General features: G+C 65.4%; 59 protein-coding genes and 1 tRNA gene (2 of these 60 only partly in view). 26 read left to right on the forward strand and 34 right to left on the reverse strand.

The features are described 5' to 3' along the window. From ppdK to ELY12_RS01810, 3 genes are all read right to left on the reverse strand, one after another. Positions 1-661: the 5' end (the start) of a pyruvate, phosphate dikinase gene (gene ppdK / locus ELY12_RS01800; protein WP_126174990.1), read on the reverse strand. 2003 nt of this gene lie to the left of the window's left edge; 661 of the gene's 2664 nt are visible here — the first part of the coding sequence; the start codon lies at positions 659-661; its stop codon lies off the left edge, out of view. A gap of 124 nt (positions 662-785) precedes the next feature. Beyond that, positions 786-3047: a glycine--tRNA ligase subunit beta gene (glyS, locus tag ELY12_RS01805; protein ID WP_126174991.1), complete on the reverse strand. Its 2262-nt coding sequence runs from the start codon at positions 3045-3047 to the stop codon at positions 786-788. Beyond that, positions 3044-3943, reverse strand: a complete 900-nt coding sequence (locus ELY12_RS01810) for a glycine--tRNA ligase subunit alpha (protein ID WP_126175246.1) — start codon at positions 3941-3943, stop codon at positions 3044-3046. The genes glyS and ELY12_RS01810 overlap by 4 nt, the downstream gene beginning before the upstream one ends. A 144-nt stretch (positions 3944-4087) precedes the next feature. Between ELY12_RS01810 and ELY12_RS01815 the strand changes: the two genes are divergently transcribed. The 9 genes from ELY12_RS01815 (at position 4088) to ELY12_RS01850 (ending at position 9168) form a co-directional block, all read left to right on the forward strand. Beyond that, positions 4088-4474 carry a hypothetical protein gene (locus ELY12_RS01815; protein WP_126174992.1) on the forward strand — a complete coding sequence of 129 codons (387 nt, stop codon included), beginning with the start codon at positions 4088-4090 and terminating at the stop codon, positions 4472-4474. Next, positions 4471-4668 carry a helix-turn-helix transcriptional regulator gene (locus ELY12_RS01820; RefSeq protein ID WP_126174993.1) on the forward strand — a complete coding sequence of 66 codons (198 nt, stop codon included), beginning with the start codon at positions 4471-4473 and terminating at the stop codon, positions 4666-4668. Before ELY12_RS01815 ends, ELY12_RS01820 begins: the two co-directional genes overlap by 4 nt. Further along, positions 4652-4807, forward strand: coding sequence for a hypothetical protein (locus tag ELY12_RS14210; RefSeq protein ID WP_164549374.1), 156 nt, complete (start codon positions 4652-4654; stop codon positions 4805-4807). The genes ELY12_RS01820 and ELY12_RS14210 overlap by 17 nt, the downstream gene beginning before the upstream one ends. 60 nt (positions 4808-4867) lie before the next feature. Next, entirely contained in the window at positions 4868-5776 is a 909-nt protein-coding gene (locus tag ELY12_RS01825) for a TraB/GumN family protein (protein ID WP_126174994.1), read from the forward strand. Beyond that, the gene (locus tag ELY12_RS01830; protein WP_164549375.1) at positions 5773-6648 is read left to right on the forward strand and encodes a TraB/GumN family protein; all 876 of its coding nucleotides are present in this window, start codon (positions 5773-5775) and stop codon (positions 6646-6648) included. The genes ELY12_RS01825 and ELY12_RS01830 overlap by 4 nt, the downstream gene beginning before the upstream one ends. 106 nt (positions 6649-6754) lie before the next feature. Further along, positions 6755-7399: a 50S ribosomal protein L25/general stress protein Ctc gene (locus tag ELY12_RS01835; protein ID WP_126174996.1), complete on the forward strand. Its 645-nt coding sequence runs from the start codon at positions 6755-6757 to the stop codon at positions 7397-7399. Positions 7400-7492: 93 nt separating this feature from the next. Further along, positions 7493-8002, forward strand: a complete 510-nt coding sequence (locus ELY12_RS01840) for a P-loop NTPase family protein (RefSeq protein ID WP_126174997.1) — start codon at positions 7493-7495, stop codon at positions 8000-8002. Between the two features lie 9 nt (positions 8003-8011). Next, positions 8012-8581 (forward strand): aminoacyl-tRNA hydrolase, encoded by a 570-nt coding sequence (gene pth / locus ELY12_RS01845; protein WP_126174998.1) that lies wholly within the window; start codon positions 8012-8014, stop codon positions 8579-8581. A gap of 59 nt (positions 8582-8640) precedes the next feature. After that, positions 8641-9168 (forward strand): CPBP family intramembrane glutamic endopeptidase, encoded by a 528-nt coding sequence (locus ELY12_RS01850; protein WP_126174999.1) that lies wholly within the window; start codon positions 8641-8643, stop codon positions 9166-9168. 1 nt (position 9169) lies between these two features. Here ELY12_RS01850 and ELY12_RS01855 read toward each other — a convergent pair whose 3' ends face one another. From ELY12_RS01855 to ELY12_RS01865, 3 genes are all read right to left on the reverse strand, one after another. Further along, a complete protein-coding gene (locus ELY12_RS01855; RefSeq protein ID WP_126175000.1) occupies positions 9170-9403 on the reverse strand; it encodes a hypothetical protein in 234 nt (77 codons plus the stop codon). Then, the gene (locus tag ELY12_RS01860) at positions 9400-10455 is read right to left on the reverse strand and encodes a magnesium transporter (protein WP_126175001.1); all 1056 of its coding nucleotides are present in this window, start codon (positions 10453-10455) and stop codon (positions 9400-9402) included. The genes ELY12_RS01855 and ELY12_RS01860 overlap by 4 nt, the downstream gene beginning before the upstream one ends. Positions 10456-10558: 103 nt before the next feature. Then, positions 10559-12910, reverse strand: coding sequence for a zinc-dependent metalloprotease (locus ELY12_RS01865; RefSeq protein WP_241229680.1), 2352 nt, complete (start codon positions 12908-12910; stop codon positions 10559-10561). A 110-nt stretch (positions 12911-13020) separates the two neighbouring features. On the opposite strand from ELY12_RS01865, the gene ychF reads away from it, so the two are divergent. Together ychF and ELY12_RS01875 are read left to right on the forward strand one after the other, a co-directional pair. Further along, the gene (gene ychF / locus ELY12_RS01870; RefSeq protein WP_126175002.1) at positions 13021-14121 is read left to right on the forward strand and encodes a redox-regulated ATPase YchF; all 1101 of its coding nucleotides are present in this window, start codon (positions 13021-13023) and stop codon (positions 14119-14121) included. A 50-nt stretch (positions 14122-14171) separates the two neighbouring features. Continuing rightward, positions 14172-14969, forward strand: coding sequence for a DUF1206 domain-containing protein (locus ELY12_RS01875; protein ID WP_126175003.1), 798 nt, complete (start codon positions 14172-14174; stop codon positions 14967-14969). Here the strand turns inward: ELY12_RS01875 and ELY12_RS01880 are convergent. Next, on the reverse strand, positions 14966-15352 hold the full coding sequence (locus tag ELY12_RS01880; RefSeq protein ID WP_126175004.1) for a MerR family transcriptional regulator: 387 nt from the start codon (positions 15350-15352) through the stop codon (positions 14966-14968). The genes ELY12_RS01875 and ELY12_RS01880 overlap by 4 nt on opposite strands. 42 nt (positions 15353-15394) lie before the next feature. Here ELY12_RS01880 and ELY12_RS01885 point away from each other — a divergent pair, with 42 nt between their 5' ends. The 4 genes from ELY12_RS01885 to ELY12_RS01900 are packed head-to-tail and all read left to right on the forward strand — an operon-like array spanning position 15395 to position 18280. Then, positions 15395-16135, forward strand: coding sequence for a glutaredoxin family protein (locus ELY12_RS01885; protein ID WP_241229681.1), 741 nt, complete (start codon positions 15395-15397; stop codon positions 16133-16135). Positions 16136-16151: 16 nt separating this feature from the next. Beyond that, positions 16152-17570, forward strand: coding sequence for a hypothetical protein (locus ELY12_RS01890; protein ID WP_126175005.1), 1419 nt, complete (start codon positions 16152-16154; stop codon positions 17568-17570). 23 nt (positions 17571-17593) lie between these two features. Continuing rightward, complete coding sequence (locus ELY12_RS01895; protein ID WP_126175006.1) at positions 17594-17809, forward strand: hypothetical protein; 216 nt, start codon at positions 17594-17596, stop codon at positions 17807-17809. Positions 17810-17818: 9 nt separating this feature from the next. Beyond that, positions 17819-18280 (forward strand): MaoC family dehydratase, encoded by a 462-nt coding sequence (locus ELY12_RS01900; RefSeq protein WP_126175007.1) that lies wholly within the window; start codon positions 17819-17821, stop codon positions 18278-18280. A 3-nt stretch (positions 18281-18283) separates the two neighbouring features. Here ELY12_RS01900 and ELY12_RS01905 read toward each other — a convergent pair whose 3' ends face one another. Genes ELY12_RS01905 through mutL form a run of 3 tightly spaced genes read right to left on the reverse strand, consistent with a single transcriptional unit; the run spans position 18284 to position 22206 of the window. Continuing rightward, positions 18284-19888, reverse strand: a complete 1605-nt coding sequence (locus ELY12_RS01905; protein WP_126175008.1) for a M20/M25/M40 family metallo-hydrolase — start codon at positions 19886-19888, stop codon at positions 18284-18286. 33 nt (positions 19889-19921) lie between these two features. Then, the gene (locus ELY12_RS01910; RefSeq protein WP_126175009.1) at positions 19922-20422 is read right to left on the reverse strand and encodes a hypothetical protein; all 501 of its coding nucleotides are present in this window, start codon (positions 20420-20422) and stop codon (positions 19922-19924) included. Then, the gene (gene mutL, locus ELY12_RS01915; RefSeq protein WP_126175010.1) at positions 20422-22206 is read right to left on the reverse strand and encodes a DNA mismatch repair endonuclease MutL; all 1785 of its coding nucleotides are present in this window, start codon (positions 22204-22206) and stop codon (positions 20422-20424) included. Before mutL ends, ELY12_RS01910 begins: the two co-directional genes overlap by 1 nt. A 192-nt stretch (positions 22207-22398) precedes the next feature. Between mutL and ELY12_RS01920 the strand changes: the two genes are divergently transcribed. The 6 genes from ELY12_RS01920 (at position 22399) to ELY12_RS01945 (ending at position 28077) form a co-directional block, all read left to right on the forward strand. Then, positions 22399-23442, forward strand: coding sequence for a rod shape-determining protein (locus tag ELY12_RS01920; RefSeq protein ID WP_126175011.1), 1044 nt, complete (start codon positions 22399-22401; stop codon positions 23440-23442). A 13-nt stretch (positions 23443-23455) separates the two neighbouring features. After that, positions 23456-24346, forward strand: coding sequence for a rod shape-determining protein MreC (gene mreC, locus ELY12_RS01925; RefSeq protein WP_126175012.1), 891 nt, complete (start codon positions 23456-23458; stop codon positions 24344-24346). Further along, complete coding sequence (gene mreD, locus ELY12_RS01930) at positions 24343-24900, forward strand: rod shape-determining protein MreD (protein ID WP_126175013.1); 558 nt, start codon at positions 24343-24345, stop codon at positions 24898-24900. Before mreC ends, mreD begins: the two co-directional genes overlap by 4 nt. Continuing rightward, positions 24897-26801, forward strand: a complete 1905-nt coding sequence (gene mrdA / locus ELY12_RS01935) for a penicillin-binding protein 2 (protein WP_126175014.1) — start codon at positions 24897-24899, stop codon at positions 26799-26801. Before mreD ends, mrdA begins: the two co-directional genes overlap by 4 nt. A gap of 41 nt (positions 26802-26842) precedes the next feature. Next, entirely contained in the window at positions 26843-27913 is a 1071-nt protein-coding gene (gene rodA / locus ELY12_RS01940) for a rod shape-determining protein RodA (RefSeq protein ID WP_126175015.1), read from the forward strand. Between the two features lie 88 nt (positions 27914-28001). Further along, positions 28002-28077 (forward strand) — tRNA-Lys (locus tag ELY12_RS01945). Positions 28078-28162: 85 nt separating this feature from the next. Here the strand turns inward: ELY12_RS01945 and ELY12_RS01950 are convergent. Beyond that, complete coding sequence (locus ELY12_RS01950) at positions 28163-28771, reverse strand: hypothetical protein (protein WP_126175016.1); 609 nt, start codon at positions 28769-28771, stop codon at positions 28163-28165. Positions 28772-28879: 108 nt separating this feature from the next. On the opposite strand from ELY12_RS01950, the gene ELY12_RS01955 reads away from it, so the two are divergent. The 3 genes from ELY12_RS01955 (at position 28880) to ELY12_RS01965 (ending at position 31479) form a co-directional block, all read left to right on the forward strand. Beyond that, positions 28880-29725, forward strand: a complete 846-nt coding sequence (locus tag ELY12_RS01955) for an EcoRI family type II restriction endonuclease (protein ID WP_126175017.1) — start codon at positions 28880-28882, stop codon at positions 29723-29725. A 96-nt stretch (positions 29726-29821) separates the two neighbouring features. Beyond that, entirely contained in the window at positions 29822-30733 is a 912-nt protein-coding gene (locus tag ELY12_RS01960) for a DNA-methyltransferase (protein WP_206435746.1), read from the forward strand. 101 nt (positions 30734-30834) lie between these two features. After that, the gene (locus ELY12_RS01965; RefSeq protein WP_126175019.1) at positions 30835-31479 is read left to right on the forward strand and encodes a hypothetical protein; all 645 of its coding nucleotides are present in this window, start codon (positions 30835-30837) and stop codon (positions 31477-31479) included. 407 nt (positions 31480-31886) lie between these two features. On the opposite strand, the gene ELY12_RS01970 is transcribed toward ELY12_RS01965, so the two are convergent. The 7 genes from ELY12_RS01970 to ELY12_RS02000 form a co-directional block, all read right to left on the reverse strand. Then, positions 31887-32261, reverse strand: a complete 375-nt coding sequence (locus ELY12_RS01970) for a hypothetical protein (protein WP_126175020.1) — start codon at positions 32259-32261, stop codon at positions 31887-31889. Next, a complete protein-coding gene (locus ELY12_RS01975) occupies positions 32258-32719 on the reverse strand; it encodes a DUF5681 domain-containing protein (protein ID WP_241229682.1) in 462 nt (153 codons plus the stop codon). Before ELY12_RS01975 ends, ELY12_RS01970 begins: the two co-directional genes overlap by 4 nt. Positions 32720-32748: 29 nt before the next feature. Beyond that, on the reverse strand, positions 32749-33126 hold the full coding sequence (locus ELY12_RS01980) for a hypothetical protein (RefSeq protein WP_126175021.1): 378 nt from the start codon (positions 33124-33126) through the stop codon (positions 32749-32751). A gap of 14 nt (positions 33127-33140) precedes the next feature. Continuing rightward, positions 33141-33467 (reverse strand): hypothetical protein, encoded by a 327-nt coding sequence (locus ELY12_RS01985; protein ID WP_126175022.1) that lies wholly within the window; start codon positions 33465-33467, stop codon positions 33141-33143. Positions 33468-33978: 511 nt separating this feature from the next. Then, positions 33979-35523, reverse strand: coding sequence for a YfjI family protein (locus ELY12_RS01990; RefSeq protein ID WP_164549376.1), 1545 nt, complete (start codon positions 35521-35523; stop codon positions 33979-33981). A 184-nt stretch (positions 35524-35707) separates the two neighbouring features. After that, on the reverse strand, positions 35708-35965 hold the full coding sequence (locus ELY12_RS01995) for a helix-turn-helix transcriptional regulator (RefSeq protein ID WP_126175024.1): 258 nt from the start codon (positions 35963-35965) through the stop codon (positions 35708-35710). A gap of 553 nt (positions 35966-36518) precedes the next feature. Further along, complete coding sequence (locus tag ELY12_RS02000) at positions 36519-37841, reverse strand: tyrosine-type recombinase/integrase (RefSeq protein ID WP_126175025.1); 1323 nt, start codon at positions 37839-37841, stop codon at positions 36519-36521. A gap of 338 nt (positions 37842-38179) precedes the next feature. Between ELY12_RS02000 and ELY12_RS02010 the strand changes: the two genes are divergently transcribed. Next, entirely contained in the window at positions 38180-38521 is a 342-nt protein-coding gene (locus ELY12_RS02010; protein ID WP_126175026.1) for a PilZ domain-containing protein, read from the forward strand. A gap of 7 nt (positions 38522-38528) precedes the next feature. Here ELY12_RS02010 and ELY12_RS14215 read toward each other — a convergent pair whose 3' ends face one another. From ELY12_RS14215 to ELY12_RS02035, 6 genes are all read right to left on the reverse strand, one after another. Then, positions 38529-38693, reverse strand: coding sequence for a hypothetical protein (locus ELY12_RS14215; RefSeq protein WP_164549378.1), 165 nt, complete (start codon positions 38691-38693; stop codon positions 38529-38531). A gap of 60 nt (positions 38694-38753) precedes the next feature. Beyond that, on the reverse strand, positions 38754-39368 hold the full coding sequence (locus tag ELY12_RS02015; RefSeq protein WP_126175027.1) for a hypothetical protein: 615 nt from the start codon (positions 39366-39368) through the stop codon (positions 38754-38756). A 23-nt stretch (positions 39369-39391) separates the two neighbouring features. Beyond that, the gene (gene lpdA / locus ELY12_RS02020; protein WP_126175028.1) at positions 39392-40804 is read right to left on the reverse strand and encodes a dihydrolipoyl dehydrogenase; all 1413 of its coding nucleotides are present in this window, start codon (positions 40802-40804) and stop codon (positions 39392-39394) included. A 148-nt stretch (positions 40805-40952) separates the two neighbouring features. Beyond that, entirely contained in the window at positions 40953-41294 is a 342-nt protein-coding gene (locus ELY12_RS02025) for an acyl-CoA thioesterase (protein WP_126175250.1), read from the reverse strand. A 26-nt stretch (positions 41295-41320) separates the two neighbouring features. Then, a complete protein-coding gene (locus ELY12_RS02030) occupies positions 41321-41905 on the reverse strand; it encodes a hypothetical protein (RefSeq protein WP_126175029.1) in 585 nt (194 codons plus the stop codon). Positions 41906-41908: 3 nt separating this feature from the next. Beyond that, positions 41909-43255 carry a pyruvate dehydrogenase complex dihydrolipoamide acetyltransferase gene (locus tag ELY12_RS02035; protein WP_126175030.1) on the reverse strand — a complete coding sequence of 449 codons (1347 nt, stop codon included), beginning with the start codon at positions 43253-43255 and terminating at the stop codon, positions 41909-41911. 121 nt (positions 43256-43376) lie between these two features. On the opposite strand from ELY12_RS02035, the gene ELY12_RS02040 reads away from it, so the two are divergent. Next, positions 43377-43829, forward strand: coding sequence for a universal stress protein (locus tag ELY12_RS02040; protein WP_126175031.1), 453 nt, complete (start codon positions 43377-43379; stop codon positions 43827-43829). Here the strand turns inward: ELY12_RS02040 and rnr are convergent. From rnr to radA, 10 genes are all read right to left on the reverse strand, one after another. Beyond that, the gene (gene rnr / locus ELY12_RS02045; protein ID WP_241229683.1) at positions 43826-46084 is read right to left on the reverse strand and encodes a ribonuclease R; all 2259 of its coding nucleotides are present in this window, start codon (positions 46082-46084) and stop codon (positions 43826-43828) included. The genes ELY12_RS02040 and rnr overlap by 4 nt on opposite strands. 23 nt (positions 46085-46107) lie before the next feature. After that, positions 46108-47448: a M28 family peptidase gene (locus tag ELY12_RS02050; RefSeq protein WP_126175032.1), complete on the reverse strand. Its 1341-nt coding sequence runs from the start codon at positions 47446-47448 to the stop codon at positions 46108-46110. 38 nt (positions 47449-47486) lie between these two features. Further along, positions 47487-48071, reverse strand: a complete 585-nt coding sequence (locus ELY12_RS02055; protein WP_126175033.1) for a DUF805 domain-containing protein — start codon at positions 48069-48071, stop codon at positions 47487-47489. Positions 48072-48098: 27 nt separating this feature from the next. Continuing rightward, a complete protein-coding gene (gene proS, locus ELY12_RS02060; RefSeq protein ID WP_126175034.1) occupies positions 48099-49640 on the reverse strand; it encodes a proline--tRNA ligase in 1542 nt (513 codons plus the stop codon). Positions 49641-49694: 54 nt separating this feature from the next. Then, positions 49695-50261, reverse strand: coding sequence for a polyhydroxyalkanoate synthesis repressor PhaR (phaR, locus tag ELY12_RS02065; protein ID WP_126175035.1), 567 nt, complete (start codon positions 50259-50261; stop codon positions 49695-49697). 89 nt (positions 50262-50350) lie between these two features. Further along, positions 50351-51391, reverse strand: coding sequence for an alanine racemase (gene alr / locus ELY12_RS02070; protein ID WP_126175036.1), 1041 nt, complete (start codon positions 51389-51391; stop codon positions 50351-50353). Then, complete coding sequence (locus tag ELY12_RS02075) at positions 51388-53046, reverse strand: MFS transporter (protein WP_126175037.1); 1659 nt, start codon at positions 53044-53046, stop codon at positions 51388-51390. The genes alr and ELY12_RS02075 overlap by 4 nt, the downstream gene beginning before the upstream one ends. 35 nt (positions 53047-53081) lie before the next feature. Further along, positions 53082-53534: an iron-sulfur cluster assembly scaffold protein gene (locus ELY12_RS02080; protein ID WP_206435747.1), complete on the reverse strand. Its 453-nt coding sequence runs from the start codon at positions 53532-53534 to the stop codon at positions 53082-53084. Next, a complete protein-coding gene (locus ELY12_RS02085; RefSeq protein ID WP_126175038.1) occupies positions 53531-54064 on the reverse strand; it encodes a CvpA family protein in 534 nt (177 codons plus the stop codon). The genes ELY12_RS02080 and ELY12_RS02085 overlap by 4 nt, the downstream gene beginning before the upstream one ends. Before the next feature lie 17 nt (positions 54065-54081). After that, positions 54082-54822 carry the 3' portion of a DNA repair protein RadA gene (radA, locus tag ELY12_RS02090; RefSeq protein WP_126175039.1) on the reverse strand. Its footprint extends 627 nt past the window's final position, so 741 of the gene's 1368 nt are visible here — the last part of the coding sequence; its start codon lies beyond the right edge, outside the window; its stop codon occupies positions 54082-54084.

The following is a 54822-nucleotide window of genomic DNA, read 5'->3' on the forward strand; positions in this document are numbered from 1 at the left end:
TGTCCCAGCTGTCGAATACCGCGCGGATCGCGCCCCATAGCTGCTCGGTCACGTCCTGTGGGAATGGGTTGCCGAGTTCTTCCTCGACGATGGCGCGATACTGGCCGACGAGCGCCTGCCAGTCTTCAGCCTCCATCTCGGTATCGGCGTAGAGGCCCTTGTCTTCCTTGGCGATTTCGAGCGCTTCCTCGAACAGGCCGTGGTCGAGGCCGAGCACCACATCGGAGTACATCTGGATGAAGCGGCGGTAGCTGTCCCACGCGAACCGCTCGTCCCCGCTGGTCTCGGCGAGGCCTTGCACGGTCTGGTCGTTGAGGCCTAGGTTGAGAACGGTGTCCATCATCCCCGGCATCGAGACGCGCGCCCCCGAGCGGACCGAGACGAGCAGCGGATCGGCGGCATCGCCGAAGCGCTTTCCGACCGACTTTTCGATGTGGTTCAATGCATTGGCGACCGAAGTTCGCAGATCATCCGAAAAGTCACCACCTTCGGCGAGATAGCGGACGCACTCCTCGGTAGTTATGGTGAAGCCGGGAGGAACCGGCAGGCCGATGCCGGCCATCTCCGCGAGGTTGGCGCCCTTGCCTCCGACGATCGTCTTGTCCCTGGAGCGCGGGTCATCCGAACTTGCCGAACCGCCGAATGGATAGACCGTCTGCACTCGCGTTGCCCTCTTCGTGTCACACCTATCGGGGGTGTTTTTCAAAACTCTCTGGCTGGCCCAACTGCTTGATGTATTGCCTGTTTCCGGCAATTCGCAGTGTCGCGCTTGTCACCTTAGCCCGTCACCCCTCGATGCGGCTGAAATCGGCCACCCGGTGCACCGCGTCGCGGAAGCGCGCGAGCAGGTCGAGCCGCGCGGCGCGCTTGCCGGCGTCAGGGTCGTTCACGGTCACGCTGTCAAAGAACCGGTCGATCGGCGCGCGCAACGTAGCAAGCGCCGCCATCGCCGCGCCGAAGTCCTCCGCCTCGACCGCCTGCGACGCGGTCGGCTCGGCGGCATCGAGCGCCTCGATCAGTGCCTTTTCGTCAGGCTCGGCGATGTAGGAAAGCGCTTTCTCGTGGCGCTCGGCCATCTTGGCGGCGATTACCGGGGCAAGGTCGGGATCATCGACCAGCGCCAGCGGGTCTTCTTCGCCGGTGCGGGCGATCTCGCCCTCGTGCCCGCGCCAGTCCTCCTTCTTCAGGATGTTGGCCGCCCGCTTGTAACCTGCGAGCAGGTTGGCGCCGTCCTCGCTCGCCATGAACGCCTGCAGCGCCTTCACCCGCGCGAGCAATCGGACGAGATCGTCCTCCCCGCCGAGTGCGAACACCGCGTCGATCAGGTCGTGCCGGACGCCCGCCTCGCGCTGCTGGACCTTGAGCCGGTCGGCAAAGAAATCGATGACTTCGATTGCCGACTTGTCGAGGCGGTGCGTCGCGGCAGTGTCGCTGTCCTGCCGCGCGCGGTTCGCCAAGGCGCCGCGGACGGCTTGCGTCAAAGGCAGGCGCAGGCCGTTGCGCGAGATCAGATCCAGCGCGCCGATAGCCGCGCGACGCAGCGCGAAGGGATCCTTCGAGCCGGTCGGCTTCTGGTCGATGCCGAAGAACGCGCAGATCGTATCGAGCTTGTCCGCCAAGCTCACCGCCACCGTCACCGGCGCGGTCGGAGCCTCGTCGCCATGCCCGACTGGCTTGTAGTGATCGCGGATGGCGTCGGCGACGGAGTCGGGCAGGCGCTCGGCGCGGGCGTAGTAGCCGCCCATCAGGCCCTGGAGCTCGGGGAATTCACCGACCATCTCGGTGACGAGGTCGGCCTTGGCGAGGCGCGCGGCCTGTTCGGCTAGATCAGCAAGTTCCGCTCGTGCTGAGCCTGTCGAAGCACCTTCGCTGAGGGCGCCGAATGGCGCGTGGCCTTCGACAAGCTCAGGCTGAGCGGAATTGTGTTTTACAATCCCTTCCTCGACCAGCCACCGGGCGAGTTTAGCAACCCGCTCGACCTTGTCGGCGACCGTGCCGAGCTTCACGTGGAAGGTGATCCGCTCCAGCTTCTTCGCTTGCTCGGCGAGCGGGGTCTTGCGGTCCTGCTCCCAGAAGAAGCGCGCATCGGAGAGGCGTGCGGCGAGGACCTTGCGGTTGCCGTCGACGATCGCCGCGCCGCCGTCGGCCGCCTCGATGTTGGCGGTGCAGACGAACGCGTTGGCGAGCTTGCCGGCCGCGTCCTCGCACACGAAGTATTTCTGGTTCACCCGAGCGGTGAGCTGGATCACTTCGGGCGGGACGTCGAGGTAGGCTTCTTCGAAGCGACCGAGCAGCGGCACCGGCCATTCGGTGAGGCCGGCGTTCTCGACCACCAGCCCCTCGTCCTCGATCAACGTTAGCCCTTCGGCGAGCGAGGCGGCGCGGGCCATCTCGCGCACGATACCTTCGCGCTCGGCGTGATCGACGATCACGTGGCAAGCGCGAAGTTTCTCCTGGTAGTCGTCGGCACCGCCGATGGTGATCGGACCGGAGTGGTGGAAGCGATGGCCGAGCGTCATGAACCCGCTGGCGATCTCGCCGACCTGGCACTCGACCAGGTTCTCGCCGAGAATGGCGACGATGCCCGACAGCGGCCGCACCCAGCGCGGGGATTCGGTCGAAAGCGAAGCGGCGCCCCAGCGCATCGACTTGGGCCACGGGAACGCGCGCACGATCGCCGGGATCGCCTCGGCCAGCACAGCGCGCACCGCGCGGCCGGGCTTCTCGACCACCGCGTACCACACGCCGTCGCGCTCGGTCAGTTGGTCCTTGCTGAGGCCGGTCTTGCGCAGGAACCCGTCGAGCGCCTGGTCGGGGGCGCTGGTGCGCGGTCCCTTGGTCTCCTCGCTCACCGCTTGCGTGCTGTCCGGCAGCCCGCGTGCAATCAGCGCGAGGCGGCGCGGGGTCGACCAGACGGAAACCTCACCCAGCGGCACGCCCGCGGAGTCCATCTGGGCGCGGAACAGCTTTTCGAGGTCGGCGCGCGCGCCCTTCTGCATCCGCGCGGGAATTTCCTCGCAGCGGAGTTCGAGGAGGAAGTCGCTCACAGCGTCCACCCCGGGAATTTGGCCTGCCACTCGGGCGTCATCTTGGCGGCGTAGGCCTCGCAGCTCGAGCGGGCGAGATCGCGCACGCGGCCCATGTAGCTGGCGCGTTCCTGCACGCTGATCACGCCGCGGGCCTGCAGGAGGTTGAACACATGGCTCGCCTCGATCGCCTGCTCGTAGGCCGCGATCGGCACGTCGGCGGAGAGGGCGTTGCGGCACTCGGCCTCGGCCTTGGCGAACAGATCGAATAGCGCTGGCGTGTCGGCAACCTCGAAGTTCCACTTCGACATCTGCCGCTCGTTCTCGAGGAACACCTGCCCGTAGGTGAACCCGCGGCCGTCGAAGTCGAGGTCGTACACGTTGTCGACGCCCTGGATATACATCGCGAGGCGCTCGAGCCCGTAGGTGAGCTCGCCCGCCACCGGCTTGCAGTCGAAGCCGCCCATTTGCTGGAAATAGGTGAACTGGGTCACCTCCATCCCGTCGCACCACACTTCCCAGCCCAGACCCCACGCGCCGAGCGTCGGGCTTTCCCAATCGTCCTCGACGAAGCGGATATCGTGCTTCAGCGGGTCGATGCCGATCACTTCGAGGCTCTTGAGATAGAGGTCCTGCAGGTCCGGCGGGCTCGGCTTCAGGATTACCTGGTACTGGTAGTAATGCTGCAGCCGGTTAGGATTCTCCCCATAGCGGCCGTCGGTCGGGCGGCGACAGGGCTGGACGAAGGCAGCGTTCCACGGCTCCGGCCCCAATGCGCGCAGGGTGGTGGCAGTGTGGAAGGTGCCCGCGCCCATCCGCATGTCATAGGGCTGCAGGATCAGGCAGCCGTTCGCGCTCCAGAAATCGTGGAGCGTCAGGATCATATCCTGGAAGCTTTTTGAACGGTCCCGCTGCATGAGGCGGGCCATGGCGGATGGCCGGAAATGCGTCAATGCATCCGCGCTTTGGGAAGGTCAGCCTGCCTTTTTGTCAGGTCATGTTGACATAGTCAGCGAATCGCGACATATGGTCAGCATAACCTGACACGGAGACACCTTCACATGACACCGGAAAAGCGCGCTCACATGATTATGATGGCGGCCTACTGCGGCACCATCGGCACGGCGCTGCTCGCCTTGTCGTTGGCACTCCACCTGCCCGACTTCGTACGCGGCGTCGGCCCCGGCCTACTGGTCGGCAGCATCTTCATCCTGCTCTGGCGCAGCTTGCGCGACGAATACTTTGAGGGGCTTTGGGCAGCCGGTGCATCATGGTCTTTCATTGCGATGATCGCATGGAGCACGCTGGTGCCGATGTACCTCGGCACCTTCGAAGGCGACCGCGCATCGACCTGGGTCCCCGACCTTTCCAGCAACTGGACGCTGATCGTCGCGCTCGGCGCGTTCTTCGCCGGCTTTCACGCCAAGCGGCTGCGGTGGGCGGCATGAACAACAAGCTCAAGGTCCTGCGCGCAATGCGCAACTGGAGCCAGGCCGAGCTCGCCGAGCGGCTGCTGGTCTCGCGCCAGGCGGTGAACGCGATCGAGACGGGCAAGCACGATCCCTCGTTGCCGCTCGCGTTCAAGCTGGCGCGCCTGTTCGAGATGCCGATCGAGGAGATCTTCGATGACCAAGCGCCGTGATCGTTTGGCGTGGACGGTGGCGCTCAGCCTGCTCGCTGGTGTCGCGCTTGTCGGCGGATTGATCGTAGAAGCTTGGCGCGACGACGCGCAGCCCGCGCCGTCGCCGAGGACGCAGTTTTTCTTGGTCGCCCTTGCTTGACCCGTCGGCGCGCCCCACACTCTTGGGCAACCCTTACTCTTTTCGAGATCGCCCGTTTTCATGTCCATTTTCCGCAAGCTTGCGCGGGGCCTCGGCGCCGCAGCCGCCCTCGCCTTCGCCGGTGCGTGCGCCACCACTCCGCCGCAGCCGGTCGCACCCGCAGTCCCCGGCCCGGCGCTGTGGAAAGTCGCGGACAAGGACACCACGATCTACCTGTTCGGCACCGTCCACGCGCTACCGAAGGATGTGCCGTGGATGCGTGGTGCGATCGGGCCGGCGCTGGCCGCCTCGGACACTCTGGTGACCGAGGTCGATCTCGCCGAGAAGGACCCGGCGGCGATGCAGCAGTCGCTGCTCAAGACCGCGTTCCTGCCGCAGGACGAGAACCTGCGCGGACTCCTCTCTGACGACCAGCGCGCCAAGTACGAGGCGGCGCTCAGCAAGCTCGGCATGCCGGTCGAAAGCTTCGACCGGTTCGAGCCGTGGTACGCCGCGCTGATGTTCGCGCTGATCCCGCTCGCCAAGGAGGGCATCGTCGGGGAGAACGGGGTCGAGAAGGCGCTCGATACCGCCGCGGGCGGCGCCAAGAAGCATGCCGCGCTGGAGACGGTCGATTACCAGCTGTCGATCTTCGACACCCTGCCGCGCGACGCGCAGATCGACTACATGATGCAGACGTTGGCGGGGAACGAGAACATCAAGGCCGTGCTCGATGCGATGGTGGCCGAGTGGCTCGAGGGCGATGCCGACAGCCTCGCCAGGCTGATGAACGACGACATGGCCGGCGACGAGGCGCTGATGGAGAAGCTGCTATGGCAGCGCAACCGCACTTGGGCGAACTGGGTCGAGAAGCGGCTCGACACGCCGGGCACGGTATTCGTCGCGGTCGGTGCCGGGCACCTCGCGGGCGCGAAGAGCGTGCAGGCCGATCTCGCCGCCAAGGGTATCAAAGTGAGCCGGGTGCAGTGATCCGCGTCGCGATCGGGCTGCTGGCGGCGCTCGCGCTGGCGGCATGCGGCAAGGCCGAGCGCACCGATCTCCCCGCCCCTTCCCCTGCGCTGTGGCAGGTGACGGCGCCCGACGGAAAGCCCGCTGGCTGGTTGTTCGGCACCATCCACGCGCTGCCCGAAGGCGCAAAGTGGCGCGACTCCGCCATCGAGAAGGCGATCGTCGATGCCGACCTGCTGGTGGTCGAGGCGAAGGATCTGGATGACAGCGGCAAGCTCTCGGCGATCTTCACCCGCCTGTCGCACAGCGCCGACATGCCGCCGCTGTCCGAGCGGGTTCCGGCCGCGATGCAGGGCCGCCTGCAGGCACTGCTCAAGAAGGGCGGCTACCGCGAGGCGGACTTCAAGGCGATCGAGACCTGGGCGGCGGCGATCATGCTCGCGCAGCTCGCCGACGATTCGATCGGCGAGAATGGCGTGGACCGGGCGTTGCTGCACGACTTCAGAGCTCGCCCGATCGAGGAGCTGGAGGGCGTCGAGGGCCAGTTCGCCATTTTCGACCGCCTGCCCGAGTCCGACCAGCGCGACCTCCTCGGCGCGGTGGTCGAGGAAGACACGATGGACGCCGATGACAGCGCCCGCCTCGCCAAGCTGTGGCTCAAGGGCGACATGGACGCGATCGCGCGTGAGGGCGACGACGGCATGCTCGCCGATCCCGAATTGAAGCAGGCGCTGTTGGTCGACCGCAACAAAGCGTGGGCGGACAAGCTGCTCGCGCTCCATGCGCAGGGCAAGCGCCCGCTGGTCGCGGTCGGCGCAGCACACCTCGCCCCGCCGGGCGGGTTGCCCGAACTCCTCGCAGCCAAGGGCTACAAGGTCGCCCGCGTCCGCTGAGCTTGCCTTTCGCGCCCGCCTCGGCTAACGGCCCGCGCTCCGGCGCCATGGTCATCCCTGGAGGCGTGGCGAGCCGGGTACTCTACCGCATTCGAAAGGCACTACGATGAGCGACGCTCTGACCCTGCCGGCCGAGGCGCGCGAGCGGGCTGGCAAGGGAGCCTCCCGTGTACTGCGTCGTGAAGGCCGTGTCCCCGCCGTGATCTACGGCGGCAAGGAAGAACCCACTCCGATCCACGTCGAGGCGAAGGAACTGGTTCGCCAGCTCGGCACCGGCCACTTCATGAACTCGATCGTGATGGTCGAAGTCGGTGGCAAGTCCGTGCGCACCCTGCCCAAGGACGTTGCGTTCGACCCCGTTACCGATCGCCCGATCCACGTAGACTTCCTGCGCCTCGCCAAGGACGCGAAGATCCACGTCGCCGTGCCGGTCCTGTTCATCAACGAAGAAGCCAGCCCCGGCCTCAAGAAGGGCGGCGTTCTCAACGTCGTGCGTCACGAGCTCGAGCTGGTCTGCGATTCGGACAAGATCCCCGACGACATCCAGATCGACGTCAGCGGCAAGGACGTCGGCGATTCGATCCACATCAGCGAAGTGACGCTGCCCGCCGGCAGCGAGAGCGCGATCACCGATCGCGACTTCACCATCGCCACTCTGGTTGCCCCGTCGGCGCTGAAGAAGGCCGAAGGCCACGAAGCGAACGAAGGCGAAGCTGCTGCCGAAGGCACCGAGGAAGCTGCCGGCGAGTAATCGCTCCGACTCTTCTCGAACCGAACACGCGAGCGCCGGTCCAGCAATGGGCCGGCGTTTCGCGTTTTATGCGGGCGGGAACGGGAGGCGGCGATGCAGAGGGTGATGGTGATCGGGTCTCCCGGTGCGGGCAAGTCCACGCTATCGCGCACGCTCGCGGACCTCACCGGCCTGCCGTTGTGCCATCTCGACGCCGAGTACTGGTTGCCGGGCTGGACCGAGCGCGAACCGGCGGAGTGGCTGGACAAGCTCGGCGGCATCGTTGCGGGCGAGCGGTGGATCATCGACGGCAATTATGGCGGCAGCCTCGCGGTGCGGATCGCGCGCGCCGATACCGTGATCCACCTCGATTACTCGACCCCGCGGTGCCTGTGGCGTGCGGCAAAGCGCATCGTCACCACGTTCGGAAAAGTGCGTGCGGACAGCGCCGCAGAGTGCCCCGAGCAGTTCGATCCCGCGTTCATCGCCTACATCGCGACCTTCCGCAGCCGGAAGCGCGCGAAGATCGTGCGCCTGCTCGATCGCTTCGATGGCAAGGTCATCCGTTTCACTCGACCGCGCGACGCCGAGCGCTGGCTTGGCGCGTTGGGCGCGCACGGCTAGGAGCGCGCGATGCAAATCTGGACAGGTCTCGGCAATCCCGGTCCGCAATACGCGATGCACCGACACAACGTCGGCTTCATGGCGGTCGACGTGATCGCGGAGATGCACGGGTTCGGTCCGGTGCAGAAGAAGTTCTCCGGCTGGGTGCAAGAGGGGCGCATCGGCACTGAAAAGGTGCTGCTACTCAAGCCCGCGACCTTCATGAACGAAAGCGGCCGCGCGGTGGCGGAGGCACTGCGGTTCTACAAGCTCGGGGTCGAGGCGCTGACGGTGCTGCACGACGAGCTCGACCTCGCCCCGTTCAAGGTCAAGGCGCGAGTCGGCGGCGGCCTCGCCGGGCATAACGGGCTGCGCAGTATCGACCAGCATCTGGGCCCCGACTTTCGCCGGGTGCGCATCGGTATCGGCCATCCGGGCCACAAGGACCGCGTCACCGGCCACGTACTCGGTAACTACGCCAAGGCGGAGATGGACGATCTCACCGACATGCTGGCAGCGATCGGCGCCGAGGCGGAGTGGCTCGCGAAGGGCGACGATGCGCGATTCATGAGCGAGGTCGTGCTGCGGCAACAGCAATAGCGCTTGCCTCTATGTAACCTGTAGGTTACATCACTCCCTTGTTCGAGGGGAGCACGTTCATGGACCATATCCAGTCGGCCGCGGTCAAGCTCGGCGTATCGGCTGCGCTCGCGACGTTCGCATACATCCGCCTGCGCAAGACCGAGAACCCCGGCGAGCGGTGGGGCTTGCAAGCGCCCTCGCACATGGCCGCCGGCCTGGCGATTGCCGCGATCTACCTCGCGTGGATGCTCGGCACCGATCTCGTCACGCACTGGCGCGGACCGTGGGATTTCACCCCGTGGATCGCCGCGCCCCTCGCCGCCTCGATCATGCGCGTGCTCGCGGTGTGCCTGTTCGGACCCGCCGCGGAGGAACTGGTGTTCCGCGGCTTCCTCTACGGCCTGCTCAAGGACCGCATCGGCATTCGACTGACCATCGCGATCACCGCGCTCGGTTGGGCGGTGCTCCACTTCGACTACAGCTGGTGGGTGATCGGCATTATCGTGGTCGACGGCGTGCTGCTCGGCCTCGCGCGATGGCGGACCGGATCGGTCTACCTGCCGATCGCGATGCACGCGCTCTACAACCTCTACGCGATCTGGTGAGCTAGAGGTTTACCGATCCGCCGGGCTTCAGCGTCCAGCCCAGCGCCTGCATGCAGCCGATGAAGAAATCGCGCCGGCTCTCTTCCTTGGCGACCATCGGCAGCAGTTCGTTGCAGCTGCGCTCGGCCTGCTTGAACGGCGTGCCCTGCCCGCCCGACCAGTCGGACGAATTGGTCGTCTCGCATCCGGCGAGGGCCAACAGAACGGCAATCGGCGCGACCCGGCGGAGCTTCATTTGGGCAGCATTACCGTCGCCAGGGTGAGGAAGATACCCATGCTCGCGACATCGCTCGCGGTGGTAAGGAAGATGCTGGAAGCGGTCGCCGGATCGGCGCCGAGCTTCTTGAGGGTCATCGGAATCAGCGCCCCGGCGATGCCGGCAACGGTGCAGGCGATGATCATGGCCAGGAACACCACCGCCGCGAAGGTGATAGGGCTCGCCTCCCCCTGCATGGTTGCATAGATGAACATGCCGATGCCCGCGGTGAGGCCGACGAGGCCGCCGTTGAGGAAGCCCAGCATGCCTTCCTTGCGGATCATGCCCGGCTCTGCTCCCGGCTTCACATCGCCCAGCGTCATCCCGCGCAGCGTCACCGCGAGCGCCTGACACCCGGTGTTGCCGGTCTGCCCCGCCATGACCGGCAGGAACACCGCAAGGATCACGAGCCGGCTGAGCGTATCTTCGAAGATGCCGACCACCGCCGCCGCGATGAACGCGGTCAGGAGGTTCACCTGAAGCCATGGATGCCGCAGCTTGAGCGAGCGCCCGAGCGAGGTGCCGAGCCGTTCTTCCTTGTCGACACCGACCATGGCGCCCGACTGGCCGGAGATTTCGATCGCGCGGTTGGCGAACAGGTCCGAACCGCGAACCAACCCGACGAGCCGCTCTTGCGCATCGACGATGGGATAGACCGGAAAATGCTTGTGCAGGGCCTGCTTGAGCGCCTCGCTGAGCGGCAGGTCCGACCGCAGTGCGAACGGCGTGCGCAGCATAAGCGATTCAAGGGTCGCGTCCGGCTGAGCGAGGAGCATCTCGCGCATGACGACGAGGCCTAACAGGCGCTCGCTGCCGTCTACAACATAGAGATAGGTGATGAAGGCCGTCTTGACCTGTTCGCGCAGCGCTTCGGTCGCTTCCTTCACCGTCACTTGCGGGCCGAACACGCCAACCGGCGGCGTCATCAAGTCGGCGAGGGTCTGCGGCTTGGCGACCGCCTCCGGGGTCTCAGCCTCCTTGGGCGGATCGATGAACTCCGACGGATCGGCGACGGCGGCGGCAGTGGACATTCGGGACCCCCCCAGAAAATGTTCGACTCGTGCGCACCCGTTCTGACTTTTCCAAAGGTTAGCCGACCCCGCGCGCCGGACAACCCGATTCACCAATTGCGCGTCAGCCGATCGGCATACCGGGCGGCACGGTGGGAAGGACTTGGCGGTCGGCCAGCGCCGCAGCGAGCGCCTCCCGGTCGGTCAGCAGTGCGGCAAGACCGCGGCGCCAATTGCCCTCGTCGCTCAGCGCCGCCGACATGCCGAGGTACTTCGCCCAATGCGCCAGGCGGCCGTCGATCTGTAGCGCAATGCTGCGCGACAATTCGGGCCGCCGCGCCGCTTTTGCGAGCGAGAGCGCGGTCATGGTGGCGATCCGCCGGCCGACGGCGCTCTCGATCGCGACCTTGTTGGCATTGTCGAGCAACCGTGTGGCGAGCGCATCGACCGAGGGGATCGCGGCGTCGGCCTCATGCTGCATCTCGAGCCGGTTGAGCCGCTGCGGATCGAGCAGGTTGTCGAGCACCTGCACTGCGCCGATCTCGGTCGCGCGCAGCGTGTCGAACACCGGCCCACCCGCGGTCGGCATGATCTCGATCTGCGTGGCGTAGTCGCCGTCGTCGCCCTCGCCGTACGACAGCAGCGGCTGGAGGCGCGCGGGTACGGTCAGCCCATCGACGGAAAGCGCGTTCATCAAAGCATCGAGGGCCGCGTTCTGCTGCGCGGCCGGGACGGTGGTCACCGGCACGTTGTCGCCGACTAGAGCACTAGGCGTAGCAACCCCGCCGAGCGACTTCGCGGCAGCCTCGACCTGATAGCGGTGCAGCAGCCAGATCGGCACGAACGCACGGCGCAGGCTCGCCATGTCCTGCCCGTCGGGCACGGCATTGGCATCGAACCGTGCGAGCGCCGCCTGCCGCGCCGCCATGACGCGGCCCAGCTCTGCGACGGGATCGGCCGCATCGTCCCACAGCGCGCCTTCCGGGTTGCCGGTCGAGATCGGGCGCGAATCGTTGTCCGACACGAACCGCAGCCCCTTGGCCTGCGCCTCCTGCGCAATATGGCGAGCCGCCTCGTCGGTCGGCGCGTAGAGATAGCGGACGGTGAACTTGTCCCACTCGCCGATGCCGGCGCCGTAGGCATCGCTGAGGTCGATCTTGCCGCCGGCCAGCCCGATGCGCGGCGCGGGGTAATCCATCACCGAATAGCGCCCCTGCGTGCTCGCCGCGAAATTGTGCTGAAAGCCGAGCGTGTGCCCGACCTCGTGGGCGCCGAGTTGGCGGATGCGCGCGAGCGCCGCCGCGACCGGATCGTTCGGATCGCCGCTATCGGTCAGGCCTGCCCCGACCAACGCCTGGAAGATCAGCACGTCCTGCCGCGCCCGGAGCGAATCGAGCATGACGCTGCCCTTGAGGATTTCGCCGGTGCGCGGGTCGTAGATGCTCGATCCGTACGCCCAGCCGCGGGTCGCGCGGTTGACCCAGTTGACCACGTTGTAGCGCATATCGAGCGGGTCCACGCCCGCCGGTAGTTCCTCCACGCGGAAAGCATCGATGTACCCGGCGTCGTCGAACGCCTGCGCCCACCAGCCAATGCCCTCGATCAGCGCCTGGCGGATTGCTGGCGGCGCGGCGGGATCGACGTAGTAGACGATCGGCTCCTTGACCCGCGAGCGGGCGGCGGTGGGATCGACCTTCTCCAGGCGGTGCCGCAGTGCCACCTTGCCGAGCATCGAGCGCCCCAGCGGCGCGCCGAAATCGTATTGCGGCAAGCTGATGATGTAGTCGTAGGGATCGTGCCGGACCGGCATCGGATCGGCCGGCAGCCGCACCAGCGAATGGCGCACCCACAGCGAAATGTCCGAGCCCGTCGGCGAGACATTGCGCAGCGACGCCGACGGCTTGTCCGAGGCGAAGCTGAGCAGCGCGGAGAACTCGACGTTGTCGGGGAAGCGGCGGATGCGCGAGGGATCGGCAACCGAGCGATTGGCGATCAGCGCGTAGCCGTCGCCCAACCCTTGCGCGAAGCCGAAGTGATCCATCGCCAGGAACGGCGCGAAGTCGAAGGTGAAGCTGCCGTCCTTGTTGGTCGCGGCGACGTCGCCCACCCAAAGCGTCGCGTTGGAAAAGCTGTTCGCGACCGACTGTTGCAGCGCGTCCGGTCCATTCGGCGCGACGAAAGTGGTGTTTTCCAGCTCCGCGATCACCTTGGCGCCCGCGCGGCGGAAGCGGATGATCCCGTTGCGCAAGGGCGCCCCGCGATCGACCCCGGTTGCCGAGGAGCCGATGCCGGTCTCGATCTGCGCGACGTAGAGATAGCGCGCGGCGATCCCGTCTTCGCCGGGCGCCGGCAGGGTGAGGACGATCTTGCCGTCTTCCTGGCTGGCGCTCACCGGCACCAGCGAGTCCTCGGCCAGCACCGGCGCGGAGATCGCCGCGGTCGCCAGCAGCGCCGCCAGAATCGTCTGCCTGATCATCATTCCCTCCCTTTCCATCTGCTTAGCGCGGAGGGAGGCGCTGTCATCTTCCTTTCGCGCGAGTTGGGGGCTAAGGGCCGCGGCCTGTCCCCCACCATCCGGAGTTACCGATGGGTTTCCGCTGCGGAATCGTCGGCCTGCCCAACGTCGGCAAGTCGACGCTGTTCAACGCCCTCACCGAAACGCAGGCCGCGCAGGCCGCGAACTATCCGTTCTGCACGATCGAGCCGAATGTCGGCCAGGTCTCGGTGCCGGACGAGCGTCTCGACAAGCTGGCGTCGATCGCCGGCAGCGCCAAGGTCATCCCGACCCAGCTCGGCTTCGTCGACATCGCGGGCCTGGTGAAGGGCGCGAGCAGGGGCGAAGGCCTCGGCAACCAGTTCCTCGGCAACATCCGCGAAGTGGATGCGATCGTGCACGTCCTCCGCTGCTTCGAGGACGACGACATCCAGCACGTCGCCAACAAGGTCGATCCGATCGCCGATGCCGAAGTGGTCGAGACCGAGCTGATGCTCGCCGACCTCGAAAGCCTCGAAAAGCGGGTCCCTGCCGCGCAGAAAAAGGCGACCGGGGGCGACAAGGAAGCCAAGGTCATGGCGAGCGTGCTCGGCCAGGCGCTCGATCTGCTGCGCGAAGGCAAGCCCGCGCGCCTGACCGAGCCCAACGGCGACGACGAAGCGCGGGTGTTCGAGCAGGCGCAGCTCTTGACCGCCAAGCCGGTGCTCTATGTCTGCAACGTCGCGGAGGACGAAGCGGCCGAAGGCAACGCGCTGTCGGCGCAGGTCTTCGCCAAGGCCCAGGCGGAGGGTGCGCAGGCGGTAGTGATCTCCGCGGCGATCGAGAGCGAGCTGGTCGCCATGCCGGCCGAGGAACGCGGTGAATATCTCGAGGCACTCGGCCTCACCGAGAGCGGTCTCAGCCGCGTTATCCGGGCGGGCTACACCCTGCTCGGCCTCAAGACCTTCTTCACTGCCGGCCCCAAGGAAGCGCGAGCGTGGACCTTCCCCTCGGGTGCCAAGGCGCCCCAAGCGGCGGGCGAAATCCACTCCGACTTCGAACGCGGCTTCATTCGCGCCGAGACGATCGCCTTTGACGACTACGTGGCGCTGGGCGGCGAAAGCGGCGCGCGCGAAGCCGGCAAGCTGCGCCAGGAGGGCAAGGAGTACCAGGTGCAGGACGGCGACGTGATGCTGTTCAAGTTCAACGTCTGAGGCACCAATCGCCGCTCCACCCGTTCCCTCGCGAAACGGGGAGAACGTAGATGGCGGTCGATAAATCGCAGGGCTTCATCACCTTGGTGCGGCTGGGGTACGCCGCGCGCGGAGTGGTCTACATTCTCCTCGGTTACCTCGCCCTCAGCACACAGGGTGAGGCGCGCGAAGGCGCCTCATCCGTGTTCGATTATCTGCAGGAAGTTCCCCTCGGCAGCGTCATCCTGTGGCTCGTTGCGCTCGGTCTGTTGGCCTACGCGGGCTTCAAGCTGGTCTCGGCGATCGGCGACATCCAGCATCGCGGGAGCAAGCCGAAGGGCGTGCTCAAGCGCATCGGTGACGGCGCCAGCGGTGTCGCGCACCTGTTCCTAGCCTATGCCGCGTATCAATTCGCGACCGGCGCTAAGCACGCGGCTGAAGGGGGACAGAGCCAGCAGATGGCGGGATCGGTGATGGACTGGAGCGTCGGCGGTTTCGTGCTCGGAGTCGTCGGGCTGGGCTTCCTCGTCGGCGCGTTCATGCAGGCCAAGAGCGCGGTGACCGCCGACTTCATGAAACACATCGATGGCCGGGCTCCCACCGGTGTCGAGGCTGTCGGCCGCGCCGGCAGCGCTGCGCGAGCGGTGGTGTTCGCGCTGATCGGCTGGTCGCTCGTGCAGTCGGCCTGGCTGTCGCAATCGGGCAAGGTCAAAGGCCTCGGCGAGGCCATTCTGGCCCTGCGGGACAATGGCGTGATCTACACGCTCGTTGCTGTCGGTCTGCTGTTGTTCGGCGTCTTCAGCCTGATCATGGCGCGGTACCGGGTGATCCCCGACATTCATCACGGCGATCTCAAGCCCAGGCTCTAGTCGAACGCAGCGAGGATCGGGCACGGCCCCGCCCCGCCCTTTGCGCAGTCCTTTGCCAGCTTGGCGAGCGCGGCGCGTGCTTCGGTCAGCTCAGCGATCTTCTCGTCCAGAGCCGCTATCCGTGCCCTCGCCATGTCGCGCGCGCGCGGGCGGTCGTCGGCGCGGTCGAGATCGATGAGCTCGGCGATCTCAGACAGAGTAAAGCCGGCAGTTTGCGCCTTGCGGATGTAGCGCAAGCGGCGGACGTCGTCGGCACCGTAGTGACGCCCGGCCGTAGCACTGCCTTGCGGTGCATCGAGCAGGCCTTTGCGTTGATAGAAGCGGACAGTCTCCACCCCGACACCGCCCTTTTTTGCGAGCTCTGAAATTCTGAGCGGATTCACCTCTTGACTCCGTACTATGGTACGGAACCTATATAATGGGCCATGAGCACGAACAAGACCGCGAGCCTGACCCGCATGGTCATGCCGAACCACACCTGCCCCTACGGCACCAAGTCCAAATGGCTGCTGGAGAAGCACGGCTACCGCGTGGAGGACCACTGGCTCACCACCCGCGAGGAAGCGGACGCCTACAAGCGTGAGCATGGAGTGGAAACCACGCCGCAGACTTTCATCGATGGAAAGCGCATCGGCGGCTACACCGATCTCCGCGCGTTCCTCGGCAAGCCGCTGCCTGCCGCTGGAGCGACCAGTTACACACCGGTGCTGGTGGTCTTTGCCGTTTCGGCACTACTTGCGCTGGCAGCCAGCTTCCACGCATTCGGCGCAGCGCTGACCGTGCAGGCCGGCGAATGGTTCATCGCCTTCGCCATGGTGATCCTCGCCATGCTCAAGCTGCAGGATGTCGAGAAGTTCTCCTCGATGTTCCTCGGCTACGACCTGCTGGCGCAGCGGTGGGTGCCCTACGCCTATGCTTACCCGTTCCTCGAAGCGGGTGCCGGCGTGCTGATGGCCGCGCACGCGCTCGACTGGCTGTCGATCCCCGTCGCGCTGTTCATCGGCACGATTGGCGCGGTCAGCGTGTTCTACGCGGTTTATGTGCAGAAGCGCGAGATCAAGTGCGCCTGCGTCGGCGGGTCGAGCAACGTGCCGCTCGGCTTCGTCTCACTCACCGAAAACCTCGCGATGATCGCCATGGCGGTCTGGATGCTAATCAACCTTTGAACCGGAAAATTTCCCGATGACCCGCTACCTTCTTGTTGGAACCGCACTGCTTGCCATCGCCGCGCCCGCCGCGGCGCAGCAGCACGATCATGGCGCAATGCAGATGCCGGCACCGACGCCTGGCCCGGCGCCCGCCGAGGAGAGCTGCACGATCACCCTCGAAGGCAAGGGCAGCATGGCGTGCAGCGCCTCGGCCAATCCGCCGCCTATGGATCATTCCAAGATGGACCACGGCATCATGGCGCACGGCGCCGTAGAGCCGATGGACCACTCGGCGATGAATTACGCCACGATGGCTCACGCCATGGGCGGCGAAGGCTCCGGCACAGCGCGTTTGCCGGCCAACGAAGTGATGAATCACGGCGCGCTGATCCCGCTGGGCGGCGATGCGAGCCTGATGCTCCACGGTTTCGTCTGGCCGGTCTACACCGATCAAAGCGGGCCGCGCGGCGACGACAAGTTCTACGTCCAGTCGATGGCGATGGCGACCGTCGGCGGCAGCTTCGACGGCGGTCGATGGATCGCGCGCACAATGCTCAGCGCCGAGCCTGCCATGCGACACGACGGCTACCCCAACCTGTTTGCGACCGGTGAGGTCGCTTACGGAGAGCCGCTGGTCGACCGGCAGCACCCGCATGATCTATTCATGGAATTGGCAGGCCGGATCGATCTCGATGTGGCGGACGGCACCAGCGTGTTTCTCTACGGTGGTCCGGTCGGCGAACCGGCGCTCGGGCCCAGCGCCTTCATGCACCGCGCCAGCGCGCGCTATAATCCCGAGGCGCCGATAACCCACCACTGGTTCGATTCCACCCACATCGTGTACGGCGTGGTCACTGGCGGCATCAGCGCGAAGAAGTGGCAGCTCGAGGCCAGCGCCTTCCGCGGCCGCGAGCCCGATGAATTCCGATGGAATATCGAGACTCCCAAGCTCGATTCGTGGAGCGTGCGCGCCAGCTTCGCGCCCTCGCCCGCGTGGCTGCTGCAGGCGAGCTATGGCCAGATCGATGAGCCCGAGAAGCTACATCCCGGCGAGGACGAGCACCGCACCACGGTTTCGGCGCACTACAACAACGGCCGTGGCCTTTCGGCAATGGCAGCGTTCAGCGCCAAGAACCGCGTGCCCGGCGATACGCTCACCGCCTGGCTCGGCGAGGTAAACTGGGACCTGACCGAGCACCACACGCTGTTTGGGCGGATCGAGAACGTGAAGAACGACGAGCTATTTCCCGATCACGCCGATCCGCTGCACGACCAGCCCTTCCGCGTGACCAAGTTCCAGGCGGGATACGCCTACCGCGTGCCGCTCGGCCCCGTGAACCTCGCGCTGGGCGGAACCGTGTCGGCGTTCGCCAAACCCAAGGCGCTCGATTTCGCTTACGGATCGAACCCGATGGGCTACACGCTGTTCGCGCGATTCAGTTTCGGCGATTGAGCCTGACAGGGAGAATGCACACCATGAGGAAGTATCTGATCGCCGGGCTCGCCCTGCTCACCGTTTCAGGCACCGCTTTCGCCGCCGACGCCGCCGATCCGAAGGAGAAGTGCTGCTGCTGCGAAAAGATGAAGGAGGACGGCAAGACCTGCTGTCCGGGCGAGGCCGAGGGCGATCACAAGGGCCACGACATGCATGGTATGCATGAGATGCCCACTCCGCCCGCGCCGCAGAAGTAAGCCTTTAGAATGCAGTACTTCGAGGACATCCCGGTCGGTGTGACCGCCAAGTTTGGTAACTATCCCGTCACCCGCGAAGAGGTGATGGAGTTCGCCGCCAAGTACGATCCGCAGCCATTCCATCTCGATGACGAGGCGGCGGCCGCGACTCACTTCGGGCGCCTATCCGCCAGTGGCTGGCACACCTGCGCGATGACCATGTCGATGCTGGTCGAAAACCTGAAGCAGAACCGGCAGGCCGGGCTCGGCTCGCCGGGTATCGACAACCTGCGCTGGTTGAAGCCGGTCTATCCCGGCGACACACTGCGGGTCGAAAGCACCGTATTGGAGAAGCGTCGCAGCCAGTCGCGGCCCGAGATGGGCATCTTCAAGTCGCAGCTAACGGTGTTCAACCAGAACGACGAGCCGGTGATGCAGATGGTCTCCAACGGGCTCGTCCAGGTCCGCGATCCGGACGCGCCCGTAGAGTAACCCTCACTTTTCGTCTGGGTATTTCCAGACGAACGGCTCGGTCGTCGTCGGGCGGGTCGGCAGGGCCTGCGTCGGCAGAGTGTCCTTGTCGTTCGCTGCCGCCAGCAGCACGCCCGCCATCACCGTCGCCGCCTGACGCAGGTCGTCGGGACGCAGGTGATCGAACGTGTCGATGTTGGTGTGGTGGAGGCGCGAGAAATAATCGAGCGGGTCCTGCACGAACTGATACCCCGGCAGGCCGACGCGCTGCATGTACACGTGGTCGGTTCCGCCGGTCGGTGAAGCGACTAGTGAAGCCGCGCCCATCGCGTCGAACGGCGTCAGCCACTTCTTGAGCAGCGAGTCTGCGCCCGCATCGCCTTCGGTGTGAATGCCGCGAATCTTGCCGCTGCCGTTGTCGAGATTGAAATAGGCCTTGAGCTGGCCGTATCCGGGCTTGGGCGTGATCGGCCACAGGTCGCTCCAGCGCGACAGCTCGGTCGGCTTGATCGCGTCCTCTCCCGCACGGCTGACGAGGTGCTGGCGGACGTACGCCAATGAGCCGAGCAGGCCCTGCTCCTCGCCCGACCACAGCGCGAAACGGATCGTGCGCTTGGGCCGCACCCCGAGTTGCTTGAGGATGCGCGCAGCCTCCAGCACGACGACCGTGCCGGCCCCGTTGTCCACCGCGCCATCGGCGGTCCACCAGCTATCGAAGTGCGCTCCGGCCATGACATAACCGGCCTTGGGATCGGCGCCGGGGATTTCGCCGATGATGTTGTAGGCAGTCGAACTATCGGTGACGAAGCGCGAGTCGAGCTGGACCGACAGCGTTGGCGCCGGTCCGGTCGCCGCGAGGCGCGCAAGGCGACGGTAGTCCTCGGCGGCGATCTCGATCCCCGGCAGCGAGGGCAGATCCTGGAAGGTGTAGCCCGAGCCGTGGACCAATTTCCCGTCGCGGTACGACATCTTGGCCCAGGCGACCGCGCCTTCTTCCTTCAGGAAACGGTCGAGATCGTTGGCGAACCGGCGCCGTTCGATTCCGCGGTCGATCGCATCGGGATCGTAGTTGGGCAGGCTGAACTTATCGAGCTTGGCAATCTCCGTCGTGTCGAGCCGCTCGAATGGAGGATCGGTCGGCTCGTCTCCGGTGCCAGGCTTGCTGACCAGGACGATCTTGCCGGCGAGCTTGCCGCGGTAAGCAGCGAAGTGCTCGACCTTGTCCATCGGCGCGACCACGACGGGCGCCTCGAGCGTGCCTTGGGTGCCGGGAGTCCATGCGATTGGGACCGCGGTGAGCGTGATCGGGCGCGGGGCGATCATGCGCACGCGGAAGTCATTCGCTTCCCACCCGGGGCCGAATTCGAACCCTTCCTTGTGGACGTTGGCGAGACCGATCTCGCCCATCTTGTCGACCGCCCAGCCCTCGGCCTTGCGCATATTGGGCGAGTTGGTGAGCCGCGGCCCGATCCGGTCGAGCAGGTCGTGCGCTGTCAGTTGGACCTGCGAGCGGTTCATGCCCTCATCGATGACGCGCGCGCTATCCCCTGCGTCCTGCGCGGCCGATGCCGCCGGAATGAGCGCAAGCGCCGCTGCGGCGAGAAGGCTCGCCTTGATCGGTCCAGTCATGAACGATGCTCCCCTGTTGGTTCTTTGTTGCCCTCAAGACCCGCACTGGGCCGTGCCGTCGCTCTGGAAGACGATCTGGTCGTGCTCGTTACGCAATTCGAACCGCGCGGGATAGTTGATCGTTTCGCTGCCCGATTGCGTGCCCTCTTCGCTCGCGAGGTCGAGCACGAAGGAATAGGTCCCGCCGGTGTACTTACCCTTGGCGCCCAGCGGTAGGTCGCCGCTGCCCGCGTCGGGCGCGAACGGGATTACCTTGCCCTCTATCTTCATGAAGCCGCGCTTCGGTTGCAGCAGGGCGACGGGCGCGATGCTGGTTCCGGGAGCGAAGCTGCAGCCGGCGCCGAACATGTCGTACTTCTCGATATCGGGCATGCCGATCCGCTCCGGCGTTACCGGCGTCGGCGGCGGGACTTGCGCGGCCTCCACGGCGGCGACATCTTGCTCATCCATCCGCGCCTGCTCGGCCGGCGACGGTTCGTCCTTCCCGCACGCCGCCAGCAGCAGCGCACACCCGGCGATCATTGCGACCCGCATCAGTGTCTCCCGAACAGTTTCTCGACGTCTTCCATGCGCAGCTTAACCCACGTGGGGCGTCCATGGTTGCATTGCCCCGAGCGCGGCGTGCGCTCCATCTCGCGCAGGAGGGCGTTCATCTCCGCGACCGATAGCGCCCGGCCAGCGCGGACCGAGCCATGGCAAGCCATCGTCGCCAAGATCAGGTCGAGCTTCTCGCCGAGCAGCAGGGTATCGCCGTTCTGCGCGATGTCGTCGGCGATGTCGGGTAGCAGCCTATTCGGGTCCGCGGTCGCGAGCGCATGCGGCAGGCTGCGCACGAGCATCGCCGATGGTCCGAAACGTTCGATTGCCAGTCCCATGGTCGCGAGCTTTTCGGCGGCGGCTTCGAGCCGGTCGCAGTCGGGTTCGTCGAGTTCGACCACCTCTGGAATGAGCAGCGCTTGCGGCCGAGCGGTAGCCTCCCCCGCCCCCGCCGCCCGCAGGCGTTCGAGCACCAGACGTTCGTGCGCCGCGTGCTGGTCGACGATGACCAGCCCGTCAGCGGATTCGGCGACGATGTAGGTGTTCGCAACCTGCCCGCGCGCGACACCGAGCGGGTACTCCTCGGCCTCTTCGGGCAGCGGCGCGGCGGCCTCGGCCCGACCGAGCGGCGCGGTCATGACCTCGCCCTCGGGCGCATGCCACGCGCGTACCGACTCCCGCACCGACGGAGCCGGAGCGCTCCAATCGCGTCCGTTGAAGATTGATCCGAGCGCGGCGGGCTCCGGCATCCACCGTCCCATCGCAGCCGCATCGGGCGCCTGGGCGCTGCGCCGATCGCCGGCGCTCAACGACTGACGCAGGCCAGAGACGATGAACCCGCGCACCGCCGCGGGATCGCGAAATCGGACCTCGGTTTTGGCGGGATGCACGTTCACATCGACCTCTTCCGGCGGAAGGTCGAGGAACAGCGCCAGCACCGCGTGCCGGTCGCGCGCGAGCATGTCGGCGTAAGCGCCGCGCACCGCGCCCACGAGCAATCGGTCTTTCACCGGCCGGCCATTCACGAACAGGTATTGATGGTCCGCCACGCCGCGGTTGTAGGTCGGCAGGCCGGCGATACCCGACAGCCGCAATCCACCACGCTCAAGCGCGATCTCGACTCCGTTGTCCTTGAGTTCGCGCGCGACGATCTGCGCGACCCGGTCGGTCAGCTCCTGCTCCGGCTGCAAGGCGAGGATACGCCGCCCACCGTGATCGAGCGTGAAGCCCACTTCGGGGCGCGCCATCGCGAGCCGCTTAACGACGTCGAGACACGCCGCATATTCGCTCCGTGCCGAGCGCAGGAACTTGCGCCGTGCCGGCACCTTGCCGAACAATTGCTCGACCCGCACCCGCGTCCCCGGAGGCAGCGCGGCGGGACCTTCTTCGACGACGACGCCGTGATCGACGACCCGGCGCCACCCCTGCTCGGCACCAAGCGGCCGGCTCTCGAGCGTGAAGCGCGCAACGCTCGCAATGCTTGGCAAAGCCTCGCCGCGAAAGCCCAGCGTTGCAACCAGCTCGATGCTCTCGTCGGGCAACTTCGAGGTCGCATGCCGCTCCAGCGCCAGCGCCATTTCCGCTGGCGACATCCCGCACCCGTCGTCGGTCACCTCGATCCGGTCGAGCCCGCCTTCCTCCAGCACGATGGCGATACGCGTTGCGCCGGCGTCGACCGCGTTCTCGACCAGTTCCTTGAGCGCCGCCGCCGGCCGCTCAACCACCTCGCCTGCGGCGATGCGGTTGACCAAGGTCTCAGGCAGGCGGCGGATTTCGGCCATCAGCCGGGCCTAGCGACCAACGGGCGCAAATTCGAGCCGGTTTGAGGAGTTTGCCGGGGACTATGGTGCAACTTTTTTTAGCCTTTTCGGGCACCATTCAGTAAGGGGCGCACATCCCCCGTCACCCCCGGGTCGTACCGTTGCATCCCGCGGCGGCAAGGGCCTGAAATTCATACGGAACACGGCATACCCATGGGTTTCTTCTCGAATCTCCTGAAATTCGGCTCGCAGAACATGGCGATCGACCTCGGCACCGCGAACACGCTGGTCTATGTCGAAGGTCAGGGCATCATCCTCAATGAACCCTCGGTCGTCGCCATCGAAACGATCAACGGCATCAAGCGGGTCAAGGCGGTCGGTGAAGACGCCAAGATGATGATGGGCAAGACACCCGACAGCATCGAGGCGATCCGCCCGCTGCGTGACGGCGTCATCGCCGACATCGAGATTGCCGAGGAGATGATCAAGCACTTCATCCGCAAGGTGCACGGCAAGAAGAGCCTGCTGCGCTATCCGGAAATCGTGATCTGCGTGCCCAGCGGCTCGACTTCGGTCGAGCGCCGCGCGATCCGCGACGCCGCCTCGAACGCCGGCGCCAGCCAGGTGTACCTGATCCTCGAGCCGATGGCCGCTGCGATCGGCGCCGACATGCCCGTGACCGAGCCGGTCGGCTCGATGGTGGTCGACATCGGCGGCGGCACGACCGAGGTCGCGGTGCTTTCGCTGCGCGGTCTCGCCTACACCACTTCGGTTCGCACCGGCGGCGACAAGATGGACGAGGCGATCGTCAGCTACGTCCGCCGACACCACAACCTGCTGATCGGCGAAGCGACCGCCGAGCGGATCAAGAAGGATTACGGCATCGCCCGCCCGCCCGAAGACGGCATCGGCGAGACGATCACCATCAAGGGCCGCGACCTCGTCAACGGCGTGCCCAAGGAAATCACCATCAACCAGGGCCACATCGCGGAAGCGTTGGCAGAACCGATCGGTGCGATCGTCGAAGGCGTGCGCATCGCGCTCGAAAACACCGCGCCTGAACTGGCGGCGGACATCGTCGACCAGGGCATCGTGCTCACCGGCGGCGGCGCGCTGATCAGCGGGCTTGACGATCACCTGCGCGAAGAGACCGGCCTGCCCGTCTCGATCGCGGAAGATCCGCTGAGCTGTGTCGCGCTCGGCACCGGCCGCGCGATGGAAGATCCGATCTATCGCGGCGTTTTGATGACCGCCTGAGGGTACGACTAAGATGGCGCCGACCTCGGCACGGCGCTCCGGGCATTCGCGCAGGGCGCAATATGGACTGTTCACCGGCTACGTCCTCGCCGCGATCGGCGCGGCAGTGGGTGCGATATTGCTCGGCGTATCCCTGTGGCGGCCGAGCTCATTCAACGGACTGCGGGGCGCTGCGGCGGATACCGTAGCGCCGGTAGGCGAAGCGAGCGCCGCCGGCCGCGCTGGCGGCCAGGGCCTATTCGACAGCATTGCCGGATACCTTGCGGCCGGCAGCCAGAACGCCAAGCTGAAGCAGGAAGTCGAGCTCGCCCGCATCCGGCTCAAGGAAGCCGAGGCGGTCAAGACCGAGAATGCGCGCCTGAAGGCGCTGCTCGGCTTCAGCGAGAGCGAGACCAAGCCCGTCACGGTCGCTCGCCTGATCGGCTCGAGCGCCGCGAGCACGCGCCGCTTCGCGTACCTCAGCGCGGGCAAGAACCAGGGCGTCGGTATCGGCATGCCGGTGCGCAGCCCGCGCGGTATCGTCGGCCGGGTGCTGGAAGTGGGCGCCAACAGTTCGCGCGTTCTGCTGCTAGCCGATAGCGAGAGCGTGATTCCCGTGCGCCGTTCGAAGGACGAGGTGGTCGCTTTCGCCGAGGGCCGCGGGGATGGCCGCCTGCGCATCCGGCTGATCAATCTCGGCATAAATCCGCTCAAGAAGGGCGACGTGTTCGTTACCAGCGGCGCGGGCGGGTATTACCATCCGGGTATCGCGGTCGGCATCCTGCAGGAAGTCACCGGCGACGGCGGCATTGCGGCGGTCATCAGCGATCCGGCGGCCACCGACTATGTCGCGGTCGAACCGATCTGGCAGCCCGAGGCGATCAAGGCCGCCCAGACCCCGGTCGAAAAGGCGATCGAGGAATGACCGGCCAGCTGTCCTCGCGCGCGCGGCGGGATCGCTACGGCAGCAAGATCAACCGGACCCACTCGCCGGTGCTGGCCTACGCGGTGCCGTGGGTCTCGGTGATGCTCGGCTCGCTCATTCCGCAATTGCCGATCGCCAGCGCCGTGCCGCTGATGCCGCCGCTCGGCTACCTCATGCTGCTGTCTTGGCGGCTGGTGCGCCCGGGGCTGCTACCGGTGTGGGCGGGCTTCCCGCTCGGCCTGTTCGATGACCTGTTCAGCGGCCAGCCATTGGGCTGTGCCATGCTGCTGTGGTCAGCGACGATGATCGGGATCGAGCTTGTCGAGACGCGCTTCCCTTGGCGGGGCTTCTTTCAGGACTGGATCGTCGCGAGCGTGATTGTGACCTGGTATCTCGTGCTGGCGGCGATGTTCTCGGGCGCCTCCGTTTCGGCGGGCGTATTTCTGGTGCTCATCCCGCAACTGGTGCTTTCGGTCGCCCTCATCCCCCTCCTCTCGCGGTTTGTTGCCGGCCTTGACCGGTTCCGCCTGACCCGGGTGAGGTCGCTGGGATGAAATTTCGCCGGCGCCGCCGTATCCGTCAAATCGTCAGTCCTGCCACGCTCTCGCACACGTTCGAGCGACGCTCGTTCGTCATCGGCGCCGTGCAAGGTGGAATGGGGGTGTTGCTGGCGGGCCGACTTGCCTACCTGTCGATCTTCGAGAACGAGAAGTACCGGACCCAGTCGGAAAGCAATCGGGTAAACCTGTCGCTGATCCCCCCGCGGCGCGGATGGATCCTCGACCGTCATGGCGCCCCGCTGGCGAGCAACAAGGCTGCCTTCCGGGTCGACGTGATCCCCGAGCGGCTGCACGACGTCGACGCCACTATCGCCGTGCTGGCGCCGATCGTCGGCCTCGACCAAGCCGAGGTGCAAGACCTCAAGGAACGGATCGATGACGCGAGGGGCTTTCAACCGGTCGAGGTTGCCAGCCGGCTGACCTATGATCAGTTCGCGGCGCTCAGTGTACGCCTGCCCGAGCTGCCTGGTGTCGTGCCCCAACGCGGGTTTAGCCGCTATTACCCGACCGGCCCCTCGATCGCCCACCTCATCGGGTACGTCGGCCCTGCCTCGGCCGAGGAATACGAGAAGGATCACAACCCGCTGCTGATCACTCCGGGCTATAAGGTCGGCAAGGACGGGTTGGAGAAATACTTCGAGCCACGTCTCCGCGGTAAGCCCGGCGCACGGCGGGTCGAGGTGACTGCAGGCGGCCGGATTGTGCGCGATCTCGGCACGCGGTCCGATGTTCAGGGCCTGCCGATCAAGCTGACGATCGACGGCCCGCTGCAGGATTACGCAGCTCGCCGCATCGGGCTGGAGTCGGCTTCAGTCGTGGTGATCGATTGTTTGACGGGCGCAATTCTAGCGCTGGTCTCGATGCCTGCGTTCGACCCCAACAGCTTCGTCGGCGGGATCGGGCGACTGGAGTGGAAGCTGCTCAACGAGGATGACCATATCCCCTTGCTCAACAAGGCGATGCGCGGCCTTTATCCTCCAGGCTCCACCATGAAGCCGATGGCGACCCTGGCGCTACAACTTGCCGGGGTGTCTCCAACGGAGCGGGTGCCCTGCCCTGGCGGTTACCGGCTCGGCAGCCGCTTCTTCCGCTGCGATGCGGTGCACGGCTCAGTCGATATGCCGCAGGCGATCGAGCACAGCTGCAACACCTACTTCTGGAGCATGTCGCACCGGATCGGGTACGACAAGATTGCGCCGGTTGCGAAGATGCTCGGCCTGGGCATCGAGTTCGATCTGCCCGGTACCAACCAGCGCTACGGCACTGTCCCGGACTCGGCGTGGAAGATGCGCCGTTACAAGCAGGAATGGACGGCTGCAGACAGCCTCAACGCTTCGATCGGTCAGGGGTATGTTTCGGTCAATCCGCTCCAGCTTGCCGTGATGACCGCCCGAGTTGCGACCGGGAGAAACTTGCAGCCCTCTCTGATGTTCGGCCACAAGCCCAAGCTCGGCCCCGCGCTCCCCTTCACGCCGGAGCAATTGGCGGTGACGCACAAGGGCATGTTCGATGTGGTCAACGGCTCCGGCACCGGCGGCGGCAGCCGGATCGACATTGGCGGAATCAAGATGGCCGGCAAGACCGGCACCGCGCAGGTCCGCAAGCTGATCAGCCGCGGTCACGTTAGCGAGTGGAAGGCGCGCGACCACTCGCTGTTCATCTGCTACGCGCCGACCGACGCACCGCGCTACGCAATGTCGGTGGTGGTCGAGCACGGCGGCTTCGGGGCGAGCGCCGCGGCGCCGATCGCCAAGGACGTGATGACCTACCTGTTCGATCCCGCCACGGCGCTCAAGACCCTGCAGGCGAAGGAAGCCGAGTGGGGCGGCAACGCGATCGAGCGGATGTCGCGCCGCTATGGCAACTACGACATCGCCACCCCGGGGGTCGTGTGAGTTCGATCGTTCCCATCCCGATTGCGCGGCAGCCGTGGCAGATGCTCCTTCCGCTGATCCTGCTGGTCTGTTTCGGCGCCACGGTGCTGTATTCCGCGGCGGGCGGGCACCTTCAGCCCTACTCGCTGAGCCACGTGATGCGCTTTTTCATCTTCCTCGCAATGGCGAGCGTGATGGCGTTGTTCAACAAGGAGGTGGTCCGCTTCGTCGCCTACCCCGCCTACGCGCTGATCCTGCTGCTGCTGCTCGGCGTCGAGTTGCTGGGGTTCGTCGGCGGGGGGAGCCAGCGGTGGATCAACCTCGGCTTCATCGTGCTGCAGCCTTCCGAGCTGATGAAGCCGGCGATCGTGCTGGTGCTCGCGCGGTTCTACAGCGACCTGCCGTCGGGCATGGTGCCGACCTGGCGGTCGATCGTGCCGGCCGGCGTCCTGATCGGCCTGCCGGTCGCGCTGGTCATGCTGCAGCCGGACCTCGGCACCGGGCTGGCCATTGCGTTCGGTGGGCTAGTGGTCATGTTCCTTGCCGGCCTTCCGCTGCGCTGGTTCCTGAGCGGAGCAGCAGCGGCGGCAGTCGCCGCGCCGCTGGCGTTCTTCTTCCTGCTGCACGACTATCAGCGCAACCGGGTGTTCGTGTTCCTCGATCCCGAGAGCGATCCGCTCGGCACCGGCTATCACATCACCCAATCGAAGATCGCGATTGGATCGGGTGGCTTGTTCGGCAAGGGCTTCGGCGAAGGGTCGCAGAGCCACCTCAACTACCTGCCTGAACCGCACACCGACTTCGTGTTCGCCACGATGGCGGAAGAGTGGGGCCTGCTCGGCGGGCTGTTCGTGCTGGGGGTGTTCTTCCTCGTCCTGCGCTGGGGCTGGCGGGTGGCGCTGGCGTCGGAGGATCGCTTCTCGCGACTGCTCGGCGGCGGGATGGTTGCGACGGTGTTCTTCTACGCCGCGATCAACTTGTCGATGGTCATGGGCCTGGCCCCGGTGGTCGGCATCCCGCTGCCGTTCATGAGCCACGGCGGCAGCTCGATGATGACCAACATGATCTGCCTCGGCAGCCTGATGATGATCAACCGCTGGAATGTGCGGAGCGGGCGCCGCACCCTCGGTTGAACCCCCGTGCATCGCGCCCCTTGGCATTCGAGCAAGGGGCGCTATATGCGGCGCTCCCGACGATTCGGGACTGCCCGAAACGGCACGTGGACGCTTAGCTCAGTTGGTAGAGCAGCTGACTCTTAATCAGCGGGTCGTAGGTTCGAACCCTACAGCGTCCACCACTTTCAGTTCGTAAAAACAGGCACTTATAGCGCGTTTAGCGCGACCGACGTTGTGGTTGCGCGGCGCCCGTAAGCCAGTCGTAAGCTACACCGGCGTTTGCACGACTCTGAGAGGGCAGCGCCAATCCGTGAGTGCGTCCCTTAGAGCGCGATAGGCCTTCACACCTTTGACCCAGTCGGCATTCGAGTAGTGGTCAAACTCTCGGAAGGGCACATCGTATAGGTGCTCCTGGTTGCGCTTGTCCCACAGCCATTGGAGCCGCTTTCGCGCGGACTTGTCGATCACTTCAAGCTCAAGAAGGCGGTCCATGCGTTTCGAAAAGCTTTTGCCTCGCCCGAGACCAGGTGTGCCGGGGAAGATAGATATGCTCTCGCAAATTGCGCCCAGGAGGCAAACCGCTTCCTTGATGAGCATCTCCCTCGCTTGCCCACCTATGTCAGTGCGAAACACCATCCAGTACAGGGTTTGGTGCGTCATCAATGCATAGCTGACGTTGCGCTTCAAAGTGTCGTCTTCGATGAAGGGCAAGCGCGAGCGGATATCCGCGTTGGTTTTCAAATATCCACGCGGAAATCTTACCCGTGCGTGCCACTCCTTCTCAGGGTGCTCTGCGAGATAATCACTGATCTCCTGAACAAGCCCACCGCATTGATGCACGGCTTCCCTTAATTGGTCGTCATTCTCGATGGCCACAAACACACCTCTCGCCGAGCACCAAGATACGCTTGAGGATATCCCCACCAGAGCCTTCCCCGCAACGGTACCCTTTGATACGCCGACCCGAGGAGAACGGGGGGCACCATGGCTGGCGAAGTCGAGTTTACGGGAAAAGGACAGGCGCTCCGGCTGAGCATCCAGCAACGGCTCGGCGGCGGACCGTTGACCATCTTTGGTGCGGCAGCCCAAGCGCATGACCTTTCCATTCGCGAGGTCACCGCAGGCGTGGTCGCCAAGCTAACCGAGCAGTTCCCTGACTTGGAGTTCCGCCAGCGTACCTCGCTCAGCAAGAAGGAAATCAATGAGAAGCTCCGGAGCTTTGATCCGCGGCTTGGGCAAGCGCTCTTCGTGGAAAGCGCCAGCATAAAACCTGATGGAGCGATCACTGAGGTGCGCGACCGGAACGGTAAGTGGCGCGTCATTTTGGTCGGCGAATCAAAGCACCAGGGCAACGACGTGGAGATGATCCTAGCTGGAAAGCTGCAAGGCAAAAACAAGGATCAGGACTTTATGGCGGCGGGCAACGCGATCGAGCGAATGCACAAAAACGTCCTCGAGCTGCGCAATTTCATGCTCGACGAAAAACACTTTCCTTATGTGGTCTTCTTGCAGGGCTCCAACTTCGCCATCGAGACATTTGAAGTCTGCCGCCCAGACGGACGTATGGTCAAAGTGGTGCATAATTCAGGGCTACTGAATCGTATCGATCGCGTCACAGCGAGCAGCCTGTCTCGCGAGATTAATCAGAATTATTGCGAGAATATCACCGTCAAAGCTGGCAGTTTTGAGCATATGTTTCAGATCGCTTCGCTATTTTGCAAGCACACCCCTTGGCAGGCTGTTGAAATGGCCAAGGTCATGCTCGATGTGGCCCGTACCGCACTCAAGGTGATTGCAGACGACCTAAGTCCGCGGCCGGACATAGCGTAAGAGCTGGGGTACCAGGCACGCGTGCAGGATCGAACCGACAAGTGAGAGTGAATCAGGATGGGTAACCGATCGCACCGCAACGCCGGTCATCGTGCCATGAACGCATTGAATAAGGCGGGGCAGAAACACTCGTCGGATGGGCTTGTCTCGGCTGTTGCCTCCGGCCCAACCAAGCACGTTTATGAGGTGGGAGATTGCCTTGATGTGCTGGCGAAGATACCCGACGCCTCAGTACAGCTGATCATTTGCGACCCGCCGTACAACATTCTGTTGGCTGATTGGGACGAGCACGCAAACTATATCGCATGGGCTCAGAATTGGCTGGCGGAGGCTGAACGCGTGTTGGCACCGACCGGTAGTATCGCGATCTTCGGAGGCCTTCAGTACCAGGGTGAGGCTGGCTCCGGTGACTTGCTCTCAATCATCTCCCACATGCGCGAGCACAGCAAGATGCTGCTCGCTAACCTCATCATCTGGAACTACCCAAACGGTATGAGCGCTCAGCGCTTCTTTGCTAACCGCCACGAGGAGATCGCATGGTTTGCAAAGACCAAAAAGTATTACTTCGACCTCGACGCTGTACGCGAACCTTACGACGAGGAGACGAAGGCCGCCTATTTGAAGGACAAGCGCCTCAATCCGGAGTCAGTCGAAAAGGGCCGTAACCCCACCAACGTCTGGCGTATCGGTCGGCTGAACGGCAACTCTCTGGAACGTGTAGGACATCCCACCCAGAAGCCTGCAAAGGTCATAGAGCGATTAGTCCGCGCATTGTCGTACCCTGGCTCCACCGTCCTTGACTTCTTTGCTGGCAGCGGCGTCACTGCGCGCGTCGCAATTCAGGAAGGCCGCAACAGCATATCATCTGATGCCGACCCTGTGTTGCGCGACTACATGGCGCGGCAGCTAGGTTTCCTCCGGTCCGAGGGGCTACTAGACAGCGTACGCCAGTATGAAGTCGTTGAAGGGGTCGAGAACCTGAGCGATGCTTACGCTGCTCTGACCTAGAATGCCGTGGCGCGCTCGAAATAGAGCAATATCAGCCGCCCGGGCAATCGGTCCGTCTGATTGGACCTTTGCGGCGGCGATAGCCCAGGGAGTTTCGGACGATGAAGGGCTTTACCCGATACTATCGCGACCCAGATTTCAAATTACAGGTCGATGAGCAGTTCGCGCTAGCGCGTGAGGTCACCCGTCCCGGCGTTTGGATCACATACGCCATCCATGACCCGACCGAGGTCGACAGTGTTGGCGGCCGTGCGCAAGGGTCGATCCGGTATGTCGGTCAAACCAAGAATTTCGGGAATCGCGTTAAGAAGCGGATGAGCACAGCTGGGAGGGCTGTGGGACGACCAACTGACAACATCGATGGACTTCTTTGGGACGTAATGTCGCGTGGGCCAGCACCACGTTGGAGTGTCCTAGAGGAGGTGGGGTCAGCTATCGAATCGCTTGTTTCCGAAACCAACTGGGTGATCGACCTTCGCGCTCAGGGTTATCCGCTGGTCAATCAGTGGTCAGAGAACAAGCATGGCACCCAAAAGGTCAGCCGGTACAATGTTGATCCAAAGCGACTGTGGCAAATCACTACCGAGGACGCGATTGGGTCAAATGTCGGGTTAAGCGTCCGTGATCCTGTGTCCGGCCAGGAGGTGCACGTCGATCTGAGCATCTACCCGCGCGGAACTCGGCTTTATAAAATCAGGGACCACGCGCGGCAATCCGGCCGACGGGCGCGGATTGTAATCAACTAAGTGCCTCGGCCCTCTCCGCTCTCCCACCTGCGAAGGCACGTAATGACCACGGGGAAGTCGCGCTGGTCCAGCAAGCCGTCGCCGATAGCGAGCCCGGCCCATGCCTCGAACTGGGCGAACGAGCCGAAGTCCGCCGCGACGGCAGATTGTCCCTGTCGGGCGTGCTCCAGCCGCTGAACACGCGCGCGCATGGACCGCACCCCCACGTGGTTACTGCCCGCGGAGCTTGGCGGACACTGCGGCCCCCGCCCTCAGCAGCCTGGCCACCTGCACCGCCAGGTAGTGCCGCTCGTCCTCAGCGGTAGCGAGGTGGCGGCGCGTAAGACCTTGGCCTAGCTCCCGCTGCCGATCCACCTCCTGCTGGCGCCGGACCTCTAGCGGCAAGTCTGCAATCCGCGCGGTCTCTCTCATAGCTTCATGAGTCCCATCCGGGTCAGAAGCTCGAAGGCCTCGCCGCGTGCGTCTGCATCGGTGCTGTCTCGCGCGATCTGCGTGAGTGTGCTGACCACCAGCCTGCGTTCATCCTCGGTCATCGGTTGCGGCCCCTCCGGGGCGCAGAGTCCGAACAGGTTGTGCACCTCGGCGCCTGTCATTGGCAGCACCTTGATCTGGCAGGGGTGATCGCGGTGGAAAGCGCGGGCCTTCGCCAGCGCGTCATTGTAGTCGACTATCGCGCTAACCATCGCACGCTTCCCGTCGATCAGCGTAACAACGAACAGGTCGGATTTTCCCGGTGCTACCGTCGTGAGACGATGCCGCGGCTCCCAAGTAGCGTACGTCATATTTGCCTCGCCTCCAGCGTAATGATCCTCGCCTCCAGTTCCTCGACAGCGCGCGCAGAACTGAGTGCATCGATGGCATCGATGATTTGCTTGCCGACCTCGGGTGCCACCGCGCCCGCCGCCATGGCTTCAAGCACCTGCTCGATCTGCCGGGCGATGGGGGCGGCGGCGTCGAAATCGAAGGTCACCGGCAGACCCTCGGAGCGCAGGGCCGGAGCGATGCGGGACAGAACCAGAGAGCAGGCATGTAGGTCGCCCTCAAGCGCCTGTTCGATCACCACACGGGCGATTGCGGGGCCGTCGTCCATCAGCGCGCGGGTGATCTTGCTGCGCTTGTCGAGGATGCCGCGTGGACGGCCCTTCGGGTTGCCACTTACACCCTTCTGCCAGCGCCCGTCCGGCAATACCGCGAGGGGGCTGGCGCTCGTGGCCGCTTGGGATGGAGTTTGCTCGGACATGGCCTGATCTCAACAGTCGCGGAACACGGTTAGGCGGTCGGCTGGATATTAAGCGAAGCGAGCGCGCGCTCGTTCGCCGCGTTGATCGCCTTCACCAAGCTGGGCTTTGCTCCCACTGCCTTGTCAAAGGCCGCATGTACGATGGGGCCGTTGCGCTCGATTTCGTCGAGGAACCGATTCATCAAGTCCAGCCGCTGGACGAGATGAGGGTTCCGCCGCTCGTGATACGTGCGGACGAAATGCTCGTGGTCGAGCTTGGTGAAGCCGCTAAGGTAGTACGGCGCGCCGAGCACCGCTTCCAGCGTGAGCCCATCGTCCTCGTCAAAAGCGTTGCGCATGAACGCCCCCCGCTCGCTGCGATCGAGCGTCTTTACGTGAGCGCGCACCGCGTCGTTCAGCGTGCCCACACCAGCCCGTTCTGTCAGCGGGCGGGTAGCTGCTCCTCGGTGTGAGCGATGTTGGCGCGCAGGTCCCGCTCTGCATTCGCCAAGCGCGTCAGCGAGCGGTTCTTCTGCGCTTCGGCCGCCTTCGACACGATCAGGACCCGGTTTTCAGGGGTCCAAGCAGGGTTCGCCTCGGCATTCGCGCGGGGGTCATGCACCGCGGAAACAGTCGTGTAGATGTCGTTGAACGCATTGATGACACCGTCAACGAACTGCCTCGTGTCGTCGTTATACCCGTCCATGAGCCTGAACCGCTCGGCGTCGAGCGAGGGAGAGACGCGGGTGTCGATGGGGGCCGTGGCCATCTAGGGTGCTCCGAGTTTGATCGAATACTTACGACTGCGTGCTTTTACCCTGTTCTGGGTTGCGGCGCTCCTGCTTTTTACTTGCTTTACAGTCGTTTAGGTCAGGTGTTTCGCACGCGTCTCACTGATTGGGGATTAGATGCGCGGGCCTGCGCAGCCTTGAGCGTCAGCATCGTCGCGGGTCGTCGCGGTGTCATCGCAGCAAGTTGCGACAGCGCAGCCCCAGCTTTTCTGCGGCCCCGCGTGCTATCGTCGCAACCGTCGCGAGAACGGCGCGCCGGTTGTCGCGCCAGCACCGCTGTTGCGTCCAAAAGGGGAGGAGTAGCTAAATTATCAGTCGTCCAGCGACGCTGCGTTGGCGACGTTTGCAGCGCACTGCCCGCCTGCGACCGCGACGATCGCGACGCTCGTGCGTAAACCCGCAGAAAACCGTGGTTAGCGCCCGCGACGATAGTCGCAGCGACGGGTTTTCCGGTTGCGACGACCCGCGACAATAGCACCTCGACAGACCTCATCGGCTGTATTCAGCGAGCACTTCGGCACGCACGTAGATGTCGCGACCCTTCCTGCCGGCCCGGCGGAGTACGAGCACCCTGTGGTGATCGCTCAGCAGCTCCAGCGCGTCGTCCAAGCGCCTGCTGTGCGCCTGGCGCAGCCGGTTCGGCCCCTTCTTCCGCACCTCGTTGACGGCGACCAGAACGGCCGCACTTTGCTTGGGTTGTGCACGGACCCGAGCGACAAGCCATTCCTCAAGCAATTGGGCGTCGGCAAGCTCGGGCGCGGCACCGGCGGAGTGCGCAAACCGCACGGCCTCGTCGAGGTACCAGCGCATGAGCCGGCAGGCCCCAACCATACTCACCAGCCCGATGCTCATGCTCGGATCACCGCTGAAGACGTGGAAGCAGCAGGCCAGCCTCGCGGCGTTGTCCGCGGCCTTGCTCGCCACGTCGCGGATATTGGCGTACTCCTGTTCGGGACCCTGCTTCTCCTCCACCTCGTCGTGGAACCTAATCCAGGCCTGCTGAGCAGCGGCGTCAAATCCCACGAAGTGCGGCACCAGCCGGTCGTGCTCATCAAAAACCGGCTCAGCCGCTAGCAGCGTGGTCATCTGGTGGTCGAAGGTACGTTGCGCCGGTCGGTCCGCGGGCGGCTCATCGTAGTAGCGTCCGCCTTGGGTGGACTCGGGGTGGCAGAAAAGGAAGCGGGCGAAGTACCCAATTCCCTTCGCCAGCCCGCCCGTCTTTTGAACGAAGGCGTCGAGCACGGCAGGCTGGACCTGTAGGCCCATCGTCACCCGCATCCCCTCGACCTGCAACTCGCCCGTTGAAACACGGTCGCGCTGGATCACGCCGCCGTCCCACATGACGTTTGCTTGGGCGAGGTTGCGCATTACCGCCTCGGCATTCATCCCATGGGAGCCGAAGATCGTACCGGCCTCCGCGCTGATGACTGATGCTACCGGGTAGTCAGCGAGCGCCATAGCCAAAGCTTCGGGGGTGTCATCGCCTCGCAACATCCGCCTACGGGCGGACTGCCTTGGCTTCTCAAGTTGGTGGGTCACCCGAGGGTCGAGATTGCCAGCGGCATGCACGTCAATGAAGCCACCAGCGATGTTGCGTTGCAGGTCCTCACCGCGCCGCTCCCAATCTTCGAGATCGGCGTTGTACTGCGCTACCCGCTCGCGGTGGCTGCGCTTCTGCTCCGCCTCCCATTCGCGGATTGGCGCAGTGAAGAAGCGGTCAACGGTAGACTTGCGCTCGCCGCTCTCTGCGACGGTCAGCAGGTAGAGCGTCGCAGGGCCTGTAAGGGCCGCGTCCCGCTGCACGCTGAAGCAACTCTGCACCGCTGTGGACACCGCGGACAAGGCGCTGGCGGCGATGAGCGCGGTGGGGGCCTTCACGTAGCCGGCCACCTCCTCAACCACGTCGCGGATGACGGACGGCAGAGCGTCTACCGGGTAGGGCTGCGCTCGCTCGTCCTCGACCAGCGGCCTGGGCCGCGGTAGCTGCGGCTCATCTGGGAAGTCGTGAGCGAAGAACTCAGCGAATTTGACCACAGCTCGGCCCTCCCGCTTTGTAGTGTCGCCGAGCAATGGCTTGCTTGACGCAAGCGCGATTTGTTATGTGTACCATGGTTGATTGCTCCAGCGGCCGGATGTTTGCGCGTCCCGCCGCTTCTCGTTGGGGGTAGCTTCCGACGGTCTTCCGAGCAGCATCGCGCGCGCGGAATCGGACTCTCGATCAGCGACTTCCGCCGCCCTCGCGTCTGATGGACTGTCTGGCGTTCGCCTCGGCGGCAGGGCTGTAAGCGCTAGTGCTCGCGAACTTGCGGGCGTCACGCCACGCGAGGACGTCCGCTTCCTCGTATGCCACGCCTGCTTGGGGTGCATCACCGAGCTTGACGAAGGTCGGCCCGCGACCGCGATGGCGCCAGAATTCTAGAGTGTTGGGGGCGATGCCTAGCAGCGCCGCGGCCTGTGCGTTGTTGAGGAGGCTCATGCTGGTGGTCCGAAATGAGGTGTACGTCGGTTCTCCCGACGCCAACCGCACCACCATGGGCTGCAATTACTGCCTCAACCTACCGCACTGGAGCGTAGCGCCCCCGACCGTGTTCCCAGAACCCCGGCCGGTGCGTGCGGGCTCAGCGGAGGCTGGCCAGGGGCATACGTTACGTAAGAGCGGGTTCGTCAAGCAAGCGGTTTCTTTGCGCGCTTCTGCTTCATCAAAAGCCGGTCAATTGCTGCTCGGCCCTCCCGCTTTGCTTCGCGCTCGGAACCCTCGGTCAATCCGCTAGCCAGCAGGTCCGGTCCGGACCAAACCTTCCATTCCCAGAGGCGGCATCGGTACGACGCCTGTTGCGGATACACTCGCAACTCCCAATGGTTTTCGTCCTCAGTCACTTGCCCTTTATCGCACGCCAAATACTCGCGGTGGAAGGGTTGATTTCGATTTGGCCCCTGGCGGCGCTCTACAGCGCAAATGGGAGGCCCCGCTGCCTGAGTAGGGAGCGGGGCCGATTAGCGCTGGACGGCGCTTGTCCGGGGAGCTGGCGCTATGCCCGCAAGGTGACCACGTTCACGCCGCTGGCCTGGGCGGCTGCCACCCTGCCCTGCTGCTCAATAAAGCTGCCAACTTGCTCCACTTCGGAGTGCAGCCATTGAAGGTTGGCGAGGTCGAGGTAGTTGCGGGCGGTCACGTCCTCCTGCGCAGGCTTGTGGCCGGTGAGCAGGTCGCACCTGAACTTCTCCACGCGGCACTCGCGCATAGCGTAGTTCGTGAAGGAGCGCCGCAGGTCGTGGAGACTGAGGTGCCTGCCAACGACCCTGCTGACCGACTCCATGGCGCTTCTGGCGTCCATGATCCTGCCCGCCTTAGACCAGCTTGGGAAAACGAACGGGCTGCGCTCCTCGCCGGTGTCCTCCGCGAGCTTGTTTGCCACTGCCAGGCGCGCGCGGAGCAGCGCCGCGGCCTGTGTGGACAACGGAAGCGTGATCGGCTCGCCCTGCTTGCGCACGTCGAGGTGCCAGGAGCACTCCGCGGGGTCGTCGGACAGGTGCACCCGGTCCCAAGTCAATGCTGCGCCCTCGTCGCGCCGCGCGCCTGTCAACAGGAGGAAGATGGTTAGGTCGATGCCTGCCAGCGCCTCCCGGTTCTTGGGGTTGGCCCGTGCTTCCTGGAGCAGGTTCCACACCGCACCGACCTTGCCGCGGTCGATGTATCGTTCGGTGCGGCTGCCGAGCTTCGACCAGTGGTGCTTGAGCGCGCCGACTGGGTTGTGCTCGATGAGGGGGCGACCATCCGACCGACGGTACTCGTCCATCGCGAAATTTATCAGGATGCGAAGCGTGACACACGCCGCGTTGGCGCTCGCGGGTGCGGGCTTACCGGTTAGGCCCCTCTCGACTAGCTCCGCGTGCCGGTCGCGCACCATCTCTCGGGTGATGCTGGCGATGGGCTTGTCCCGCCAGGCAGTGAAAACCTTCGCCACGTGGCGCTTGATTTCGTCCGCTGTGCTGGCGCGCAGCTTGCCGGGTCGGCCCACGTAGGCGTCGCATACCTCTTGCAACGTCACGCCAAGCGCCTTGCGCTCCCGTTCCAACTCGCGTGGGTCCACACCCTGCTCGAATTGGTGGCGGTACTCGTCAGCTTTGCGGCGCGCCTGCTCCACAGTCCACGCCCCGTAACTGCCAATCGTCACCCGCACGTCGTTTGTGGTGCCACGGACGCGGCCCTGGGCGATAAACTTCGACAGTCCCGTGGGAGTCACGCGAAGGCCAAAGCCCTTCGTATCCGTATCCCAGTAGAGTGCGTCCGAACTGCCGCCCTGTCTAGCCGCCCGGTCGATGTTGGTTTTGGTCAGTTTAAGCTTCGGCATCGTAAGGTCCTCGTAAGTGCGCCATAAGTTGACTACAGCACCGTACGATAACCTACGCCTTACGTCTCCGACCTAAGAAACGAGGAAATTCAATCAATCGCTTACTTACGAATACCTGCGCTAACGTGCGCTAATTTTGGGTAATCCAAACTCTTAATCAGCGGGTCGTAGGTTCGAACCCTACAGCGTCCACCACCCCTCCCATTTTCGAAGCCGGAGCGCTCAGCCTGTTGTTGGCGCATATCCGATCGCAACCTTCTCTTAACGCATGATAAGATAGGCGGCGCTTCAGAAAACAAGACGGCGTCGCGCCTGTCCGAAGCAGACCAGAACGAGTGATGACCGACGTACGAAAACCCAGCGAGCGCCGAGGTGCGCGCCGAGTGCCTACTCGTATCTCCGCGGTCGCAAAGACCGCCCACGGTCAGCGCCACGCACTGCACATCAGCGACTTGTCAGTCGGCGGCTGTGCTATCAGCGTCGCCGGCACGCATCCGCTGAAGCCCGGAACCACTTACGGCCTCAAGATCAATGGGCTGGAGACGCTGGGTTCGATCACCGCCTGGACGGCCGAGCAATCTGCCGGCCTGGAATTCGAACGCCCGCTGCATCCTGCCGTCTCGGATCACATTGCCGCGCTCAATCCTCCCGTACCTTCCGAAGAGCTCGATCCCGTCTAGTTCATCCTCAGGAGCAGAGCTCCTGCTCGGGGATCTGCACCGCACGATCTGCGCCTGCGAAGGCTGCCGGCCGCGCCGGCATCGTGCCAAGGCGCCATTCGGTGCGGGTGACGATGTACTCGTACTCGCAGTCCTCGCCCATCTGGGGGCGATCCTCGATTTCGTATTCCATGTGCGACACCTCTCCGCATCCCAAATGCGGCAGAGGTGTTTCCGTTCCGCGACACTCCATCTACCCGCGGCTGGCCTCGTCTGCACGGACCATCACCCCGACGATGACGCACTCCTCCTCCCACCGGAACATGCCCACATCTACATCTTCGTCGGTCACCGTCACCGGCGCCCCGACATGAGTTTCGCCGCACATGTCCGTGTAGCTGACAGTATAGGTGCCCGGCGTGAGGTTGGAGAAGCGAAACCGCGCGTCCTTGCTGAGGGAGGGTCGCCGAACCCGCCCGTCGGCTGCCACCAACCGGGTCCGCTGCGACGAATACCAGGAGTACGTCTCGCCACTGATCTCGAACCGAGGTGAGACCGCGCCGAGCGGCGTCTGACACGCGGCGGTCGCCAGCGTCATGGATGCGCTCACCGCCGCGACCAGCCTGCGGCCGTTCCGATTGGCGCCGCTGCCTCTGACCAGAGCTACCGTGCCATCTGGCGCGATCCGCGCGCGCACGCAGGGCGGTTCCGGCTGGGCGAGCAAGGCCTCCGCTTCCTGCAAGGTCATGACCGACAGATCGTGAATCGTCTTCTCGCACGCCGCGCAATGCCGGTTGCATCCGGCCGGCGCCATATCCTCCCACGCTTCTGTGCATGGTTCGGGGAATGCGACCTCGATGTCGGTCACCTTCGGTCTCCCTGCGCCGACGATCAGATATGCAGCGCCCGCCCGTAGGCGGCGAGCACGCTTTCGTGCATCATTTCACTTAGCGTCGGGTGCGGGAATATGCTCTGCATCAACTCGGCCTCGGTGGTCTCGAGCGTCTTGCCGACGACGTAGCCCTGGATGAGCTCGGTCACCTCGGCGCCGATCATGTGCGCGCCCAATAGTTCGCCGGTCTTGGCGTCGAACACCGTCTTGATGAAGCCTTCCGCCTCGCCCAGCGCGATCGCCTTGCCGTTGCCGATGAAGGGGAACGTGCCGGCCTTCACCTCGCGCCCGCCTTCCTTGGCCTTTGCCTCGGTCAGGCCGACGCTGGCGATCTGCGGGTGGCAGTAGGTGCAGCCCGGGATATTGCCGCGGTCGAGCGGGTGCGGGTGAACGTCCTTGTTGCCGAGTTCCTGCGCGATCGCCTCGGCGGCGGTGACGCCCTCGTGGCTCGCCTTGTGCGCCAGCCACGGACCGGGCGTGCAGTCGCCGATCGCCCATAGTCCCTTGGACTTGGTGCGGCCGTACGGATCGATCTGGATGAAGCCGCTATCCGTTTCGACCAGCTTTTCCAGCCCGACGTTCTCGGTGTTCGGCACGATGCCGACCGCGACGATGACGTGGCTGAACTCGCTTTCGGCGACCTTACCGTCCTTCGCCTTGATCTTCGCCTTCACCCCGCCCGCCGATACGGCCAGCGCCTCGACGCCCGCGCCGGTCATGATGGTCAAGCCCTGCTTGGTCAGGCTCTTCTCGAGGAACGCGGAGACGTCGGCGTCCTCCACCGGCACGATCCGGTCGAGCATCTCCACCACGGTCACTTCGGCGCCCATGTCGTTGTAGAAGCTGGCAAACTCGATCCCGATCGCGCCGCTGCCGATGACCAGCAACTTTGTCGGCATCTCGGCCGGGGTCATGGCGTGGCGATAGGTCCACACGCGCTTGCCGTCGGACTTGGCGAACGGCAGCTCGCGCGCCCGTGCGCCGGTGGCGACGATCACATGCTTGGCGGTGAGTTTTTCCTCCCCCCTGTCCGATTTCACAGTGAGCGACGTCGGGCCGGTCATCGTCCCCTCCCCCATGTGCACCGTGATTTTGTTCTTCTTCATCAGGTGGGTGACGCCGGCGTTGAGCTGCTTCGCCACCCCGCGGCTGCGCTTGACCACCGCGGCGAGGTCCGCCTCGATCCTTTGCGCTTTAAGGCCGTAGTCGCCCGCGTGCTGCATGTAGTGGAAGATCTCCGCCGAACGCAGCAGCGCCTTGGTCGGGATGCAGCCCCAGTTGAGGCAGATGCCGCCGAGTAGCTCGCGCTCGACGATCGCGGTCTTGAGGCCAAGCTGCGCGCAGCGGATCGCCGCGACATAGCCGCCGGGGCCGCTGCCGAGCACGATGACGTCGTATTGGGTATCAGCCATGGGTGTTCACGCTCTTTCGGTCGGCAAAGTTCACTCAAAGTTCACGCGAAAATCGGCGACATATTCGATCGTTCGCTCGCGCTCGGTTCTGGGCCGCAAGCTAGGTGCTCATCAAGCATGGCATGCGAGCGTCCCTGTAGGAAAGCGCTCATCCGTCGGCGCCTGCGATGGCGCGCGGCCGGTCGTTCGCGTCGAGCAGCACGAATTTGAAGGTGCCCCGCGACACCGCGATGGTCGCCTCGCCGTTACGCTCGCGAGCGATGCCCTCGGCGGTGATGGTGAGCGAGGTGGTGCCGGTCGCGGCGACCTCGCAATAGACGCTGAGCTCGTCCCCCACCGCCATCGCGCCGGGAAAGGCGAAGTCGCTGGCCGAGACGACCGCCGCCTTACCCTTCCCCACCCGGCTCGCCAGCGCACCCGCGCCGAGCGCCATCTGGCTCATCAGCCACCCGCCGAACACTCCGCCGTACGGGTTGGTGTCCGCCGGCATCGCGGTGACGCGGATGAGGGGGTCCTTCACGAACCAAGCGCCGCGACAAGCGCGCTGGAGAACGATGCCAAGGCGGCAGCCGACGCAGCCCCGGCGAGATATCGTTGCCAGCCAGAGTTGGGCTTGTAGGGAATTACTCGAACCTCGAAATCATCATGCGACACAAACTCTATTTGGTCGGTGTATGTTGAGATCATCGAGCCTTGGATGCTCGCCTTAGGCTGTATGTATTCGAACTCGAAAAGCGATCCCTCGGCATCGGCGTCGAGTTCATCCCACCGACAACCACCACCTTCGCTCAGATATACTGAGTAGAAATCCTTATCGCCAACGGGCTTGGGGGCCTGAATCTCGAGACTTACGCCCCTCAGTGTCCGCCCTGTGAGATTGCTGATGGTGAAGCCAGTTTGGTATATTTTAGAAAGAGTTTCATCCTCCCACTTGAGGAGGACCTTTTCGTGCGGTGCTCGAAAAACACTGGGTTCGCTCACTCGGATGTGCAGTGTCTTTTTGCGACGAGAGTACCACTCCTCAGCGATTGGTCTCAACACCAGTCCGAGTAGAAGCCCGGAGAAACCGATTCCTGCAGCTATGAGAGGCACAGTATCCATGCCTCAAGCCACCAGCCCCAGCGGCGCCTCCACCAGCGCCTTGAACGCCTGCATCAGCTCGGCGCCAGTCGCGCCGTCGATGGCGCGGTGGTCGAAGCTGCCGGTGGCGGTCATCACGGAGGCGATGGCGAGCGCGTCGTCGACCACGTAGGGCCGCTTCTCGCCCGCGCCGACGGCCATGATCATCGCCTGGGGCGGATTGATCACCGCTTCGAACTGCTTGATCCCGTACATGCCGAGGTTGGACAGGCTGGCGGTGCCGCCCTGGTACTCGGCCGGCTGCAGCTTGCCCTCGCGCGCCTTGCTGGCGAGCGTCTTCATCTCGCCTGCGATCGCGCTGACCGACTTCGCGCCGGCATCGACGATGATCGGGGTGATGAGCCCGCTGGGCGCAGCGACCGCGACCGAGATGTCGGCGCGGCTGAAGCGGCGCAGCGTGTCGCCGCCGAAGCTTACGTTGCAATCGGGCACCTGAATCAGCGCCTTGGCGAGCGCCTTGATCAAGAGGTCGTTGACGCTGAGCTTGACGCCCTGCGCCTCGAGCGCGGCGTTGAGCTCTCCGCGCAGCTTGAGCAGCGGATCGAGCCGGACGTCGATCGCGAGGTAGTAGTGCGGGACGGTCTGCTTGGATTCGGTCAGGCGGCGGGCGATGACCTTGCGGACGTTGGAGAGCTTCTCATCCTCGTGCGGGATCCCGAAGTCGGGGAGCGTGGTGGGAGCGGAGGGAGCGACAGCGGCCGCCGCTTGCGGTTGCGCTTGGACGGACGAGGCCCCAGCCTGCGCTGGGGCGACAGGGGCGCCTTCGACGTCAGCCTTTACGATGCGGCCGTTGGGCCCGCTGCCCTTGAGCGACGTGAGGTCGACGCCTTTCTGCTCGGCGATCCGCTTGGCCAGCGGCGAGGCGATGACGCGGTTCCCGCCAGTCGCCTTACCCCCACTCGTCGCCCCAGCGGAGGCTGGGGCCTCGTTGGTCTCACTCGACGTGGCCGCCTCACTCGACGAGGTCCCAGCCTGCGCTGGGACGACGGTTTCCCTCTTGGGCTCCGCAGGCTTGGCCGATGCCTCCGTCTTGGGAGCGGGCGCCGCAGCAGCAGCGCTGGCATCCTCGCCCTCACCCGCCAGCAGCGCGATCACCGTGCCGACCTTCACCCCTTCGGTGCCCTCGGGCACCTCGATCTTCGCGATCGTGCCTTCGTCGACCGCCTCGAACTCCATCGTCGCCTTGTCGGTCTCGATCTCCGCCATCACGTCGCCGGAGGAGACGGTGTCTCCCTCCTTCACCAGCCAGCGGGCGAGCGTGCCTTCCTCCATCGTCGGCGACAGGGCGGGCATCTTGATCGGCGTCGGCATGGTGTTCCTTCACTGGGGAGTGACCTGCGCTCGCTTTGGCAAAGCCGTAGCGTCACGGCAAGCCGCTTGCCCTCGCTTCGCTTTCCGCCGATATTTGCAGGCCACGCAAGGGGTGGGATCGATGCGCGTCTATCTGGTGATCATGGACGAGACGGAAGAAGCGGTGCGCGCGCTGCGCTTCGCCAGCCGGCGCGCGATGAAGACCGGCGGCGCCGTGCACATCCTGGCGCTGGTCCCGCGGGAAAACTTCAACGCGTTCGGCGCGGTGCAGGCGACGATCGAGCAGGAGGCGCTCGACCGGGCCGAGATGGTCGCCAGCAGTGCGGCCGGATCGATCTTCGCCGAAAGCGGCAAGATGCCGGTGATCTCGGTCCGCACGGGGGACGCGCAGGGCGTGATCCGGGAATACCTCGCGGAGCACCCCGAGGTCGCCGCTCTGGTGCTCGGCACCGCGAAGGAGGGCGGGCCCGGGCCGTTGGTCAGCCACTTCTCGGCCCACGCCGGTGCGCTGCCCTGCCCCCTGTTCCTGGTCCCCGGGGGAATTAGCGACGAGGATCTCGACCGGCTGAGCTAGCGCTTGCGCCCCTGGTGGCGGATGTTGCCCGGGCGGCCGCGCTTGCCTTGCTCGAACTTGCGCTTCTCGCGCGGCGGCGGGGGGTTGCCGCGCGGTTCGATGCGGCCCTCAGCATCGGGTAGCTCGAACTTGAGCGCACCAGTGAGCGGGTTGGCCTCGCCGAGACGTAGTTGCAGCCGGTCGCCGGGTGCGTAGGTGGTGCCGCTGTCCTCGCCGATCAGCCGCTGTGCGCCTTCTTCCCATCGGAAATGCTCGCGGCCGAGCGTGGAGACCGGTACTAGCCCATCGCCGCCTAGCCCGACGATCGTTGCGAAGAAGCCGAAACTGGTGACGCCGGTGATGCGCGTTTCGAACACCTCGCCCACTCGGCCCGCGAGCCACGCGGCGACGTAGCGATCGATGGTATCGCGCTCGGCCTCCATCGCGCGGCGCTCGGTCTTGCTGATAGCTTCGGAGATCTTGCCGAGGTCGTCGCGGTCGCGGTCGCTGAGGCCGCTGTGCCCGGGAAGGTGCTTCGGCTCGGGCTGCTCCAGCTTGTAGGCATCGACCAGCGCGCGGTGAACCAGCAGGTCGGCATAACGCCGGATCGGCGAGGTGAAGTGGGCATAGGAGCCGAGCGCGAGGCCGAAGTGTCCCATGTTGTCGGGCCCGTAATAGGCCTGCGTCTGGCTGCGCAGCACCGCTTCCATCACCTGCGCGCGCTCGCTCTCGTCGGCGATGTCCTTGAGCATGCGGTTGAACAGTCCGGGGGTGATGACCTGGCCCAGCGCGAGGCTGTGGCCGAAGGTCTTCATGTAATCGCGCAGCGCAATCAGCTTCTCGCGGCCCGGCTGCTCGTGGACGCGGTAGACCACCGGCGCGGTCTTGGCCTCCAGCGCCTTGGCCGCGGCGACGTTGGCGGCGATCATGAAATCCTCGACCACCCGGTGCGCGTCGAGCCGTTCGCGCACGGCGATCTCGGAGATCTTGCCTTGGTCGTCGAGCTTGACCTGCCGTTCGGGCAGCTCGAGCTCGAGCGGATCACGCGCTTGGCGGGCGGCGAACAGCAGCTTCCACGCGTCCCACAGGTTGGTGAGGTATTCGGGCGCCTCGCCGCCATCGATGGCGGCCTGCGCGTCTTCGTAGGCGATGTTGTGCGCGATGCGTACTAGCGCGCGGGTGAAGCGCCACTTGGTGACCTTACCCTCCGGCGAGATGCGCATGTGGCACGCCATCGCGGCACGGTCGGCGCCTTCCTTGAGGGAGCAGACGTCGGCGCTGAGCACCTCGGGCAGCATCGGCACGACGCGGTCGGGGAAATAGACCGAGTTGCCGCGCTTGCGCGCCTCGCGGTCGACCTGGCTGCCGGGGCGGACGTAGAAGCTGACGTCGGCGATGGCGACGATCGCGTTGAAGCCGCCGTTGCCGTCGGGCTCGGCCCAGATCGCATCGTCGTGGTCGCGCGCGTCGGCGGGGTCGATGGCGACGATGGGGACGTGGCGCAGGTCTTCGCGGTGCTCGGCCGAGAGCGGTTCCTTGGCCGCCCGCTCAGCCTCGTCGAGCGCTTCCTGCGGGAACACGTGCGGAATGCCGTGCTTGGCGATCGCGATCAGGCTGAATGCCTTGGGCGCGAGCGGATCGCCGATCACCTCGGTGACCTTCACGCCCGAGCGCGGCGACTTGCCCGCGGGCTCCGCGACCACCAGCTGGCCAGCCTCGGCGCCGCCGAGGTCGCTGATTGGCGAGGACGTGCGCACGCGCTTGTCAACCGGGGCGAGCCAGCCTTTGCCGCTCGCATCGATCTCGACCACGCCCATGAGCCCTTCGGTGCGGGCGGGCAGCTTCTTCATGACGAACGCGCGCCACCCGCGGCCGACCTCTTCGGTGCGGGCAAGGATGCGGTCGCCGACCTTCAAGGCCGGGAAGCGGTTGCCATTCTTGCCCTTGCCCTCGATCACCCGGATGCGCGGCGGCGGCGCGCCGTCGTCGGGGCTCCAGGCGTCGGGGATCGCGAACGGCTCGCCGTCCTCGATCTCGGCGACGCGCAGGGTGGTGACCTTGGGCACGCCGCCCATGCGGTGATAGGCGGTCTTCTTGCCGTCGATCAGGCCTTCCTCGGCCATGTCCTTGAGCAGCGCCTTGAGCGCGATCTTTTCCTGGCCCTTGAGCCCGAACGCCTTGGCGATCTCGCGCTTGCCGGCGATCGTCGGGCTGGTCTGGAGGAATTCGAGGATTTGCGCCCGGGTGGGCATCCCCGGTTTATGGTTCTTATTCATTGCCCGCGAATATGGGGACGAGCCTACTGCTTGTCACCCCGCTGCTGGGCGAGCGGCTCGAAGCCGCCGCCGGGCACCGCGCTCGCCACCGGGCTGCACAGGCCATCGGCGGAGCAGGCGCTGACGCCAAACACCCAGTCGTCCCCGCGCACCCCGTCGAGCTTGGCGCTGGTGGCGACGATCTTGCCGATCACCGGCTCCGCGGGCCAGTTCGCCTCGTCGGTTCGGCGCTGCCAGATCGAATAGTTCGCCGCGCCCGGCACCTCGGCCCACTTGACCGTGGTGAAGGTCTGCACCGCCGCCTCCGCGGTCGGCACCGGCGGCATCGGCGTGCGCGCGAGGCGGTCGAGCATGCGCACGTTGAGCGCGGTCACCTTGGCGAGATATGGGAAGTCGACGAACTCGATGGTGTCGCCATAGACGGTGCCGTTCTCGGTGCGCAGGTCCTGGTGCTGGTGGTCGTAGTTCTCGACCGAGACCGAGAAGCGGATCGCGGGGTAGCCCTTCTCGAGATAGGGCAGGTGGTCCCCGCCCCGCCCCATGCGGTCGGCGCGCCAGATCTGGCGCACGGCGAATGCGTCATTGTCGAGCGTGGCGGCATAGCGCGAGAGGTTGCGGCTGGGGCTGTCGTTCTCACCCCCGTCACGGCGCTGCGCGGCGCGCGCCTTGTCGTCGAGATCGGCACGTGGGCCTTCGGAGAACACGCGCACGTGTTCCGGGTCGCAGAATCCGTCCGAGCCGCACGAATTGCCGACGATGTCGTTGTTGAGGACCGCCTTGACCTGCCAGCCATGCTCAGCCGCGTAATCTGCCAGGAGCTGCCCGCCGAGCAGCCCCTGCTCCTCGCCCGACAGCAGCGCATAGACGATCGTCACCGGGTACTTGTGCTTCGAGAGCACCCGCGCGGCTTCCAGCACCAGCGCGGTGCCGCTGCCGTCGTCGTTGGCGCCCGGCGCATCCGAGGTGAAGTTCATCACGTCGGTGACGCGGCTGTCGATGTGACCCTGCACGATCACGACCTCGTTGGGCCGCTCGGTGCCGGTCTGAATCGCCACCACGTCCACCAACTTGGTCGGATTGGGCACACGCGCGCCCTGCACCATCCGCTCCGGCAGGACGATCGTGAGGCACCCGCCGCACGCCTTGCTGGTCTTGCGAAACTCCGCCGCGCCCCAGCCCCGGGCCGCGCCGATGCCGCGCTTGGGATCGTCCTGCACCGACAGCGTGTGCCGGGTGCCGAAGCTCACCAGCTGGGCGATGTCGGCGCGCAGCCGTGCCTCGGAAACGGTGGGCGAAGGGTCGTCGGCGGCCACCAACGGAGCCGTACACAGCAGCCCGGCAGCGAGGATAAGTCGTTTATGCATGAGGCCTTTTCGGCCAGCCCCAGCAGCTTGGCAAGGACTCAGAAGCGCGCTGGCCGCTCGCCATAGCGGTTGGGCCCGGGCGTCGATTTGAGCAGTCCGAACGCGATCACCATGATCAGCGGGACGTACCCGAGCAGTCCGTCCCACGCGAGCCGGGTCTGCATGCCGAGCATCATCTGCGGGTCATGCGCAGCCGCCAGCCGGCGCATCAACGCAACCGCCTGATCGGCGCGCGACCACGTTAACACGAGCGATGCAAGGTAGATGGCGCCGGCGACGATCGCCCACAGTCCGGTGTTACCACTGTCGTGGAGGCGCCTGACCAGCGGCGCCGCCATCAACATCAGGTTGATCACCCCCATCGCAAGCGAAAACACGATCACGCGCTTCATGATGACGGCCATCTGGCTCATCATCGCGGCCTGCGCGGCCGCCTCGTCTCCACCTTTCGCGGCTTCAAAGCCCGCCGTGACGGCATCCATTGTCACTGGCAGGGTCATGACCAGTGAGGCGGCCATGTTGAGTATGAACAGGAACAGGAACCAGTACCAGAAGGTCTGGCGGGCATCGCGGCCATAGAACACCAGCAGGTGCTTGAAATGGTATCGAAGCGCCTCGCGCATGCTACGCCGCCCCCTTGCTGCCGGCAGTTAGTACGCGCGTGCTATCAGCACCCGTTCGACTGCCGGATCTCCCGTGAATACACATACCCCGTTGGCAGGGCTTGCGTCCATAGGCACGTTACGCAGCGTTAGCTTGAGCGCCTTGAGCCGCTCGGCGACCTGTTCCAGTGCGGCGCCGGTCGGCTTGGACCATTGCACCTCGACCCAACCGGGGTTCTTGACGCTGTCTTTGAACGCCTGCTCGATCTCCGCGAACGAGGTCACGCCGCGCGTGATGCGCGCATCGCGCTCCTCCCGCGCCGACGCCAGCAGCGATTGCTGCATCGCGTCCAACGCGCCAGGAATCGTCGCCACCGCTTCGTCGATCGAAGGCGCAGAGAAGGCGGGCTTGCCGTTATCCGCCCACAAGGCGTCGCGGCGCAGCAGGCTGACCTTGCCCTCCGCCATATCGCGCTGACCCACCTCGATGATCAGCGGCGCGCCCCTGCGGACCCAGTCCCACCGCTTCGCGGTCGCCTTACCCGGCTTCTTGTCGAGCAGCACACGCACCCGCTCGCCGAGGGCCGACTGCGCTCCGAGCCGCGCGCGCAAATCCTCGCAATACGCCAGCAACGCGGCGTCCCCATCGTCCTCGCGCAGCATGGGCACGATCACCACCTGCCACGGGGCGATCGCCGGCGGCACCTTGAGGCCGTCGTCGTCGCCGTGGACCATGATCACCCCGCCGATCATGCGGGTCGAGGTGCCCCAACTGGTGGTGTGCGCGAACTGCTGGCCGCCCTCGCGGTCCTGGAACTTGATGCCTGCCGCGTGCGCGAAGTTGGTGCCGAGGTAATGGCTGGTGCCGGCCTGCAGCGCCTTGCCATCCTGCATCATCGCCTCGATCGACCAGGTCTCGACTGCGCCGGGGAAGCGCTCGTTCTCGGGCTTCTCGCCCGCGATCACCGGCAGCGCGAGGTCTTCCTCGACGCAGGCGCGGTACATCTCGAGCGCGCGCATCGTCTCGGCGCGGGCGTCCTCGGCGGTCTCGTGTGCGGTGTGGCCTTCCTGCCAGAGGAACTCGCTGGTGCGCAGGAACATGCGCGTGCGCATTTCCCAGCGCACCACGTTGGCCCACTGGTTGGTCAGCAGCGGCAGGTCGCGCCACGACTGCACCCAGCGCGCCATCGCGTCGCCGATGATCGTTTCGGAGGTCGGGCGGACGACCAGCGGCTCTTCGAGCTTCGCCTCCGGATCGGGCATCAACCCGCCCTTGCCGTCGGCGATCAGCCGGTGGTGGGTGACCACCGCCATCTCCTTGGCGAAGCCTTCGACATGCTCGGCCTCCCGCGCGAAATTGCGCAGCGGGATGAACAGCGGGAAATAGCAGTTCTCGACGCCCGCGGCCTTGATCCGCTCGTCCATCAGGCGCTGGATGCGCTCCCAGATGCCGTAGCCCCACGGCTTGATCACCATGCACCCGCGCACGCCGGATTCCTCGGCCATGTCGGCGGCGGAGATGACCTCCTGATACCATGCGGCAAAGTCGTCGGCGCGCTTGACCGACAGGGCGTGGCGGATCTGGGACACGGGAGTAAGCTTTCAATCGGAGTTCGGGGCGCGCCCCGTTAGCGGCGCGCGGCGCTATTTGCCAAGCTCGTCCAGCTTCTTCTGCATCGCCGCCATCTGCGCGCGCAGTTCGCCGAGCTCGTCGCCCTTGGCCGGGCTCGCCGGCTCGGACGGTCGCGCCGCCTCCGGCCGCTTGGGCATCAGTGCATCGGCGGCGGCGCGCATCATCGCGAGGTTGGTCTCGGCCATCTTGGCGAACGGATTGCTGCCGGCGCGCGCGTGCAGCGCCTCGGCGACCTTGGCCTGGTTGTCGCGGAAGTTGGTCATCATCGCTTCGAGATAGGCGGGCATCATCTGCTGCATCGAGTTGCCATACATGCCGATGAGCTGGCGCAGGAAGCTGATCGGCAGCATCTGCTCACCGCCGCTCGACTCTTCCTCCATGATGATCTGGGTCAGGATCGAGTGGGTGATGTCTTCGCCCGTCTTGGCGTCGAGCACTTTGAAGTCGACGCCCTCGCGGGTCATCCGCGACAGGTCGTCTAGCGTGATGTAGCTCGACGACGCAGTGTTATAGAGCCGCCGGTTGGCGTACTTCTTGATGATCGTCGCGCCGTCCGCGCTGTCGTTCCGTTTTGCCATGGCTCGCAACCCTTTCGAGGCGTTGGGGCTTTGCTAGCACCTGCAGCATTCGCAGTGCAACAAATGCTGCGGAAATTTGTGCGCAGCAATCATCGGCGGAAGCGGCGGCCGAGCGTGGTGAGCAGTTCGTACTGCGACAAGCCGCACTGGGCTGAGGCGGTGGGAAGGTTATACGGAACATCCACCCAATCGCCTTCGCGCACTGCGGGTGCGGCGGCGAGATCGACGACGACCATGTCCATCGAGACTTTGCCGAGCAGCGGCAGGTCGGCGCCTTCGGAGCGCAGCGCGCCCTTTCCGCCCCAGCAGCGCAGGAAGCCGTCTGCATAGCCGAGCGACACCACGCCCACACGCATGGGCCCGCGCGCCACGAACGCAGCGTTGTAGCCCACGCCCTCGCCGGCCGCGATCTCGCGCACTTGCAGCAGAGCGGCCCGCGGATGGGCGACCTGGCGGATTTCATTCGCGAGCTCACCGCGCGGAACGCCGCCGTAGAGCGCGAGGCCGGGACGAGTGAGATCGAATGCGTAGTCCGCGCCCAACGCGATCCCGGCGCTGTTCGAGAGGCTGCGGCGCTTGGCCGGGATGGCGGCCGCGATTTCGCGGAAGCGTGCGAGCTGCTGTTCGTTCTGCGCCACGTCTTCGTCCGCCGACGCGAGGTGCGACATCAGCGTCTCGACCTCGAGACCCTGCAAGGCAGGATTGCTCACCGCAGACAGTGGCAAGCCGAGTCGGTTGATGCCGGTATCGAACATCAGGTCGCACGCGCCGCCGCCCGCACTCCGCCAGCGCGCTACTTGCTCGAGGCTGTTGAGCACCGGCCGCACGCCGGTCTCGCGGGCGAAGGCACAGTCGGCGTCCGACATCGGTCCGTGCAGCACGGAAACGCTGCTCGGCGGGACGTGGGCGATGACCTCGGGCACTTCGCTCCAGTGCGCGACGAAGAAATCGCGCGCGCAGGCCTTGGCGAGGATCGGCACGACCTTGCTCGCCCCCAGGCCATAAGCATCGGCCTTGACCGCCGCCCCGGCGCGCGCGCTGCCCGACAGGCGATCGAGCGCGCGCCAGTTATGCGCCAGCGCCTCGGCGTCGAGATCGAGCCGCAGCGTCGGCGGAGGGAGGGCAGTCATGGCCGGTTGGGCGCGACCGGTGGCGGTTCGTCCGAAGCGGCGAAATCGCGCGGCTTGCCACCGGGAATGCCCCACCACGCGACGATCAGGCCGAACGCGACCACGCCCCAGGTGTACCACAGCCCCGCATAGGCATTCCCGGTCGTCGCCACGATGTACCCGGCGATCAGCGGCAGGAACCCGCCGAGATACCCCGCGCCGATGTGATAGGGGATCGACATCGAGCTGTAGCGAATCTGCGGCGGGAACATCTCCGCCAGCAGCGCCGCGACCGAGCCGTAGGTAAGCGCCGACAGCAGCCCGAGGGCCGACAGCAGCGCGATAATCCCGAGAATGTTGCCGAGCGTTGGCGTCTGCTTCGCGAAATCATAGCCCTGTTGTTCGAGCGCACTCTGGAGCGCTGCTTTGCGCGCGGCATCGTCGGCTTGGGGCAGGTCGATGTGTGTGCCGCCGACGTTTAGCTTGGCCCCGGCGGCTGTGGCTTCACCAACGGTATAGGAAACGCCGAGGGCCGTCAGGTCCGCGAGCAGCTTGCCGCAATCGGTTGCCTGCTTGCTGGCGAAGGGGTCATAGGTGCACTGCGCGCCGGTGACGACGACCGGGGTTCGCTCAGCGCTCGCCGCCAGTCCCGGGTTAGCCAGCGCGCCGATGCCCCAGAAGATCGGGAACAGAAGCACGAGCGAGGCTGCCGCGCCGATGATAATCGGCAGCTTGCGGCCCACTTTGTCGGACCACCGCCCGACCAGGAGGTAAAAGCACATCGAGATCGCACCCGCGGCGAGCATGATCCATTCGCTGACCGCCGGATCCATCCGCATCGGCCCCTTGAGGAAGCTCAAGCCGGAGAAGAACGCGGTGTACCAGATCGTCGTCAGCACCCCGGTGATGCCGAACAGCGCGACAAAGATGCGCTTCTTGTTGCCCGGATAGGTGAAGCTCTCGACGAACGGGTTTCTCACCATCTCGCCCGAGGCCTTCATCGCCTGGAACACCGGGCTCTCCGAGAGCTTAAGCCGCATCCACAGGCTAATCGCGAGCAGGATCAGGCTGAGCAGGAACGGCACTCGCCAGCCCCAGGCGTTGAATTCCTCCTCCGGAATGAACGCGCGGCAGGCGATCACCACGATGATCGACAGCACGAACCCGCCGACCACGCTCGCCTGAATAAACGAGGTGAAGAACCCGCGCTTCTCGGGCGGCGCATGCTCGGCGACGTAGACCGCCGCGCCGCCGTATTCACCGCCGAGCGCAAGGCCCTGCAGGATGCGCAGCCCGATCACGATGGCCGGCGCCGCGAGCCCGATCGACGCGGCTCCCGGCACGAGGCCGACGCCCGCAGTGGCGATGCCCATCAACGTGACGGTGACAAGGAAGGTGTACTTGCGTCCCAACCGGTCGCCGAGAAAACCGAACAGGATCGCGCCCAGCGGCCGGAACCCGAAGCCGACCGCGAACCCCGCCCACACCAGCAGCAGCTGCAGCGTCTCGTTATCGGCGGGAAAGAATGCCTTGCCGATCAGCGCGGCGAGCGTGCCGTAGATGAAGAAATCGTACCATTCGAAGATCGTGCCGGCTGAGGAGGCGGCGATCACGAGCCGGATGTCGCTGGCGCTCGGCTCATGAGCCGGCGCGGCGGTGACTGCGGTGGCGCTCATGACGGCGGCGAGGCTCCCTTCCCTTTCCGCCGCGTCTAGCGGGGCGCGGTTTCCTTGGGAAGCGCGGCCAGCGCGGCATTCCACGCCAGCGGGATGGCGCCGTGCCGGCCGGGATAGGCGCGCGCCGGCTCAAGAACCGCGAAGCCGGGCCAGTCCGGCAACGCCCCATCGCCTGCAAGCCAAACCATGATCGCGTCGCGCGCTGCTGCGATATCCTGCCGCGTCCGCCCCGCCGCACCCGCAGCGAACAACGCGGCGGCGGCTTGGCCGATTGCGCAGGCCGTTACGTGCAGCCCGGGGCAATCGATCCGTCCGTTACGATCCACACTCGACGCAAAGTTCACCCGGCTGCCGCACGCTACCGAGCGCGCTTCTCCAGTGAACTGCGCTTCCTCGGAAAACGGCCACTCGGCCAGCGACACCGCAAGCGCGAGCAGATCAGGGGTGTAGAGCGCGGTCCCGCCGCGCCCGTCGGCCACGGTGGTCATTCTCCGCGCAGGTGAATTGATCTGTCCCGCTTCTCGATGCTCGCGTTGCGATCCTCGATCATCTGCACCAGCGCGTCGGCACTGGCGTTCACCAGCGGATAGGTCCGCGCCAGCTTGATCCAGTCGGGTCGCCCGGTCACTCCCCAGGCGGCATCGTAACCCAGCACCAGCAGCGCGAAGGCGCAGGTGACCACGATCGCCCCCTTGATCGCCCCGAACCCGAAGCCGAGCACGCGGTCGATCGGGCCAAGCAGCGACGCGCGCGACTTTTGGCCCAGGTTGCTGGCGATGACCTTCATCCCCGCATAGGGGATCAGCAGCAGGACAGCGAAGGCCAAGGTGGAGGCGCCGGTGGGATTGCCGATCTTGGGCTCGAGCCAGTCGTACAGCGGCGTGTGCAGGTTGTGGATCGCGAGAATCGCGACGCCCCACGCGAGCAGCGACAGCACTTCCTGCACGAACCCCCGCAGGAAGCCGCCGGCCGCCGCCACCGCGACGACAAGAAGAACAATGATGTCGAAACCCGTCATACGATCGAGGCCCCGGTCTATGCGTCGGCCATTACCCGGTCAACGAGATTGGCCAATCGCCGTAGCCCGCGATAGTTAAGTCCGGATGAACCCGGTTCCGCGTCCGCCGGGCCGTACCCGGTGCCGAAGCCGAGCTTGGCCGCTTCGCGCAGGCGCAGTCCGGCATGCGACACGGGGCGGATTTCGCCCGCCAGCGACACTTCGCCGAACCAGATCGCATGGGTTCCCAGCGGCTTGTCCGCCAGCGCAGAGACCAGCGCCGCCGCGACTGCAAGGTCGGCAGCAGGATCGGACAGCCGATAGCCCCCCGCGACGTTGAGATAGACCTCGGCCGAACTGAAATTCAGTCCGCAGCGCGATTCCAGCACCGCAAGCAGCATCGCCAACCGCCCCGAATCCCATCCGACGACCGCGCGCCGCGGGGTGGCGCCCGACTGCAGCCGCACGATCAGCGCCTGGATCTCGACCAGCACCGGCCGCGTGCCTTCCAGCGCCGGGAATACCGCGCTGCCCGCCAGCGGCTCCTCGCGGCCCGAAAGGAACAGCAGCGACGGGTTGGCGACTTCCTCCAGCCCCGCCCCGGCCATCGCGAACACGCCGATCTCGTCGATCGCGCCGAAGCGGTTCTTGAGCGCGCGGAGGATGCGGTACTGGTGGCTGCGCTCACCTTCGAAGCTCATCACCACGTCGACCATGTGCTCGAGCACGCGCGGACCGGCGATGCTGCCATCCTTGGTCACATGCCCGACCAGTACCAG

This window comes from Tsuneonella rigui, from assembly GCF_003958625.1.
Taxonomy (GTDB): Bacteria; Pseudomonadota; Alphaproteobacteria; order Sphingomonadales; family Sphingomonadaceae; genus Tsuneonella; species Tsuneonella rigui.

What these genes read in the sequence shown, in the direction of transcription:
- ELY12_RS01810 (WP_126175246.1), bottom strand. Translation starts at nt 3,943, where the DNA reads ATGCAGCGGGACCGTTCAAAAAGCTTCCAGGATATGATCCTGACGCTC.
- ELY12_RS01815 (WP_126174992.1), top strand. Translation starts at nt 4,088, where the DNA reads ATGACACCGGAAAAGCGCGCTCACATGATTATGATGGCGGCCTACTGC.
- ELY12_RS01820 (WP_126174993.1), top strand. Translation starts at nt 4,471, where the DNA reads ATGAACAACAAGCTCAAGGTCCTGCGCGCAATGCGCAACTGGAGCCAG.
- ELY12_RS14210 (WP_164549374.1), top strand. Translation starts at nt 4,652, where the DNA reads ATGACCAAGCGCCGTGATCGTTTGGCGTGGACGGTGGCGCTCAGCCTG.
- ELY12_RS01825 (WP_126174994.1), top strand. Translation starts at nt 4,868, where the DNA reads ATGTCCATTTTCCGCAAGCTTGCGCGGGGCCTCGGCGCCGCAGCCGCC.
- ELY12_RS01835 (WP_126174996.1), top strand. Translation starts at nt 6,755, where the DNA reads ATGAGCGACGCTCTGACCCTGCCGGCCGAGGCGCGCGAGCGGGCTGGC.
- ELY12_RS01840 (WP_126174997.1), top strand. Translation starts at nt 7,493, where the DNA reads ATGCAGAGGGTGATGGTGATCGGGTCTCCCGGTGCGGGCAAGTCCACG.
- pth (WP_126174998.1), top strand. Translation starts at nt 8,012, where the DNA reads ATGCAAATCTGGACAGGTCTCGGCAATCCCGGTCCGCAATACGCGATG.
- ELY12_RS01850 (WP_126174999.1), top strand. Translation starts at nt 8,641, where the DNA reads ATGGACCATATCCAGTCGGCCGCGGTCAAGCTCGGCGTATCGGCTGCG.
- ELY12_RS01855 (WP_126175000.1), bottom strand. Translation starts at nt 9,403, where the DNA reads ATGAAGCTCCGCCGGGTCGCGCCGATTGCCGTTCTGTTGGCCCTCGCC.
- ELY12_RS01860 (WP_126175001.1), bottom strand. Translation starts at nt 10,455, where the DNA reads ATGTCCACTGCCGCCGCCGTCGCCGATCCGTCGGAGTTCATCGATCCG.
- ELY12_RS01865 (WP_241229680.1), bottom strand. Translation starts at nt 12,910, where the DNA reads ATGATCAGGCAGACGATTCTGGCGGCGCTGCTGGCGACCGCGGCGATC.
- ychF (WP_126175002.1), top strand. Translation starts at nt 13,021, where the DNA reads ATGGGTTTCCGCTGCGGAATCGTCGGCCTGCCCAACGTCGGCAAGTCG.
- ELY12_RS01875 (WP_126175003.1), top strand. Translation starts at nt 14,172, where the DNA reads ATGGCGGTCGATAAATCGCAGGGCTTCATCACCTTGGTGCGGCTGGGG.
- ELY12_RS01885 (WP_241229681.1), top strand. Translation starts at nt 15,395, where the DNA reads ATGAGCACGAACAAGACCGCGAGCCTGACCCGCATGGTCATGCCGAAC.
- ELY12_RS01890 (WP_126175005.1), top strand. Translation starts at nt 16,152, where the DNA reads ATGACCCGCTACCTTCTTGTTGGAACCGCACTGCTTGCCATCGCCGCG.
- ELY12_RS01895 (WP_126175006.1), top strand. Translation starts at nt 17,594, where the DNA reads ATGAGGAAGTATCTGATCGCCGGGCTCGCCCTGCTCACCGTTTCAGGC.
- ELY12_RS01900 (WP_126175007.1), top strand. Translation starts at nt 17,819, where the DNA reads ATGCAGTACTTCGAGGACATCCCGGTCGGTGTGACCGCCAAGTTTGGT.
- ELY12_RS01905 (WP_126175008.1), bottom strand. Translation starts at nt 19,888, where the DNA reads ATGACTGGACCGATCAAGGCGAGCCTTCTCGCCGCAGCGGCGCTTGCG.
- ELY12_RS01910 (WP_126175009.1), bottom strand. Translation starts at nt 20,422, where the DNA reads ATGCGGGTCGCAATGATCGCCGGGTGTGCGCTGCTGCTGGCGGCGTGC.
- mutL (WP_126175010.1), bottom strand. Translation starts at nt 22,206, where the DNA reads ATGGCCGAAATCCGCCGCCTGCCTGAGACCTTGGTCAACCGCATCGCC.
- ELY12_RS01920 (WP_126175011.1), top strand. Translation starts at nt 22,399, where the DNA reads ATGGGTTTCTTCTCGAATCTCCTGAAATTCGGCTCGCAGAACATGGCG.
- mreC (WP_126175012.1), top strand. Translation starts at nt 23,456, where the DNA reads ATGGCGCCGACCTCGGCACGGCGCTCCGGGCATTCGCGCAGGGCGCAA.
- mreD (WP_126175013.1), top strand. Translation starts at nt 24,343, where the DNA reads ATGACCGGCCAGCTGTCCTCGCGCGCGCGGCGGGATCGCTACGGCAGC.
- mrdA (WP_126175014.1), top strand. Translation starts at nt 24,897, where the DNA reads ATGAAATTTCGCCGGCGCCGCCGTATCCGTCAAATCGTCAGTCCTGCC.
- rodA (WP_126175015.1), top strand. Translation starts at nt 26,843, where the DNA reads ATGCTCCTTCCGCTGATCCTGCTGGTCTGTTTCGGCGCCACGGTGCTG.
- ELY12_RS01955 (WP_126175017.1), top strand. Translation starts at nt 28,880, where the DNA reads ATGGCTGGCGAAGTCGAGTTTACGGGAAAAGGACAGGCGCTCCGGCTG.
- ELY12_RS01960 (WP_206435746.1), top strand. Translation starts at nt 29,822, where the DNA reads ATGAACGCATTGAATAAGGCGGGGCAGAAACACTCGTCGGATGGGCTT.
- ELY12_RS01965 (WP_126175019.1), top strand. Translation starts at nt 30,835, where the DNA reads ATGAAGGGCTTTACCCGATACTATCGCGACCCAGATTTCAAATTACAG.
- ELY12_RS01970 (WP_126175020.1), bottom strand. Translation starts at nt 32,261, where the DNA reads ATGACGTACGCTACTTGGGAGCCGCGGCATCGTCTCACGACGGTAGCA.
- ELY12_RS01975 (WP_241229682.1), bottom strand. Translation starts at nt 32,719, where the DNA reads ATGTCCGAGCAAACTCCATCCCAAGCGGCCACGAGCGCCAGCCCCCTC.
- ELY12_RS01985 (WP_126175022.1), bottom strand. Translation starts at nt 33,467, where the DNA reads ATGGCCACGGCCCCCATCGACACCCGCGTCTCTCCCTCGCTCGACGCC.
- ELY12_RS01995 (WP_126175024.1), bottom strand. Translation starts at nt 35,965, where the DNA reads ATGAGCCTCCTCAACAACGCACAGGCCGCGGCGCTGCTAGGCATCGCC.
- ELY12_RS02000 (WP_126175025.1), bottom strand. Translation starts at nt 37,841, where the DNA reads ATGCCGAAGCTTAAACTGACCAAAACCAACATCGACCGGGCGGCTAGA.
- ELY12_RS02010 (WP_126175026.1), top strand. Translation starts at nt 38,180, where the DNA reads ATGACCGACGTACGAAAACCCAGCGAGCGCCGAGGTGCGCGCCGAGTG.
- ELY12_RS14215 (WP_164549378.1), bottom strand. Translation starts at nt 38,693, where the DNA reads ATGGAATACGAAATCGAGGATCGCCCCCAGATGGGCGAGGACTGCGAG.
- lpdA (WP_126175028.1), bottom strand. Translation starts at nt 40,804, where the DNA reads ATGGCTGATACCCAATACGACGTCATCGTGCTCGGCAGCGGCCCCGGC.
- ELY12_RS02025 (WP_126175250.1), bottom strand. Translation starts at nt 41,294, where the DNA reads ATGCCGGCGGACACCAACCCGTACGGCGGAGTGTTCGGCGGGTGGCTG.
- ELY12_RS02030 (WP_126175029.1), bottom strand. Translation starts at nt 41,905, where the DNA reads ATGGATACTGTGCCTCTCATAGCTGCAGGAATCGGTTTCTCCGGGCTT.
- ELY12_RS02035 (WP_126175030.1), bottom strand. Translation starts at nt 43,255, where the DNA reads ATGCCGACGCCGATCAAGATGCCCGCCCTGTCGCCGACGATGGAGGAA.
- ELY12_RS02040 (WP_126175031.1), top strand. Translation starts at nt 43,377, where the DNA reads ATGCGCGTCTATCTGGTGATCATGGACGAGACGGAAGAAGCGGTGCGC.
- rnr (WP_241229683.1), bottom strand. Translation starts at nt 46,084, where the DNA reads ATGAATAAGAACCATAAACCGGGGATGCCCACCCGGGCGCAAATCCTC.
- ELY12_RS02050 (WP_126175032.1), bottom strand. Translation starts at nt 47,448, where the DNA reads ATGCATAAACGACTTATCCTCGCTGCCGGGCTGCTGTGTACGGCTCCG.
- ELY12_RS02055 (WP_126175033.1), bottom strand. Translation starts at nt 48,071, where the DNA reads ATGCGCGAGGCGCTTCGATACCATTTCAAGCACCTGCTGGTGTTCTAT.
- phaR (WP_126175035.1), bottom strand. Translation starts at nt 50,261, where the DNA reads ATGGCAAAACGGAACGACAGCGCGGACGGCGCGACGATCATCAAGAAG.
- alr (WP_126175036.1), bottom strand. Translation starts at nt 51,391, where the DNA reads ATGACTGCCCTCCCTCCGCCGACGCTGCGGCTCGATCTCGACGCCGAG.
- ELY12_RS02075 (WP_126175037.1), bottom strand. Translation starts at nt 53,046, where the DNA reads ATGAGCGCCACCGCAGTCACCGCCGCGCCGGCTCATGAGCCGAGCGCC.
- ELY12_RS02080 (WP_206435747.1), bottom strand. Translation starts at nt 53,534, where the DNA reads ATGACCACCGTGGCCGACGGGCGCGGCGGGACCGCGCTCTACACCCCT.
- ELY12_RS02085 (WP_126175038.1), bottom strand. Translation starts at nt 54,064, where the DNA reads ATGACGGGTTTCGACATCATTGTTCTTCTTGTCGTCGCGGTGGCGGCG.